Here is a 56,518-nt window from a genome sequence, read left to right on the forward strand (position 1 = left end):
ATCTGGGGGTGGTCAGGGACGAGCGGGAGCGGACCTACGATGACAGGGAACGCACGGATGAAACCGCCTACAAGGCCGGCATTCGCACCCGGGCGATTCCACGCACCACCCTCAGTGCCGAATTTCAGTATGCCGAACAGCGGGGTTCCAACTGGGAACGGGATACCGCGCCGGAAACCCTGCGCAAGTATTACCTTGCGGACCGGGATCGCCACAGCATCACCCTGCTGGCCACCTTCCAGGCCAATGGGCGGCTGCAATTCACGCCGCGGGTGCAGTGGATCGACGATGACTATTCACGTTCCGAGTTGGGGCTGCAGTCCGCCGAGCGACAGATCTGGGCCATGGATGTCTCCTACGTGCCCACTGATCGGCTGACCGCGTTTGCCTTCTATGCCTACGAAAACGTCAAGGCGGACCAGGACGGTTTCCGGGCACCGACCCCGACCCGTCCCGGCGGCGAGTTCTGGCGTTCGCAGCGGGATGAGGATTCCTTCACTTTGGGCGTGGGCGGTGAATACGCGGTTCGCCCGGGCAAACTGACCCTGGGGACCGAACTGATTCATATCGAAAGCTCGGGCCGTGCCCGGGTGAGATCCGAACTTGGGAACGGCGTCTATCCCAGCCTGGAATCACGCCTGACCCAGTTCAGCCTGTACGGCGATTACCGGCTGCGTCAGAACCTGGATTTCCGCCTGCGTTACATGGTGGAGCGTTATGAGGAAAAGGACTGGGGTCTGGATAACGTGGGGGTGACCGGTGTCGGCAACCTCATCCTGCTGGATCAGGATAGCCCCGACTACACATCACACCTGATTGCCGGCACGTTGCGCTATCGGTTCTAGATACTGCTTTTATAACAACGAGTTCAATGGGTTGGGCGATATGGATGAGCGATCTCCGGCCTGTTGCCGGAATGGCTGCGAGCGTCCACGGCGAATCAACCTGGAGGTGGGGAGCATGGCACGAATCAGACGATCGAGAATGGAACAGTTCACCGGTGGGGGGGCTTCACCACCGCCCGCTATCAGTGAGGCGGGACAGACTCAGGGTCATGGCCGCATGAATGCCGTCGTGAGGAACGGCATGCATGGGGCCATGATCATCCTGCTGGCCCTGGTGCTTGCAGGCTGCCTGGCCAGTGATAGCGGATTCGACGAGACCACCACCGGCGGCGGAGGCGGTGGCCTGCCGGCACTGCCCGATGAACCGGCGGCCGGACCGGGTCTCCAGATCACCAGTGCAGATGTCATTAATGGCCATCCAGTCGTGGAATTCACACTACTGGATGGGCGAGGTGTCCCCATCACGAACCTGTCCGCGGCCAGTTTTACCTTCGCCAAGCTGGCCCCCAGAAGCCGATATGGCCAGGGTTATGACTGGGTGAACTACATTACCCGGGAGCGTCCCGTGGCCGATTCCGGCTGGATGCCGGCCGTCTCGGAGAACAACCCCACCGGGGCGCCCATGTTCGGCAATGCCATTCAGGGGAATATCGAGAACAACGGTACCCTGGAAAACCTGGGCAACGGCGAGTATCGCTACACCTACAACCTCAACGTAAACCAAGCCAGCCGGACCATCACCGGTGATAACGTGGGTCAGCTGTGGCGCTGTGTGGAGGATGCCTCCCATGGTAGCCATGAATTCTCCGATCGCCCTCAGGCAGAGGCTGAGTTGGGTGAGGCCGTCCGCTGCACCTGGGCGGACGGTACCACGCTGCCCCGGGGGGTTCGCATCGAGGGCAGTGGTGACACACTGACCTACACCGTGGAATACAACGAGGACTGGACCCACCGGGTGGGCATGCAACTGGGGGGTGGCCTGGTGGCCAACGCCTGGTATGACTTCATCCCGGCCACCGGCGATCGTCCCACCCATGGGGTGGACGCCACCCGGGACATGATCTCTCTTGATAGCTGCAACACCTGCCACGACGGCACCCTGCGCAAACATGGCGGCAACCGGGTGGAGCCCCAGTACTGCGTCACCTGCCACAACCCGGGCAGCGTGGACCCGGTCAGCGGCCGCAGCATCGACTTCAAGCAGATGGTGCATAAGATTCACCGGGGACAGTCATTGCCCAGCGTGCGCGCCGGCGTGCCCTATTTCATCCGCAACAACGACTTCAGCAAGCTGCGATTCCCGCAGGCCGTGCATGACAACGGCAACATCGGTCATGTGGGCAACTATGCCTCCCATGGCGTCCTGCCGAACGGGGATCCGATTCCGCGCCAGGCCTCCTTCGGCGTCGACAACTGCGTGAAGTGCCACATCGGTCAGGAGACCCGCGACGAGCTGGTGCTGATCGCCGGTAGCGAGGATGTGCTGGCCCGGCAGAAACTGGCCAGGGTGACGCCGGACGGTGATAACTGGTGGGGGCCTACCCGTACCGTCGAGGCCTGTTCCGCCTGCCACGACAACGTGTTCTGGTACAACTTCTCCGATGCCGACGTGGCTTTGCCGGGGGGCGTTCATCCGGACGAGACCCTGCCGGCCCGGCTGGCCGAGCGTTTTGGGGCCTCAACCGCCGGACCCAGGGGGGACTGGCGCAGCGGCCACCGGTTTGGTTTCAATCCGGATACTGGCTTGTGGGGTTCGGGCGACAATACTAGCGCCACCATTGCTGGCGCCATAGGGAGTAACCTGTTCGTCAGCGGCCAGGCCTGCGGCGGCTGTCATAACCAGAGTCCTGCCGGCGATGCCGCCAACATCGGGCTGCGGGGGATCGAGCAGAACGGCAACAACCGGGTTCGCGTGACCCGGGCCCACCTGAGCTTCACCCGGGCGGGCATTCGCCAGGACCAGCTCCGGATCGAACTGGAACCGGCCACCCTGGATCCGGCCGCCGAATCCGTGACCTTCCGCCTGCGGGTGCGGGATGACGCCAAGAGCGTGTACCTGCGACACGACGTCGATGCCACCTTCTCCCTCGGCTTCGTCATGGGCTGGCGCGAGGAGGGCTTTGCCGACTTCACCCATTCCAGCGACATCAACAATAACTGGCCGGGCCGTACCACGGACTTTGGATGTAATGCCGATTGCTGGACCAGCGGCGCAGGCAACAATATTGCCATTAGCGGTCCTTCCGGCAGCGGCTACTACACGGTGACCCTGGACGTATCCTCCATCATCGACACCATGCCCGAAAACGGTACCGGCTCTATTGCGGTGCAGCATCAGGTGGTGCCCAAGGATGCCCTGGGTACGGTGGAGAGCGTCTGGGATGACAGCCGTACGCCCGTCGTCAACGCCCTGCATCGGGTGACCACCTTTGGCATCGGCAATACCGTCCCGACGCCTCGGCGCCAAGTGGTGGACGTGGAAGAGACCTGCCGGTCCTGCCATATCCGCTTTGCCAAGCATGGCGGCAACCGCCGCAACAACCCGGAGCTGTGCGTCCATTGTCACAACCCCAACAATACGGATATTTCCAATCAATTCGGGATGCCACGTCGCGGCCTGGAAGGGCAGTTCGATGGCAAGTTTGAAGAGTCCAAGGACTTCAAGCGCATGATCCATCACATCCACCGGGCCAAGATGGGGGCGGATGGCATCCAGCTGCGTGCCCTGGTGTTCGGCGGTCCGGCGCCTCAGGGAGATGAGGATGGACAGTGGGACAACGCCCATCACTTCCCGGGCAGTATTGCCAACTGCAATACCTGCCACGTCAACGACAGCTACAAATTGCCGCTGGCACCAGGCGTGATCGGTTCCACCCACCGCAGCTTTGACTGGGAGACCGGCAACTTCACCAATGCCGGCACGGTGGCCTTCGGTGCCGACAACGGGCTGGACAACCTGGAGCAGCATCAGAAGTTCAGCCCGATCGCCTCGGTCTGCACCTCCTGCCACACCAATCCGGACTGGTTCGAGAACCATATCCGGCCCAGAGGCGGTTCCATGTCCGCCGGCATCGACAACCTGGATCCGGGTGGTGAAAACTGCCTGACCTGCCACGGTCCGGGCGGTGATGCGGACATCAGCCAGGTCCACGACATCCGGCCCCGGTGATGCAGTACCCGGGGGGCTGAAAGCCCCCCGGTCATGACGGATGTTCGTCCTTTTGACCCCTCCCCGTGATCTTTTCAGGGCGGGGTTTTTTTGTGCCTGTTTACTCGGCCGTAAAGACCCTGAAACTTGACAGTCATTTTATTTGTGGTTATATGTCCATCACGTTTGACAATAATCAAAGGCCGAAAGAGTACCGGGCCATGTACCCGGCGCCTTGAGGAACGGCCTGCATCCGACCTGGGGCGAGGAGAGAAGAGTGGATACCATGAGTGGCAATGTCATTCTGATCGGCTGGGACTGTAGTTCTCAAGGCAAGGCAGTGGAACGGCTTCTCAAGACCCAGGGGCTGGCTTGTGAGCATCGATCGACTCAGGAGGTGGTCAGTCCCATGAGCGAGCCGGCGGCGGTTTTGCTGGTGCGGGAAAGCGGTACCCAAGCCCCGCGGCTGCCGGTGTTGCAGGCCCTGCATGACAGCGGCAATACCCGGTCGGTGATCCTGGTGGGGGACCGTCTGTTACCGGAGCAGGTGGTGCAGGCCACCCGGATGGGGGCGCTGGATGTGTTGCCCGAGCCCCTGGATACCGATCGGCTGCTGTCCGCCCTGCAGCAGGCCCGCCTCAGCAGCCTGAGCACCCATGTGGACGAAGTCATCCGGGAAGACTGCCCCTCCATTCTTGGTTCCTCCCCCAAGATGGTCGAGGTCTTCAAGCAGCTGGGGGTGGCGGCCTCCAATGATCTCAATGTCCTGCTCACCGGCGAGACCGGGGTGGGGAAGGAGGTCTCCGCCTACTGCATTCATCGCCATTCCTCCCGGGCCGGCGGCCCTTATATGGCCATCAACTGCACCGCCATTCCCGAGGGGTTGCTGGAGGCGGAACTGTTCGGCCATGCTCGGGGGGCGTACACCAATGCGGTCAATGAAGGCGTCGGCAAGATCGAGGCGGCGGAAGGCGGCACCTTGCTGCTGGACGAGATCGGCGACATGTCGCCCACCTTCCAGGCCAAGCTGCTGCGCTTTCTGGAAGACAAGCATTTTCATCGGCTGGGGGATGCGTCCGCCCGTTCCGCGGACGTGCGCATCATCGCCGCCACCAACCGGGATCTGTCGGCCGAGGTGGAGTCGGGACGGTTCCGGCGGGATCTGTATTACCGCCTGGCCCAGTTCCCCATCAGCATCCCTCCGCTGCGCGAGCGGCCGGATGACGTCCGTTCCCTGGTGCGTGCCTTCGTGGCGGAGGCCAATCTGCGCCTGGGCCTCAAGATCACCGAGGTCTCGGAAGAGGCGGAGGCGGCCGCTCTGGATTATCACTGGCCCGGGAATGTGCGGGAACTGAAGAATCTGGTCTATCAGGCCGCGGTACGTGCCCGCGTCGGGAGCATCACCGGGTTTCCCTTTGCCGTCGAGACTGAGACCGAATGCCCTGCCGGTCGCGAGTGCAGATCGGGCGGTGGGCTGGAGTCACTGGTGCAGCGGGCGGTGGCCGGGGGGCGGGTGCGGCACCTGCTGGAGGAGTTCGAGGCCCTGACCCTGCGCAGTCTGTTGGAGGCCTTCGGGGGCAACCGCAGCCGGATCTCGGAGGAACTGGGGATCTCCCGCAATACCCTCAGGGCGAAACTCAAGGTCCACGGGCTTTAATCCAGCAGTTCCAGACCTCGTGTCCGCCAGTTCACCACCGCTGTGTGGGGCACCATGCGGCGGGCCAGGTCCGGGAAATCCTTGCGAATCACCTCCCGGGCAAAATCCGTCAGAAAACGGGATTCCAGCATGGCCCGCGCCCGGTCCGGACCGATGTCCTCATAGGGGGCCGAGGTCAGCAGCATGAAGCCGTCATCGGGTATCCGGCCCGCAGCCATGTTGTCCTCAATGATCCCTGCGGCCTTGTGGACGGGGGTGGACAGGTCCGGGCTGTAGGGACCGATGATCAGGGCCGTATTGGGCACATGGAGGAAGTCAAAGCCCCGGCCGACGCAGATGGCCCATTCCCGATGCTGGATGTCCAACTCCCGGGCCACGCCCCGCAAGGACTGCACGTGGGCCAGGTTGCCCTCCAGCAGCGGCAGCAGATCCCGCCGCACTTCCGCCGGCATGTCAGGACAGACAGGCATCAGAAGACCTTCCAGATCCGCGGCATTTCCCGTTTCCAGTTGGCTGATATCCAGCACCTCGTCCCGGTCCCCATGGATGATCAGGGCATCGGTGTCGGTCTCGAAGCCGCAGACCAGTGGGTACACCTGCTGCCGGTCACGGCCGAACAGGGCCTCTGCCTGCGCACGGATCTGGCGGGTATGGGCGATGGCTGCCCCGGTGTCGTAGTCGAACCCGGCGCAGCCGCGGGAACAGGCGCCCTTGGACAGGTGATAGGTGATCATCAGCAGCACTCGATGCCCGGCGGAGGCGGCATCCTGCGCCATCTCGGCGATCAGCTTGCCCAGAAAGGGCCAGCCCAGATCAAAGCGTCCGCCCAGGTTGCGGAAAGGGCGGATGATTCCCAGCGGGGTGCAGGTGGCATGGGGGATATGGATACGCCCGTCCATGCACTTGAGCACGGCGATGCGGGTGGAATGCCGGGCCAGATAGCGATCCCGGGCCAGGCTGGCGGCCGGGCTACAGAACAGCTCCGAATGTTTGCGGGACAGGTTGATCAGCCACTGGATGCGTGCCTCGATGGGGTAGGTGTGCACCTGCATGCTCTGGGTCGCCGGTCTTGATTTTGCGCATGATAGCACCGGCGGCGCCAGGGTTCTTGACCCAAGGACGCAACGGCCGGGGCTGCCGCTGTCATGCCGGCGACGGTGAGGTTCAGGAGGACGAAGCGGGCAGACGCAGGGCCGCATGGGTTCGATCCAGCGAGGCCTTGATCTCGGCCTCTCGTTCCACGGCAAAGGCCAGGAAGGCCCGTGAGATCAGGGACAGGTCCCGCCCCCTGGGGTGGACCAGGTACCAGGCACGCTGAATGGGGAATCCTGCTACGTCCAGCATGATCAGCCGTCCGGCACCGCCGTCCAGGTTCAGAGAATGCAGGGACAGGGCGGAGATCCCCAGACCGGCGATGATGGCGTGCTTGATGGCCTCGTTGCTGCCCAGTTCCATGCGCACATTGGGCTTGAGGCCGTGCTTGCCGAACAGGCGGGTCACCGCATCACGGATGCCTGAACCGGGCTCGCGCAGGATGAAGCGCTCCTCAATGATTCGCTCCAACGGGATGTTCTTCACGCCCGCGAGGGGGTGGTCGGCGCGGGCGACGATGATCAGGGGGTTGGGGGCCAGATAGGTGGATTCCACGGACATGCCGATGGTGTCCGGTTCACCGAAGATATACAGGTCATCTTCGTGGTTGAGCATCCGCTCGATGATGCGGTCCCGGTTGCTGACCTTGAGTGAGACATCAATGCCGGGGTAGGCCTCGCAGAAGGCCCCCAGGATTTCGGGGGCGAAATATTTAGCCGTGGTGATGACCCCCAGGCGGAACCGGCCCCGCTTGAGGCCCTTGAGATCCGCCAGCCGTATTTCCAGATCCGCCAGGGTATCCAGGATGACCTTGACTGCCTGGTAGACTTCCCGCCCTGCCTCGGTGGGTTCCACATTGCGGCCCGAGGGCATGAACAGGGGGGCACCCACGGTCTCCGAGAGTTTCTTGATCTGCATGGACACGGTGGGCTGGGTCAGGAACAGCTCTTCCGCGGCCCGAGTGAAGCTGCCCAGACGGACAATGGCCTCCAGGATCTGCAACTGCCGCAGGCTGGCATGACGGATGAACCGGTTGGGCATGTCCGGCTGACGCGCTTCATCCTGGGGTCCCGCATCTTCCGTGTCGTTGTCGTGTCGCTCGTCCATGGCGTCGACTCAGTCGGGCCAGACCCGGCGGCCCGGAAGGTAGCCGGTGTCGGCCGTCTGCGTCTGATTCTTGCGGGGCGCCGGGGCGGCGGGTTTGCCGGACGCGGTCGGGCTCCGGCGGCGCCGGGCCGCGGTCTGCTCGGGGTTGCCTTGCGCCGCGGACGTGTGGGTGTCTTCCGGTTTGGGTGGAGTCACAGGGGCGGATGAGGCGGGCGGTGACGGTTCCCCCTCGCGCTTGGGGGGTGACTGCTCGTGCTTGGGCTCGGTCATGGGTGCACCTCGGCGGTGTCCGTGGGCTGGAAGGTATCCAGGGCGTCGACGAAACGGCGTTGTTCGTCGCTCAGTTCGGTGGCATTGTCGTCCGCATGCAGGGTGATGTTGACATAGGTGCGGCCGAAACTGATATCGGGGTACACCCCCATCTGTTCCGACAGCGCCCCGGCCTGTTCCAGAAAACAGCGGGTGGCTTCGTAATCCGGAAAGGCCAGGCGGCGTTCCAGTCGCAAGGGGCGTTCACGGCGGGTCCAGTCGGGATGCATGCGCGGATCTCCAGGGGTGAGCCGGTCGGCGTGGCGCAAGTCGGGCCGAGGCCGCCGGCAGGCCCCAGGCCTCCACCTGCGAGGCCTGGGTCATGTGTGCTGCCGAACCGTCGAAAATTCCAGGCTCAGGGCGCGACCGAGAACGCCGGCTACCATCGTCAGGCGGCGTCACCGCCGGTCTTGCCCAGGATCGGCTCCACCTCCCGGTGGGGGCGGGCGATGATGTGGGCGGCCACCAGACCATCACCCACCCGCTCGCAGGCATCGGCGCCGGCCCGCACGGCGGCGTTCACCGCCCCGGTCTCGCCGCGCACCAGCACGGTCACATAGCCGCCGCCCACGAACTCCCGTCCGATCAGCCGCACTTCGGCGGCCTTGGTCATGGCGTCCGCCGCCTCGATGGCGGGCACCAGGCCTCGGGTCTCGATCATCCCAAGGGCGATACCGTAATTGTCATTGGCCATCTTCTTTTCTCCGATCATTCACTTTCTTGAATGTGTATTCATCCCGGTTGCCGGGCCGGGTCATTCGGTGCCAGGGCCGCCCACGGGCAGGATGGGTTCCACTTCCCGGTGGGGGCGGGCGATGATGTGAGCGGCCACCAGGCCGTCACCCACCCGCTCGCAGGCATCGGCGCCGGCCCGCACGGCGGCGTTCACCGCGCCCGTCTCGCCGCGCACCAGCACGGTCACATAACCGCCGCCCACGAACTCCCGCCCGATCAGCCGCACTTCGGCGGCCTTGGTCATGGCATCGGCCGCCTCAATGGCGGGGACCAGGCCGCGGGTCTCGATCATCCCCAGGGCAATGCCGTATTTGTCGCCACTCATGATGTCTCTCCTGTGTTGTTTCGGATCATCGTTGTCAAAATCCCCGTCATGCCGGTTCCCACTGGTCAATCACCCCGCCCACGGTCAGGTCGGTGAGGATGTCCGCGTTGCCCATGGCATACCGGGCCGCGGAGCCGCTGACCAGGAACACCCAGTCACCCGGGCGAGCCCCCACCGGATCGGTGGCCACGGCTTGGTGGCCCTGGGGGTCCTGCACCAGACGCAGATCCACATGGGCTAGCCCCGGGATGCGCTGGGTGCAGACCAGCGAACCCACCACCTGTCGGACCTCCATCAGCCGTGCTCCCCGGGACCGATGGCACCCGTCTCGGATTCCGGCGGCCAGCGGTCGATGATGCCGACGATGGTCAGATCACTGGGGAATTCCTTGCTGCCAGCGGCCTCCCGGGCCGCCGAACTGCCCACGCAGATCACCCAGTCGCCGGGGATGCAGCCCACGGAGTCCACCGCCACCTGACGGGAGCTGCCGTCGCGCACCACCAGCAGATGCTTGTGTTCAAAGCCGGGTATCCGGTTGGTGGATACCAGGGGGCGTTCCACCTGACAGATCTTCATCGGTGTCCTCCTTGTCCGGTCGGGTCCAGGGACGAGGCCACCCGTTCCAGACCGGCGCGGGTGTCACAGTCCCGCACCACCAGCAGTCGGTGCAGCAGGCCGTCGCGAACCTGGGGAGCGAAGCGTTCGGTCATGGCCCGGTCCACCTGTCGGCAGCGGGTGATGGCCCGTTCCCGGGCACCGGGTACCTGACCGTGGTAGTCGAAGCGGATCACCACCGGAATGGGTCTGCCATGGGGGTGATTGAGTCCGCCCAGGATGCGGCAGCCCACATCCAGGTCGGCGGCACCTTCCTCCACCGTGCGCAGGCAGGCGAAGAAGGTAAGGTTGCGCAACTGGATTTCCTCGAAGCCGACGCCCACACCCATGAAACGCTCCGCATGGCCCTGATCCGGGTAGGCACCACCGTGACGGCGTCTCACGTAGTCCAACTGGGACAGATTGTGTTCCACCAGCTGAGCGATCAGTTTCACCATGCCCTCGTCGGGGGCGGCGGGGGCGTGCCGACGAACCTGCTCCAGGATGTACCCGCGGGCGGCCTCCGGCGTCATGGACAGGGTTTGATGGTATATGTCTCCGGTGTCCAGACTCAGTTGCAGATCCATGTGCCCCTGGGCATCGGGGACGTGGATGCGTAGGGCATCGGTATCCGTATCCAGACCCATGAGCAGCAGGGCGACGGAGGCGCCGCAGCAGAATCCGTTTTCCACTGCCTGGCGGAAGGCCAGCAGGCGCTCCAGGCCGGCTCCGGCCGCCGCCGTATCGTCGGAGCCGTGGGCGGCGCAGCCCTCGTGGGACGGGTGACGGGAGCTGAAGTGATAGATCACCGTCTTCAGATAGCGGGTGGGGGCGTCAGCAGTGTTGGGGGTCCCGGCCCGATAGCGGGCATGCTCCACCTCCACCCATTTGCTCACCGTGTCCTCCACATCGAACAGGGCGCCGGCGGATGAACGCCGTCTGACTGCGCCGAAGGGCAGGCGCAGCACATAGCTGATGGCATGGGCCAGACGTCCGTCGGCGCAGGGGGTGACATCCATCAGATGAAAACCACAGCTCTGCAGGAAGGCATTGAAGGCCCGGGTGTCGTGGCCCTTGAGCGGGTCGTGGGCAAAGAAGCCGTCGGCCATGCGGCAATAGGTCTCGAACAGGCAGGCGGCATGGAGCCGTGACATATCCAGCCCCTTGATCCAGGCATCTTCCAGCAGGTGTTCCGGTAGCCGGATGCCCAGGGTCTGTTCCGCCAGGGCCTGTGCCTTGGCAATGAAACCCTTCTCCCGCCGCAGGCCGGTCAGTTCCCGTAGCAACGGCAGGATCCGGTCAAAGGATGACTTCACCGCCGTCTCGTAGGCCTGGAGTCGGTGGTTGGCGGCCTTGTCGGTGAGCGGATGCAGCGGGGGCTGGCCGTTGTGCGCCGGGGGCGTGATCCGGTGCACATGTCCGGGATGACTTTCCTGCCCCTGTACCGGTTCGGGCCGGTGAAACGTCTGGACTGCCGGTGTGTGCGGAGCGGGTGCCCTGCCACGGCCACGACTGTGTACCGTCGGGGCGGTGGCCCAGATCAGGCTGTCACGGTGTGAGCGGCGGCGGGTGAGCATGGTGTGTCGGTCTCTGGCGCTTGTCAGGTCGGTGAATGAACAATGGCTTGGTTCGGTCAGCCCCGGGCACCGCCCGAGTAGGTGACCAGTGATCCCTTTTCCGTGCTGCCGCTGCTGCCGGTGACGCGGCTGACCGGGGGCGGCACATCCTCGTTACGCTTGTGGGCCACGGCCGGCATGGCACCCATGGGGCCGAGGCGAGTGGGATTGCGGCGGCGGGCTGAACTGCCCTCGGTGCCGGTCACCCGCTCGCCCCGTTCCCAGTCATCACCGGTGATTTTTCGGCCGCTGGACTGGCCCTCACCGGTGATGCGGGTCCGGCGGGGTGTCTCCGGCTGGGGGTCAAAGTCGGCCGGCGGGGTATCCGGGATCGGGGCCTGGGGATCCAGCGGCACGGCAGGCAGCCGTTCCGGGCGGACCTGTTCGGTACCGGTGACTTTGTCCGCCGCCATGTCGAAGGGGCCGGTGATCCGACCACCCCGCTGCTCATAGCGGGTACCCGTCACCCCCACAGTGCGTTGTCCACGCGCGACCTGCCGGGCCGGGGAGGCGATGCTGAATTCTCCCCGCGGGGTTGCCTCCAGGGGTTGGGGTAAGTCCGGCCGGCCGGGTTGAGCGGCGAGGCTGGTGCGTGCTTCGATCCGTGCCTGTGCCGCGGGGGGGCAGTAGGCGGCAAACTCTTCCGGCCCGGCGTAGGGTGTGCCGGTCACGGCCTGGCAGGTGCCTGGTTCATCGCCGGTCACCTGATGGGAGCGGCCAGGCAGGCTGCCGGAGAGGGTGTGTCCCCGGGCGGTGGTGCCGTGGCTGACCTTGGGGGGTTGGGTCGGCCCCGGCGGCGGGGTATCGCAGAACTGCTCGTACTGCCCCTGCCCCACGTATTCGTTCCCGGTCACCCGGCGGCAGGTGCCCGGCTCGTTACCCGTCACCCGGGCACCCCGGCCCAGTTCGTTGCCGGTCACCCGGCTGCCCTGGCCGGTGCGGGTGACGTGAACTTTTTCCGGCTGGCTGGGCGGCGAGGTCTGGCAAAACTCGTGAAAGATCTCGGCGCCCAGGTATTCGGTGCCGGTGACCGCGAGGCAGGTGCCCCTGTCATCGCCGGTCATGCCCCGGCTGCGTCCTACCCGCGTCCCCGTCACCGCCTGACCGCCGGCAGTCTCGGACAGACCCACCTTCCAGGTCTGATCCTGCGCCGGCCCCGGACGACCGGGGCGGGTACGCCCGGCGGGAGTGGCGCGTCGGGTGCCCATGGCGCCACCCTGGCTCCGCTGGGCCCGTACACTGCGGGCCAGTTCCCGCCCGGACAGGCGAGGGTTGGCCTGACGGGCGAGGCTGGCCGCAGATGCCGGGGTACCGGCCGCTGATTTGCCTCTGGAAGACAGGGCTGCGCGCCGGGCCAGGGACTGCAGGCGGCCGGTGGGCTGGGTATTCGGGGCGGCGCGCCGGGGTGCCGGCCGGCGCCGGTCGCTCCCGGGACGGGACAGGGCGTGGCTGCGGGTCACGGTGCTGTCCTGTTTCTGAACGGTGGACTCGGTGTGATGGCCGCATTGTCCGCCGCACCGGCAGCCGGAAGCCTGCGGGTCCCACGCCGCGGCGTCGGGAGTGACGTTCGCGGGGGGGCGGCGGACCCGGTCGCTGGTGGTATCGGCCCGCTTGCCGGCCCGGGAGAGGGCGGCGCGGCGGGCCTGAGCCTGAGCGCGACCGGAAGACTCCGCGACCACGGGCCTGACGGCCGTGTTGCGCCGCCGGGGCGGGGTCGTCACCGTCACCGTTTGCGTGGCCGGGCGGGCGCGGGGGTCCGGCCGGCTGGAGACCGGCGCCGGTCGAGGTGTTGCCGCTCGGGTGGCGGCACCCGCGTTGCCCTTCCCCTGGCTGGAAAGTGCCTGGCGACGTGCCAGTGCCGCCTGGCGCCCGCTGGAACTGCTGGATACTGGATTAGCCATGGTCTCACCCCCGCTCGTGGTCCGCCTCTGTCCGCGATCAGCGCCGCCCTTCGAACACCACGAAGGACGCGCCCTGGCTCTGGGTGTAGTTGTCATAGCCCGTGAGTCGCACATGGTGATCCGGATAGGCCCGGTGGCACGCCTCCAACTCGGTTGCCACGTGGTCCAGGTTCACTTCACCGAAGAAGGGCAGTTTCCACATGGGCCAGTAGTGGTTCATGGCAAAGTCCGGATGTACATGTTCGATGCCCGGCGTCCAGCCCTGGGCAATGATGTAGGCGATCTGGTCAAAGACCTCTTCCTGGGTCAGCGGGGGCAGGAAACCGAAGGTTTCCAGGGTCTGGCGGGTCTGGTAATCACCCATGGTGTTCTGGAAAGGCATGTCTGCAGGTCCTCATGTTCGGAAAAGGGAATGATCCGGTCCGGGATGCCGGGGATCAGCCCGCGTCCAGCTTGTCCACGGTGTCGAATTCAAACTTGATCTCTTTCCATGTCTCCATGGCGATGGCCAGTTCGGGGCTGTGGCGGGCCGCGTCGGTGAGGATCTCGCGGGACTCCCGTTCCAGTTCCCGGCCTTCGTTGCGGGCCTTGACGCAGGCCTCCAGGGCCACCCGATTGGCGGCGGCGCCGGCGGCATTGCCCCAGGGATGGCCCTGGGTGCCGCCACCGAACTGCAGTACCGAGTCGTCGCCGAAGATGCTCACCAGGGCAGGCATGTGCCAGACATGGATGCCGCCGGAGGCGACGGCAAATACCCCGGGCATGGAACCCCAGTCCTGGTCGAAGAAGATCCCCCGGGAGCGGTCTTCGGGGATGAAGGATTCCCGCAGCAGATCCACATAGCCCAGGGTGGAGGCCCGATCACCTTCCAGCTTGCCCACCACGGTGCCGGTGTGCAGATGGTCGCCGCCGGAGAGGCGCAGGCACTTGGCCAGGACGCGGAAGTGGATGCCGTGCTTGGGATGCCGGTCGATCACCGCGTGCATGGCCCGGTGGATATGCAGCAGCATGCCGTTCTTGCGGCACCACTTAGCCAGGCCGGTATTGGCGCAAAAGCCGCCGGTGATGTAGTCGTGCATGATGATGGGTTGCCCCAGTTCCTTGGCGAACTCGGCCCGCTCGTACATTTGTTCCGGGTCCGGGGCGGTGACGTTAAGATAGTGGCCCTTGCGCTCACCGGTCTCCACCTGGGCGGCGGCCACCGCCTCGGCCACGAACTCGAAGCGGTTCTGCCAGCGCATGAAGGGCTGGGAGTTGACGTTCTCGTCGTCCTTGGTGAAGTCCAGGCCGCCGCGCAGGCATTCGTAGACGGCGCGGCCGTAGTTCTTGGCCGACAGTCCCAGCTTCGGCTTGATGGTGCAGCCCAGCAGGGGGCGACCGTACTTGTTGAGCTTGTCCCGTTCCACCTGGATGCCGCTGGGCGGCCCCATACAGGTTTTCACATAGGCCAGAGGGAAGCGGATGTCCTCCAGGCGCAGATGGCGCAAGGCCTTGAAGCCGAACACGTTGCCCACCAGGGAGGTGAGCACGTTAACGATGGACCCTTCCTCGAACAGGTCGATGGGATAGGCGATGAAGGCATAGAAGGATTCTTTGTCGCCGGGTACGTCCTCGATGCGGTAGGCGCGCCCCTTGTAGAACTCCAGGTCGGTGAGCAGTTCGGACCAGACGGTGCTCCAGGTCCCGGTGGAGGACTCGGCGGCCACGGCGGCGGCCACTTCCTCCCGCGGCACCCCCGGCTGTCCGGTGACCTTGAAACAGGCCAGCAGGTCGGAATCCAGAGGGACGTAGTCCGGGGTCCAGTACATCTCGCGGTACTCTTTCACACCCGCGTCGTAGGTCTTCACGCTCATGGTCATCAGCTCCTGTGGTCTGTGCCCCGCCTCTGACGGGAAGGCGACGTTTGCTCTATGGGAAAGCTACATGACCTGTGGGTATATCTATAAATCGATTGTTTCTATTTAATAGATCGACGGAAATCTATGTATGGGCAGGAAGGCCGTGACTACGCTTGATGATTGAGCGATGCGCGCTCCCGCTCCCGCTCCCGCTGTCATTCCCACGCACACTCTCACTGTCATTCCCGCGCCCTTTCCCACCGTCATTCCCGCGCCCCTTCCCACCGTCATTCCCGCGAAAGCGGGAATCCATGGCTTCAATCCGCGACTGGATTCCCGCTTCCGCGGGAATGACGAATCAAGGTGCGGGAATGACGAATCAAGGCGCGGAATGACGAATCAAGGCGCGGAATGACGAGTTCCGGCGGGAATAACATCTTCATGCTCGGGGGACCTATTCAGGCATGGCGATGCCTGAACCTGGAGCACTCATAGATTCGATGAAATGAATTCCTTAACGAACTTCGATTATTGTTGAACTGAATCCCCTTCGATAATGGGTCTACTCAATGAGGAAGCCCAGATGCGAGTCTTCAACGAGATCCGTTTCAACAACCTGAAGGGGGACCTGTTCGGCGGCGTGACGGCGGCGGTGATCGCCCTGCCCATGGCCCTGGCCTTCGGCGTGGCCTCTGGCGCCGGCGCGGAAGCGGGGCTTTACGGCGCCATCCTGATCGGCCTGTTCACTGCCCTGTTCGGCGGCACGCCCACCCTGATTTCCGAACCCACCGGCCCCATGACGGTGGTGTTCACGGCGGTGATCGCCTCCCTGATCGCCGCCAATCCGGAGCAAGGCATGGCCATGGCCTTCACCGTGGTGATGCTCACCGGGGTGTTCCAGATGGCCTTCGGCGCCATGAAGCTGGGACGCTACGTCACCATGATGCCCTATACCGTGATCTCCGGATTCATGACCGGCATCGGCATCATCCTCATCATCCTGCAGCTTCCCGGCCTGCTCGGGCATGCCACCCCGGCGGGGGGCGTGATCGGGACCCTGCAGGGGTTGCCCGGCCTGCTGGCGGCCATCGATCCCATGGAACTGCTGCTGGGCGGGGCCACCCTGGCCATCCTGCTGTTCATGCCGTCCCGCCTGAAACGCTACCTGCCGCCCCAGCTCATCGTGTTGGTGCTGGGAACGCTGGCGGTCATGTACTGGCTGGGCGGTGAGCAGGTGCGGGTGATCGGCCCCATCAATTCCGGGCTGCCCTCCCTGCAACTGCCGGTGTTCACGGCGGAGCAGTGGCTGATCATCGTGGTGGACGCCCTGGTGCTGGCCCTGCTGGGGTCGGTGGATGCCCTGCTGTCCTCTGTCATCGCCTCCAGCATGACCCGCCATGAATCGAACTCGGACAAGGAGCTGGTGGGGCAGGGCATGGGCAACCTGGCCTCGGGCCTGTTCGGGGGCCTGCCGGGGGCGGGGGCGACCATGGGGACGGTGGTGAACATTCAGGCTGGCGGCCGCTCAGCCCTGTCCGGTATCGTGCGTGCCCTGATCCTGGCCGTGGTGGTGATCTGGGCCGCCGGGCTCACCGCCAACATCCCCCTGGCGGTACTGGCCGGGATCGCGGTGAAGGTGGGGCTGGATATCATCGACTGGCGCTTCCTGCGCCGTGCCCACCGGGTATCTCCCAAGGGGGCCCTGATCCTCTACGGGGTGATCGCCATGACCGTGTTCGTGGACCTGATCACCGCCGTGGCCATCGGCCTGTTCGTGGCCAATGTGATGACCATCCGCCGGCTGGCGGACGTGCAGGCCGAAGCGGTCTGCATCCTGCCGCCCCGGCGGCCCGAGGACAACGTCACCAACGGCCGCTGCGCCGACCTGTCACCGGAGGAACGGGCGCTGCTGGCCCAGGGCAAGGGACGCTTGAAGATCCTGCATCTGAGCGGCCCCTTGGTGTTCGGCGCGGCGGCGGCGATCACCCGTCAGGAACCCAAGCTGGAAGGGGCCGGCGTGCTGGTGGTGGATCTGGGCCGGGTGCCCCACCTGGGCGTGACCACGGCGGTGGCCCTGGAGGCCGCCATCCGGGGCGCCCTGGCCGGGGGCGTGACCGTGATCATGGCCGGGGTGCAGGACCAGCCCCGGGCGCGGCTGGCCCAGTTGGGGCTGGACACCCTGCTTGGCCCGGATGCTTGGCTCCCGGAGCGGTGCCAGGCGCTGGAGCAGGGGCTGCAGCACCTGATCTGACCCGTTTATTTGAAACGCAGATCCACCAACAGCATGTTTTCCCCCTGATTGGGGGAGCGCAGGCCGGCGTTGCTCAGGTGACGGAACACCAGTCGCAAGTGTTTTCCCAAGCGCAGGGATGCCCCGGCATGGATGTTGAGATGGCTGCCCATGGAGCTGGTGGTTCTGTCCAGTACCGCGCCGCCCAGCATCAGGTCCAGGTGCCCGGTGAAGGGAATGATCACTGACTGACCCAGGAAGGCGGCCGGATAGGCGTGGCCCATGTAGCCGAGGGCCGTTTCCCAGCGGCGGTTGCCGCTCATCTCCATGGCATAGTCGCAACTGCCCACCCAGACAGGTTCCTGAAAATCCAGGCGTCCCAGGTTGCTGCCGGTGGCGATGATCCCGGCCCCCGCATGACAGCGGCTTTCCTGGGCCATGGCGCAGGAAGCAGCCAGGAATAGCCCAAGGGCCAGGGCTGTATGGCGAACGGCATGAAAATACTGCATGGAATACATTGGGTGACTGAAAATGCTTGGAGCCAGGTGATTGAGCCGGGCCGCCCGGCCCCCGTCTCCCAAACCGGGGAGAGGGGGCGAAGAGCCGCGTTACCGGTTTTCCTGCGGGGCCTGGTCGCGGCGGGCCTTCCACCCGTCGGCCATGTCCTCCAACAGTTTATAGAACAGCGGTACGAACAAGAGGGCCAGGGTACTGGCCGCCAGCATGCCGCCCACCACCACGGTGCCGATCTCCTGACGGCTGGCCGCCCCGGCGCCGCTGGCGAATACCAGCGGCAGCGTGCCGATGATGAAAGTGAACGCCGTCATCACGATGGCCCGGAAACGTTGCCGCACCGCTGCCGTGGCGGCCTCGGTGGTAGACATCCCCTCACGCCGGTTCTGGGCCGCAAACTCCACGATCAGGATGGCGTTCTTCGCCGCCAGACCGATCAGCACCAGCAGCCCGACCTGGAAATAGATGTCGTTGGGGAAGCCCCGGCCGAAAGAGGCGATCACCGCCCCCAGCACCCCGAAGGGCACGGCCGATACCACCGCCAGCGGCAGGGTCAGGCGTTCATACTGGGCCGCCAGGATCAGGAGCACCATCAGCATCCCCAGGGCGAAGGCGGCACCGCCGGCACCGGCTCCTGCATCCAGCTGATAGGCCTCGCCGATCCAGCCCAGCAGGGTGTCCGCTTCCTGATTCAGTCCCGCCGCCACCGCTTCCAGGGCCGCCTTGGCCTGGCCGGTGGTATAGCCCGGGGCCGGGTCCGCCAGGATCTTCGCCGCCGGGAAGATGTTGAAGCGGTCGATGAGATCCGCCCCGCTGGTGCGTTCCAGGGTCACCAGGGAGCTGAGCGGGATCATGTCGCCATTGCTGGATCGCACGAACACCCGTCGCAGATCCTCGGCCTGGCTGCGGAATTCACCCTCGGACTGCAGGTTCACCTGCCACAGGCGTCCCGAAAAGGTGAAGTCATTCACATACAGGGAACCGAAGGTGCTGCGCATGGCATCGAAGACCTCGGTGATGGGCACGCCCGCGGCCATGGCCTTCTCCCGGTCCACCTCGGCGTGGTAGCGGGGGATACCCGTGGTCAGGGTGCTGCGCACGTTGGTCAGCTCCGGCCGTTCGTTGCCCAGGGTAGCGAGCTTCTGGGCCAGGGCCTCGATCTGTGCCGGCGTGGTGTCCCCCCGTACCTGCAGGTAGCCTTCCACGCCGCCGGTCAGGGACAGGCCCATGATCGGGGGCGGGATGAAGGCAAACACGTTGGCCTCCTGAATCCCCATGCCCATGCCCATGATGCGGCGGGCGATGGCAGCGGCATCCTGCCCTTCACCCTGGCGATCATTCCAGTCGGTCAGATTGGCAAAGCCCACGGCGGCATTGGTGCGCAGGGAGCCGGCGATGATGTCGAAGCCGGCAAACGCCGTGAAGTCCTGGATCTCCTCTTGGCCGATGAGTTGGGCGGACAGGGCGTCCCGCACTTGTTCGGTGCGTCCCAGGGCCGACACCGGCGGCAGCTGCGCCACCACCAGGGAAACCCCCTGGTCTTCCTGGGGCACCAGTCCCGTGGGCATGCGATCCAGCAGCCACACGGCACTGCCGGTGAAAACGGCAAACAGCACCAGCCCCAGCACCCACCGGCGCAGCAGGAAGGCCACCGTGGCCACGAAGGCCTCGGTGATGCGATCAAAGAGCCGGTTGAACAGGCGGAACGGGGCGCTGGGCGCGTGGGGCTGCTTGTCCAGCAGCAGGGCGCACATGGCCGGGGTGAGGGTGAGGGCGACGATACCCGAGATCACCACCGAGACGGCGATGGTCACCGCAAACTGGCGGTACAGTTCGCCGGTCAGCCCGCCGAGAAAGGCCACCGGTGCGAACACGGCCACCAGGACCAGGGTGGAGGCCACCACGGCGCCCGCCACCTGCTGCATGGTCTGGATCGAGGCCTCACGGGCCTTGAGGCCCTTTTCCGCCATCAGGCGTTCCACGTTTTCCATCACGATGATGGCGTTGTCCACCACGATACCGATGGCCAGCACCAGCCCGAACAGGGTCAGCAGGTTGACGGAAAACCCCAGTGCCTGCATGCCGGCGAAGGTGCCGATCAGGGACACGGGGATCGCCGCCACCGGGATCAGGGTGGCGCGCAGGTGCTGCAGGAACAGGAAGGTCACCAGGACCACCAGGGCCACGGCAATGAACAGGGTGATGAACACCTCGCGGATGGAGATCTCCACGAACTCGGTGGTGTCATAGGGAATATGGTAGGTCAGCCCTTCCGGGAAACGGTCCGAAAGCTCATCCAGCGCAGCCCGCACCGCCCGGGCCGTGTCCAGGGCATTGGCCCCGGGTTGCAGATAGATGCCCATGGGCACCGTGGGGCGGCCGTTATGGGTGGCGGAGAAGGCGTAGTTCTGCGCCCCCAGTTCCGCCCGGGCCACATCCCCCAGCCGCAGGGTGCTGCCGTCGGGCTGGGCGCGCAGGATGATGCGCTCGAATTCCGCCGGGTCCGCCAGCTGGCCGCGGGTGGTCACGGTGAAGGTGAAGGCCTGATCCACCGGGGCGGGTTCGGCGCCCAGGCGCCCGGCGGCGAACTGGGCATTCTGCTGCCGGATGGCGTTGGCCACGTCGGACGGGGTGAGATCGAACTGGGCCAGCTTGTCCGGCCGCAGCCAGATGCGCATGGAGTAGTCCTGAGCCCCGAACAGGGAAGCATCCCCCACGCCGGGTAGGCGCACCAGTTCATCCAGTACGTTGAGCAGGGCGTAGTTGCTGATGAAGATGGGGTCGTAACGGCCGTCCGGGGAGCTGAGTACCGTCACCAGCAGGATGTTGGTGGAGCGAGCCTGCACCCGCACTCCCTGGTCACGCACCTGCTGGGGCAGGCGGGGCAGGGCGGCCTGAACCCGGTTGTTGACGTTGATGGCCGCCTGGTCCGGGTCCGTGCCCATCTCGAAGGTTACGGTGATCTGGATGGTGCCGGCATCGGTACTGGAGGACTCCATGTAGATCATGTTGTCCACCCCGTTGATCTCCTGCTCCAGGGGCGCCGCCACCGACTCCGACAGCACCTGGGCACTGGCGCCGGGGTAGCTGGCCTGGACCACGATCTGGGGCGGCACCACGTCCGGGTACTGTTCGATGGGCAGCGCCCGCAGCGAGGCCAGCCCCGCGACGATGATGATGATGGAGATGACGGACGAAAAGATCGGTCGATCGATAAAAAAACGCAGCATCACTGATTCCGTCCCTGAGCGTTCACGGGAGAGACCTTGATGCCGTCACGCAGGCCCACGTGGCCGTTGATCACCAGGCGTTCGCCCGCGGACAGTCCGTCCAGGATCACCTGCCGGCCATCCACCAACGGTCCCAGGCGCACGTGCCGGGCACGGGCGGTATCGTCCTCGTCCACCAGGAAGACTCGGGGGCCGTCCCGGTCCTGGCTCACCGCGGTTGGATCAATCAGGAACACGTCCTTGAGCTCCTGCACCATGATGCGTACCCGCACGAACTGACCGGGGACCACCAGACGCTCAGGGTTGGGGAACACGGCACGGGCGGAGACGGTGCCGGTGCGGGGGTCGATGTTGCTGTCGGTGAAATCCACCTGGCCCGTGTGTTCATAAAGGCTGCCGTCGGGCAGCAGCAGCTGAACCTCGTGGCTCTGTACTGCTTCGCGTGTCATCATGGCCTGGCGGGCGGTGCGCTGGATGGCGGCATCCTGCTCCGGCAGGGAGAAGCGGACATGGGCGGGGTCATGCTGGGTCAGTGAGGTGAGCAGAGTACCCTGACTGATAAGGCTGCCCTCGGGCAGACTTTCCAGCTCCGTGGTCCCTTCGATGGGGGCTACCACCGTGGTGTAGCGCAGGTTGCGCTGGGCATCGGCCACCGAGGCGCGGGCGAGATCCAGGCGGGCGCGGGCCAGTTCCAGTTCCGACAGGGCCTGGTCCCGGTCCCGGGTGCTGACGACATTGCGCTGATACAGGTCGGAGATCCGGTTCCATTCCCGCTGGGCCTGATTCAGCCCGGCCTGGGCGTTGGCCTGCTCTGCCTCGGCCATCTTCAGGGCGATCTCATAGGGTTCGGGGTCGATGCGGAACAGCGGGGTCCCCTGACTGACCGCCTGGCCTTCCACATAGAGCCGTTCCTCCAGAATGCCCTCCACCCGGGCCCGCACTTCTACTTCCCGGGAGCCGCGTACCCGTCCGGCATAGTCGCCGCGGACCTTCACGTCTTCCGGCTCAAGGGCGTCGAGGGTCACCGGCGGTGGGGGCATGCCGCCGGCCCGGGGGGCGGCGGCTTCTTCGCCGTTGCCGCAGGCGGACAGCCACAGGGCGGCGAACAGGGTCGCGATCAGGCCGGCAACGGGCATGGCCCGGCGGGTCGGGGAGCGGGTGGGCATGGAGTGGATCTCCGGAAAGGGAAATTGCAAAATCACATACAGGCGTGTATGTATACTAAGTTCAAAATACTGACTGTCAAGTGCAAAATTCATGCGACGAACCAAAGAAGAAGCCGAACAGACCCGCGCCCTGCTGCTGGACGCGGCGGAAACAGTGTTCCTGGAAAAGGGCGTATCCCAATCCAGCCTGGAGGCCATTGCCCGCGAGGCGGGCATGACCCGGGGCGCTATCTACTGGCATTTCCGTGACAAAGCGGCGCTCTATGGGGCCATGCTGGACCGGGTACGACTGCCGCTGGAGCGGCTGCGGGATGAGTTCGTCCAGGAGCCGGGCGTGGATCCCGTCGAGGTCATCGAACGGCTTTGTCTTGCGGCGTTGGAGACATTGGCCGGTGATCCGCAGGTGCAGCGGGTGTACACCATCGTCTTTCACCGCCGGGAGCGGGAGGCGGACAATCAGGTTTGGCGGGATGCGGAACTGGAGGGGCGCCGCCGGGCGGCCCGAGTCATGCTGGAGTGCTTCCAGGCGGCCCAGGCGTCGGGACGTCTGCGCCCCGGAGTGACGCCGGAAATGGGACAGCTCACGCTGGAACTTTATTTCACCGGCCTGTTCTACGCCTGGTTGCTTGAACCGGAATACTTTGATCTTCTGAAGGATGCGCCCGCCATGATCCGGCGTATCCTTGATGGTCTGCTGCTCCCGCCCCGGTAGGTCGGGTTGCACTGCCCCGCCCCGTGGGGCGCCAACACACAGTCACCCAGCAGGGAGTTCACATGGAAACGCACCTCAAGGATCTCTGGCACCACCTCCACCATGATGAGGTGCTGGAAACCCTGGAGACCCATGAGCAGCAGGGCCTCACTGACCAGCAGGCCCGCGAGCGCCTGGAGACCTACGGCCCCAACACCCTGACCGCCGCCAGCCCCACCTCCTGGTTCAAGCGTCTGCTGCTGCAGTTTCACAATCCCCTGATCTACATTCTGCTCATCGCCACGGCCGTGACACTGGCATTGGGCGAATACATCGATTCCGCGGTCATTTTCGGCGTCGTCCTCATCAACGCCATCATCGGTTTCGTCCAGGAATCCAAGGCCGAGGACGCCATCCAGGCCCTTCGGGGCATGCTCTCCTCATCCGCCGCCGTCATCCGGGACGGCAATCGCATCACCATCGCCGCCGTCGATCTGGTGCCCGGTGACATCGTCCTACTGGCTTCCGGCGACAAGGTCCCCGCCGATCTGCGCCTCCTGTCCTCCCGGGACCTGCAGATCGACGAGTCCACCCTCACCGGCGAGTCGGTGCCGGTGGACAAGCAGCCCGGCAAACTGGTCCAGGATACGGTGTTGGCGGACCGTGCCAATATGGGCTTTGCCGGCACCTTGGTGACCTACGGCACCGGCCGGGGCGTGGTCATCGGCACCGGTGACCGCACCGAGACCGGTAAGATCGCCGGCATGATCAATGACGCCGTCAGCCTGGACACTCCGCTCACCCGCAAGATCAATGGCTTCAGCCGGATCCTGCTGTGGGTGATCCTGGTGCTGGCGGGCATTACCTTCGGTGTGGGCCTGCTCTATGGCCAGCACTGGGTGGACACCTTCATCGCCGCCGTGGCCCTGGCGGTGGCCGCCATCCCCGAGGGTCTGCCGGCGGTGGTCACCATCACCCTGGCCATCGGTGTGCGCCGCATGGCCCTGCGCAACGCCATCATCCGCAAGTTGCCGGCGGTGGAGACCCTGGGGTCCACCACCGTGATCTGCTCCGACAAGACCGGCACCTTGACCGAGAACCAGATGACGGTGCAGCGAATCATCGCCGGTGATACGGCGTTTGAACTCACCGGCGGCGGCTATGATCCCGACGGTCGAATCCTGCAGGACGGCAGTCCGGTGGAAGCCCCCGCCACCCGTCATCAGGCCCTTCATCACTGCCTGCTGGCCGGCCTCTTGAGCAATGACAGTGAACTGGTGGAACAGGACGGGCGCTGGACCGTGCATGGTGACCCCACCGAAGGGGCGCTGATCGCCAGCGCCCTCAAGGCGGGGTTCGACCGTCACGACATGCGCCGCCGGCTGCATCGGGTCGATGCCATTCCCTTCGAGTCGGATCGCCAGTACATGGCCACGCTCCATCGCCACGATGAGGGCCATCGGGTCTACATGAAGGGCTCGGCGGAGCGGGTGATCGCCCATTGCGACCGGGCCATGAACGCCGAAGGAGAGCGGGTGCCGATGGATCAGGGACGCCTGCAGGAACAGGCGGAGGCGTTGGCGGCTCAGGGCTTGCGGGTGCTGGCCTTCGCCATGCGTGAGACGGACGCGAGCAATCTGGATGTCCCCGATCCGGGCAAGGCCGAGGATCGGCTGATCTTCCTGGGGTTGCAGGCCATGATCGATCCGCCCCGGGAAGAGGTGATCCATTCCGTGGCGCTGTGCCGCAAGGCCGGCATCCGGGTGAAGATGATTACCGGTGACCATGCCCTGACCGCCCGTGCCATTGCCGAGCGCATCGGCATCATTCGGGATGGGGAAAAGGATCAGCGACGGGCACTGACGGGGCGCCAGCTGGCGGAGATGCAGCCGGATGAATTGAGCAAGGCCGCCGAGGAGGTGTCGGTCTTTGCCCGGGTGGCGCCGGAGCAGAAGCTGCGGCTGGTGGAGGCGCTGCAGGCCCGGGGCCATGTGGTGGCCATGACCGGCGACGGCGTCAATGACGCACCGGCCCTCAAGCGCGCCGATATCGGCATCGCCATGGGGATCAACGGGACCGAAGTCTCCCGCGATGCCTCGGACATGGTGCTGGCGGACGACAACTTCAGTTCCATCGAGGCGGCGGTGGAGGAAGGGCGCAACGTCTTCGACAACCTGATCAAGTTCATTACCTGGATCCTGCCCACCAACCTGGGGCAGGGCTTGGTGATCATGGTGGCCATCCTGCTGGGCCTGACCCTGCCGGTATTGCCGGTGCAGGCCCTGTGGCTGAACATGACCACGGCAGTCTTCCTGGGCCTGATGCTGGCCTTCGAACCCCGGGAGCCGGGGATCATGACCCGGGCACCTCGCCTGCCCGATGCACCGATCCTGAGCTGGGAGATCATCGGACGGATCTTCTCGGTCAGTGCCCTGCTGCTGCTGGGGGCGTTTGGCCTGTTCCAGTGGTCACTGTCGCAGGGAGCCGGCATCGAAGAGGCCCGGACTCTGGCAGTGAGCCTGTTCGTGGTGGTGCAGAGTTTCTTCCTGCTCAATTGTCGCTCGCTCACCCGCAGCGTGTTCCGCACCCATCCCTTCTCCAATCCCTGGATCTGGTGGGGGATCGGGGCGATGTGGGTGGCCCAACTCCTGTTCGTCTACACGCCGCTCATGAACCTGCTGTTCCAGAGCGCGCCGCTGTCCCTGCAGCACTGGGGCCTGATCCTGGCCTACGGGGTCTTCGTGCTGCTGGTGGTGGAACTGGAGAAGGGGCTCTGGCGTTGGCGCAAGCGGACGGAGTGACCGGTCAGCGGCTGGATCTGAGCCACTCCCCGAACCGCCGCAGCACCCGGCTGCTCTCCGGGGTCGGCCGGACATTGGCCAGCAGGCCATCGATCTGCCGTCCCTGTTCCGCCAGCCGGTCCCGGTAATGCATGACGTAATGGGGGGTGATGCGTTCATCGAATTCCGGATGAAACTGCAGCCCCCACGCGCATCCGTTCACCACGAACCCTTGGTGGGGCTCCATGTCGCTTTCGCCCAGGGCCATGGCGCCGGGCGGCAGTGTGAGCACCGACTGGCTGTGGCTGACCTGGCCGTAAAACCGGCCCGGCAGCACCGAGAACAGGGGATCTTCGGCGGCCTCGGCGCGGAGTCGGATCTCCACCGTGCCCACCTCGATCCCCCGGGGATTCCAGTCCACCCGGCCGCCCAGGGCGTGGGCCAGGATCTGGTGGCCGAAGCAGATCCCCAGGGTTGGCACCCTGGCTGATACCGCCTGCGTCAGCCAGTCGGCGGTCTGCCGGATCCAGGGATCGGCTTCCGTGACCATGGCCCCGGAGCCGGTAATGACGACGCCGGTAATGTCATCCGGTGCCGGCAGGGGATCACCCGCCGGTACATCCACCACCTTCGCCTGGGCCAGGGGCCAGTCCATGCCGTCGGCAATCCAGTCTTCGTAATCCCCGGGAAAGTCCTGAAGAGAGTCGACCTTGGTGCCGGTCTTGATGATGAGCAGTGTGTCCATGTGGCCTCTCGTTATGCGTCCGCTATGCAGGAAGTCAGGAGATTACTCCAGAAAGCTGCGGTGCATCAAAACCCCCTGCCGGAGGGGCTTTTATCTGCCACCGTATTCTCCGGAGTTTAACCCCCAACGCGCCATCCCTCGTTGGAGCGAACTCTTGGTAGAATTGGCTAAACTTGGCAATTCAGGCTGCGAAAGATCAAGCCGAATGGGTTTTTTAACTGGTCAGTCAGCATTGAAATGCAGTTCCAACGGCAGGTCGAGGAGCGCAGGCTGTTTACCGTCAAATGGAAGTTAAGCTATTGACCTGGCAATCGAAAGACTTTGATTGAAAATTTCAAGTCATCGGCTTTGTTTATTTATAATGGAAAACAATCATACTTGTTTGATTGCCGGTTTAATGAATCGAGGATTCGGACGTGGCCGCTACCAACTTCAAGACTGAGAACAACACCTTCAGAAAACTGATCGGCAATGGTTTGACTTACCGCATTCCACGCTTCCAGCGCGACTACAGTTGGACCAGCGACGAATGGGAGGATTTGTGGGTGGATATCCTTGCCATGTTGCAGGCCGATGGCGATGCCTCGCATTACATGGGCTACCTCGTCCTGCAATCTGCCGATGACAAGTCTTTCGATGTGATCGATGGCCAGCAGCGCCTCACTACCATCAGCCTCATCGTGCTGGCGGTGCTCAAGAATATCCAACGGCTTATCGATTCAGGCAACGAAGCTGAAGCAAATGCCCAGCGACTGAATCAGATTCGGCAAACCTATGTCGGCTATCTCGACCCCGTCACGCTTATCGCACGTCCCAAGCTCACGCTCAACCGCAACAATAATAATTATTTCCAGACTTATTTGGTGCCGCTCGGGCATTTGCCCCAGCGCGGATTTCGTGCGTCGGAACATCTACTGCGCAAGGCGTTCGAATGGTTCGACAAACAGATCGCCGTCTATTTGAAGGCTAGCACGGGCGATGAAGGCAAGCGGCTGGCACAACTGATCGAAGACATCAGCGACCGTTTGTTTTTTACCGTCATCACCGTTACCGATGAACTCAATGCGTACAAGGTATTCGAGACGCTGAATGCCCGCGGTGTGCGCCTTTCAGCCACCGACCTTCTCAAGAACTATCTTTTCTCCGTACTCGACCGTGGCGGTGAATCCGACCATGAACTGCACAGCCTGGAAGAGCGCTGGGAAAATATCGTAGGTCGTTTGCAATCGGAGAATTTCCCGGATTTCCTGCGCGTGCATTGGAACAGCCGACACAACTTTGCGCGACAGGCCGATTTGTTCAAGACCATTCGTGCCAAGGTTGCAAACCGGGAAAGTGTTTTCCAATTACTACGGAATATGGAAGCGGATCTTGATACCTATCTTGCGCTGTCCTCACCGGAAGCCTCGGAGTGGCCGCAGGACGACAAGCAGCTGGCCGGCGTGCTTAAGACCTTCCGCGTGAGGCAACCATTTTCGCTGCTTCTGGCAGGGCGGCGCGCCCTCGACGCCGCCGATTTCACCGGCCTGTTGCGCGCTACGATGGTGATTTCTCTGCGCTACAACGTCATTGGCGCTTACAGCACCGCCGAGCAGGAGCGCACCTACAACGCAGTGGCCGAACGCTTGGCTAAAGGTGAATTGAATCAACTGGGTCCAGTATTGCAGGCCATGCGTGGTATTTATGTGGAAGACAGAAATTTCCGTACCGCATTTGCCGAGAAGTCAATCCGAACCACGGATTCACGCAACAACCGCGTGGTGCGTTTCATCCTGTGCGCGCTGGAAAAACACCTGTCTGGGCAGGATCACAGCTTTACCAGCGACGCTTTCAACATCGAACATGTCCTGCCTCAGAACGCCCCGGATGGCTGGGGTAGCTTCAGCAATGAGGAGGCCAATAATCTTGTTTATCGATTAGGCAATATGACCTTGATGCAATCCGGTGCCAACCGTGATGCAGGAACGTCGGAATACGTAGCCAAGCATACCAGCTATGAACAAAGCGGTTTTGAAATCACCAAGAAAATGGCAAAGGACAACACCGAATGGACGCCCGAGCGCATCGCCGCGCGACAGGTCTGGATGGCTGATCAGGCCACTTCCATCTGGCGCATTGCGCAACTGAGTTGAGCCGGATTATTTGATCACGGTCAATCAGCAAAAACTCGAACTCACCTGGATCGGGAAGGATAAGTACTGAACGCCATCAGCGGCCGCCGTAAGCTGAATCCCTCACCAGCCTGGGGCGCTTGCCGCGCACCGGGGCAGGCTGGGGCGATCACGCCCGATCCAGGCTCTTGCGCAGGTCCTCCAGCCGCTTCACCGACACCTTCTCCACCGTCCCCAGTTCCTGGGCAAACAGGGACACCCGCAATTCCTCGATCAGCCAGCGGTAGCGCGACCACTCGCCGCCGGTGCGTCCGGCCGCCCGGCGGGCCTTGCAGTCCTCCCACAGGGGTTCCACATCCACCCGGGCGCGCCGGTCCTTGTCCGGGGCATGGTCCAGTCGTTCCATGCGCCGTTCGATGGCCGCCAGATAGCGGGGGTAGTGCGCCAGCCGCTCCGGCGGGGTCTCCAGCAGGCAGTGGGGATGGACCAGATGATCCAGCTGGTCCCGGATATCCCCTGCCGCCTCCACCCAGGACAGGGGCAGGGCGCCCTTGAGGCGGGCACGGATGCGCTGATAGGCGCTCAGGATCTCGCCCGTCAGGGCGCACAGGGCATTGGCCGTCGCTACCAGTTCGCCCCGGCCCGCCTCCAGGCGTTGCTGAAAGCCTTCCGCATCCACGGGCCAGGGCGCGGCCATGAACACCCGCTCCACCGCCGCAAACACCAGGTCATCCTTGAGGACTTCGCAGCGATCCACGGGGTTGTACTGCAGGCACAGGCGCTGGATGTCCGGCAGGCTCCGGTACAGATATTTTATCGGTTCCCTCACCCCCAGCATGAACAGCCGCCGCAGGCCGGCACGATGGATCTGTCTGGCCCGGGCCGGGCTGTCCGCCAGGATCAGGGCCACGCTGTCGCCCCGGTCCTCCAGGGCCGGATAGCCCCGCAGGGTGGCGCCGTGTTGTTGAAACTCCACGAAGTCCGCCAAGGGGCCGAAATCCCAGTCGGTCAGACCTTCCCGTTCCCTGTCCTCGGGTCGGTGGGCCTCGAAGCTCTCCACCGCCCGTCCGGAGAGTTGGTCCTTCAGGGCCTGCAGGTCCCGGCCGCTTACCAGGGTCTTGCCCTGGGCATCCACCACTTGGTAGCGCAGTTGCAGATGGGGTTCCAGGCGATCCGGCTGCCATTGGTCGAGGGGGACATCGGTGCCGGTGATCTGGCGCAGGACCCGGGTCAGGGCCGGGATCAGCTCGCCCTCAGGTTCTCCCAGCCGGGCCAGGGCCGCCCGGGCAAACTCCGGGGCCGGCACGAAATGGCGTCGCAGGGATTTGGGCAGGGTCTTGATCAGGGCGGCGAGCTTTTCCTCCAGCAGACCCGGCACCAGCCAGTCCCCCAGCGTCGGGTCCAGGGCATTGAGGGCGGCCAGGGGGAGGGTGAGGGTGACCCCGTCCGCCTCATGGCCCGGCTCGAAACGGTAGCTCAGGGGCAGTCGCAGCCCCGCGCTCTCCAGCACGTCCGGGAAGCGCTCGCCGCTCAGGTCCGGGGCCTGTCGCTGCAGCAGGATGTCCCGGTCCAGGCGCAGTATCGCCGGGTTGCCCCGCTCCGCCTGCTTGCGCCAGCGTTCAAAGCCCGCGCCGTCATGGACTTCGGCCGGCAGGCGGCTGTCGTAAAAATCGTAGAGCACCTGTTCGTCCGCCAGCAGGTCCCGGCGCCGCCCGCGGGCCTCCAGATCCTCGATCTCCCGGGTCAGGGCCTGATTGTGGGCCAGGGCCGGGGCACGGCTGCGCAGCCGACCCGCCACCAGACCCTCTCGGATGAACACCCGACGGGCATCTTCCGGGTCTACCCGACCGTAGTTCACCTTGCGCTTGGGATTGACGATCAGACCGAACAGGGTCACCCGGTCCCAGGCCGCTACCGTGCCCCGGCGGGGTTCGAAGTGCGGCTCGTAGTAATGGTGCTTGAGCTGGTGGCCCGCCACCGATTCCAGCCACTCCGGACGGATGGCGGCACATTCCCGGGCGTAGACCCGGGTGGTTTCGGCGATTTCGGCGGCCATGACCCAGGCCGGGGCACCCTTGAACAGCCCGGAGGCGGGGTGGATGTGAAATCGCCGGTTGCGGGCACCCAGGTAGTCGTTCTTCTCCGTCCGGGTCCCGATCTGGGTCATCAGGCCGGTGAGCAGGGACCGGTGGATGGCCGCCGGCTCGGCCGGTTCCTGGTTCTCCTTCAGGTCCATTTCCCGCAGGCTCCGGCGCAGTTGGCCGTGCAGGTCCTGCCATTCCCGCATGCGGATGAAGGACAAAAAATGCTCCCGGCACCAGGCCCGCAGCTTGGCCTTGGACAGATGGCGGGACTGTTCCCGCCAGGCGGCCCAGAGCTTCAGGTAACCCAAAAAATCAGATCCCGGCTCCCGGAATCGGGCGTGGGCTTCGTCGGCGGCCTGGCGTTTCTCGGCGGGGCGTTCCCTCGGGTCCTGGAGGGCCAAAAAGGCTACGATCAAGGTCACTTCCGCCAGGGCCTGTTCCCGGCTTGCCGCCAGCAGCATGGCGCCCAGCGTCGGGTCCACCGGCAACCGGGCCAGTTGTCGGCCCGTCTGGGTGATGCGATGAGCGCCGTCCACTGCCTGCAGGATCTGCAGCAGTTTGAAGCCGTCCCGGATCAGGCGCGAGTCCGGTGGGTCCACGAAGGGGAAGTCCTCCGGATCACCCAGGTTCAGGTGGGCCATCTGCAGGATCACCGAGGCCAGGTTGGTGCGCAGGATCTCCGGGTCCGTGTACGCCGGGCGAAGCTGGAAGTCTTCTTCGCCGTAGAGGCGGATGCAGATCCCCGGTCCCAGGCGACCGCAGCGGCCGGCCCGCTGGCTGGCGGAGGCCTGGGACACCGGCTCCAGGGACAAGCGCTGGATGCGGGAGCGCCAGGCATAGCGGGCGATGCGGGCCAGCCCCGAGTCGATCACGTAACGGATGCCCGGCACGGTGAGGGCGGTTTCGGCCACGTTGGTGGCCAGCACCACCCGACGGCCGGTATGGGGGGCAAAGACCCGATTCTGTTCCGACGCCGACAGCCGGGCATAGAGGGGCAGGATCTCCGTGTGCCGGGGGTGGTGCTTGCGCAGGGCCTCGGCGGCCTCGCGGATCTCCCGCTCCCCGGGCAGGAAGACCAGGATGTCGCCGGGGCCGGCCTGGGCCAGTTCATCCACCGCCGCCAGCAGGGCCTCGTTCAGATCCCGCTCGGTGTCGGCGTCATCCTCGCCGGTGACCGGGCGGTAGCGGATCTCCACCGGGTAGGTGCGGCCGGGCACTTCGTAGATCGGGGCATCGGTGAAGTGGCGGGCGATGCGTTCCGGGTCCAGGGTGGCGGAGGTGATGATGAGCTTGAGGTCGGGGCGCCGGGGCAGCAGGCGCTTGAGATAGCCCAGCAGGAAGTCGATGTTGAGGCTGCGTTCGTGGGCCTCGTCGATGATGAGGGTGTCGTAGGCGCTCAGCAGCGGGTCCGAGCGCAGTTCCGCCAGCAGGATGCCGTCGGTCATGAGCTTGACCAGGGTGCTGGGACCGACATGGTCGGAGAAGCGCACCTTGAAACCCACCTGCTCGCCCAGGGGGCTTTTCAGTTCTTCGGCGATACGGCTCGCTACCGAGCGGGCGGCGATGCGCCGGGGCTGGGTGTGGCCGATGAGGCCGTCGGTCCCTCGGCCCAGTGCCAGACAGATCTTGGGCAGCTGGGTGGTCTTGCCCGAACCGGTCTCGCCGCAGATCACCACCACCTGATGGGTCTGGATCAGGCGGCCGATCTCGTCTCTATGAGCACTGACGGGCAGGTCATCGGGAAAATCGAGGTTGGAATGGAGCATGCGATTTCGGGGGCGGGATGCTGACGCCTTCAGGCGTCGGGCACCCGCACCATGATGGTCTGGACCTGGTTGGCGTGCAGGCGTTCACGCATCCGGTTCAGGTTGTCCAGATCCGTGAACGGTCCTACCTGTACCCGGTGCCAGGTATCGCCGTTTACAGACACCTGCTGGATACGGGCCTCCACCCCCATCAGGGCCAGGCTGGCCCGCAGGCGGTCCGCCTCCTGCTGGGCCCGGAATGAGCCGGCCTGCAACAGGTAACGACCGGGCTGCTGCACCGGGGTCGGTGGGGGCGGTGGACCGCCGGGGGCGGTGCGGGGCTGGACCTGGGGTTCCGGGACCACCACTTCCAGTTCCGGCAGCAGGGTATAGAAATCGAACCGGGGCCGAGGCGCCTCCTCCACCGGCTTCTGGGCCGGTGCCGGGGCTGCTGGTCGAGGCTGTTGCAGCGGCTGCTGCAAGGGCTGTTGCTGGATCTGGGGCGCCGCCACCGTCGTCGTGGTGGTCGGTGCGTCGCGCTGGGTCTGCAGATAGACCACCGCGGCAGCGAACAGACCCACCGCCAGGCCGGCCGCGCCCCAGACCCAGCCGGGCAGAGGTGCTCTTTCTTCCGCCTGCCGGCGGCGGCTGGCCTGGCGCCGGGAGCTGCGGGCCATTACATCTCCTCGGGCGCGGATACGCCCAACAGCGTGAGACCGTTGGCCAGTACCTGGCGCACGGCCAGGATCAGGTTGAGGCGGGCATCGCGCAGGTCGGCATCGTCCACCAGGAACTGATGGGCGTTGTAGTAGGTGTGGAAGTCATTGGCCAGATCCCGCAGGTAGTTGGCCACCTGGTGGGGTTCTTCCGCCAGGGCGGCCGCTTCCACCAACTCGGGATAGTGGGCCAGGCTGCTGAGCAGGGCGGATTCATGATCCTCCGTCAGACGATCCAGGCGGGCGTGGCCGTTGACCGGATCATGACTCAGGCCCTTGGCCTGCATCTGCCGCAGCACGCTGCATACCCGGGCATGGGCATACTGGATGTAGTACACCGGGTTGTCGGCGGATTGGGACTTGGCCAGATCCAGGTCGAAGTCCAGGTGCTGTTCGCAGCGGCGCATGACATAGAAGAACCGGGCGGCATCGTTGCCCACTTCTTCACGCAGTTCCCGCAGGGTGACGAAGCTGCCGGAGCGGGTGGACATCTGCACCCGCTCGCCGCCCCGGTAGAGGATGGCGAACTGTACCAGCAGCACGTCCAGACGGGCATCGTCCCGGCCCATGGCATGCAGCGCCGCCTTTACCCGGGGCACGTAGCCGTGGTGATCGGCGCCCCAGACATCGATGACCCGATCATAGCCGCGGTCGAACTTGTCCATGTGATAGGCGATGTCGGAGGCAAAATAGGTGGTCTGGCCGTTGTCTCGCTGGACCACCCGATCCTTCTCGTCGCCGTATTCGGTGGAGCGGAACCACAGGGCGCCGTCCTTTTCATACAGGGCGCCCTTATCCCGCAGCTGTTCCAGGGCCTTGTTGACGGCCCCCTTGTCGGTGAGGGAGCGCTCCGAATACCAGGTCTCGTAGGTGACGCCGAATTCCGCCAGATCGTCACGGATATCATCCAGAATGACGTTCAGGCCCAGTTCGAAGACGTAGCGGTAGCGGTTGTCGCCAAGCAACGCCTTGGCCCGGTGGATGACCGCATCGATGTATGCTTCCTTGTCGCCGCCATCCGGCTCGTCCGGCGGCAGCCTGTCCATCAGGGCCTCGGTGGTGACGGCGTAGTCCTGGCCGTGTTCCTGGAACAGGGTGTCGGCGATGTCACGGACATAGTCGCCGCGATAGGCGTTGGTGGGAAAGTGGAACTTCACCCCACAGCGCTCCAGGTAACGCAGCCAGACGCTGGTGCCGAGGATGTCCATCTGTCGGCCGGCATCGTTGACGTAGTACTCCCGGTGCACATCAAAGCCCACGCTCTCCAGCAGATCCGCCACCGCCGCACCGTAGGCGGCGCCGCGGCCATGGCCCACATGGAGGGGGCCGGTGGGATTGGCGGACACGAATTCCACCTGCACCTTCTTGCCGGCACCCAGCCGGCTGCGACCGTAGGCGTCACCGGCTTCCAGTACCTGGGTGATTACCGTCAGGCGGGCGCCGCGGCTGATGAACAGGTTGATGAAGCCGGGACCGGCGATCTCCACCTTGTCCAGGATGTCCGACTCGGGCAGGTGGTCGATGATCAGCTGCGCCACCTCCCGTGGCTTGCGTCCCAGGGGCTTGGCCAGCTGCAGGGCCAGATTGGTGGCAAAATCACCGTGGGCCTTGTCCCGGGTGCGCGTCAATTGAACCTCCACCTTCATCTCGGCGGGCAGACTGCCGTTGCCGGTCAGGGTGTGGAGGGATTGTTCGAGCAGGGCCTGTAATTGAGGTTTCAAGGTTTCGGTATCCGAAGAAGAGCGAACGGCGGGGAACATCTGAACGAGGGCAGATTCTATCGGGAATGGCAAGGGGGGTGAATACCCTTGCCGGGATGCGGGACGGGATGATGGGTCGGAATGACGGGGAGGGGCGGTCGTTCATTGCAGATCCACCGGATCCACATCCACGGACCATCTGACCTTTTTGGCCCCCGGTAATCGGGCCAGTCCGGGCAGCCAGCCCGCCAGGGCCCGCTGCAGATCCTGCCGCCGCTGTGCCTGCAGCAGCAGATGCGCCCGATATCGACCTGCCTTGCGCTCCATGGGGGCCGGGGCCGGCCCCCATGCCTGCACCCCTTTGGGGGTTCCCGACTCCAGGGCTTGGCGGGCGGTCTCCAGAAACACCTGGGGCGCTTCGGCCGCCGTGGCTTCCGCCCTGAGCAGCGCCAGCGCCGCATAGGGGGGTAGCCGGGCCTCCCGGCGCTCCGCCAGTGCCGCCCGTGCAAAGGCCCCGTAGCCGGCGCCCAGCAGGGTCAACAGCAGCGGATGTTCCGGGTGATGGGTCTGAATCAACACTTCGCCGGGTCGGGTTCCGCGCCCGGCCCGTCCGGCCACCTGGACGATGGTCTGGGCCAGCCGCTCCACTGCCCGGAAGTCGGCACTGAACAGCCCCTGATCCGCCTCCAGGATGGCCGCCAGGGTCACGTTGGGAAAATCATGGCCCTTGGCCAGCATCTGTGTCCCCACCAGGATCCGGTGCCGGCCACTGCGCACCCCCTCCAGTACTGTTTCCAGAGACCCCTTGCGTCGGGTGCTGTCCCGGTCGATGCGCACCACGGGATAAGCAGGAAAATGTCGGCGCAGGGCCTGTTCCACCCGTTCGGTCCCCTGGCCCCGGCCGGCCAGGGGGCGGCTGCAGTCCGGGCATTGGCCGGGCACGCCGCTTTCATGGCCGCAGTGATGGCAGCGCAGGCGACGGGCACCGGCATGCCAGGTCATGCGGGCGTCGCAGCGATGGCAGTCGGCCACCCAGCCGCATTCGTGGCAGATCAGGGCCGGGGCATAGCCGCGTCGGTTGAGGAACAGCAGCACCTGGCCATCGTCTTCCAGGTGTTGCTGCATGCGGTCCAGCAAGGGGACGGACAGGCCTTCATCCATGAACTGGCTGCGCACGTCCAGCAGCTTCAGGCGCGGCGCCGAGGCGCCACCGGCCCGGCCGGGCAGGGACAGGTGCCGGTACTGCCCGCGCTCCACGTTGGCCAGGCTCTCCAGGGCAGGGGTGGCCGACCCCAGTACCACCGGCACCTGTTCCCGATGGGCGCGCATCACCGCCAGGTCCCGGGCGTGATAGCGGAAGCCGTCCTGTTGCTTCAGGGAGGGATCATGTTCCTCGTCGACGATGATGAGACCCGGGCGTGCCCAGGGCACGAAGACCGCCGAGCGGGTGCCGATGATGACACCGGCCTCGCCGCTACGGGCCGAGAGCCAGGCGCAGTGACGCTCGCCGTCGCTCAGGCCGGAGTGGAGCACCGCAATGGGGACATCCAGACGGTCCCGGAAACGGGCCAGCAGTTGAGGGGTGAGGGCGATCTCGGGCACCAGTACCAGGCACTGGCGTCCGCTCGCCAGCACCTGCCGGATCACCTGCAGATAGACCTCGGTCTTGCCGCTGCCGGTGACACCCTCCAGCAGATGGCAGGTGAACCGGCCCAGGGTTGCAGCGATGGTATCCACCGCCTGTTGCTGGGCGGCATTGAGTTCGGGCGCCGGTGCCATGGACGTCTCCGGCGGGCTCAGGCAGGGGCGGCTGCGGATCTCTGCCAATCCCTTGTCCACCAGCGCCTTGAGGGACTGGCGAGGATCGGTGTCCTGGTGTTCCCTGAGCCGTTCCAGGTTCAGGCCCTCGGGAGCGTCCTGCAACAGGTGCAGCAAGGCCGCCTGGCGGGGTGCGCGGGTGAGGGTGGCCGGGTCGGTGCGACGTCCGGTCTCGGTCGGGATACCATACTCGATGCCCCGGGCCTCGGCGGGCTTGCCCTGGCGCAGGCTCAAGGGCAGGGCGGCGGCCATCACCTCGCCCAGGGGATGCTGATAGTAGTCGGCGGCCCAGGTGAGCAGGTTCAGCAGCGGAGCATCCAAGAGCGGCGCGGCATCCAGGGTGGCCTTGATGGGGCGCAGCCGGTGAGACGGTATGTCGGACTCCCGGCTGTGACCGATGACCAGGCCCACCACCTGGCGTCGTCCGAAGGGCACCCGCACGCGGGCGCCGATGGCGGACAGGTCGGCTTCATCGGGAGCGGGCAGGTAGTCGAAACACCCATGCACGGGGGTGGGGACGGCGACACGGAGGATGGTGGGCGCAGAGGACTGGGGCATGGTGGCGAATGATGCCACATCCATCCGAGGATAAAGCCCCTCTCCCCTTGCGGGAGAGGGGTTGGGGTGAGGGGGGGGTAAAACGAAAAAAGCCCGGCGATGACGCCGGGCCTTGTCACGGTCCTTCGTGGGAGCAGGATTAACCGATTTCCTTGATGCCGGAGATCAGTGCGCTGGCGGCCTTCTGGCCGTCGCCGTACAGCATGCGGGTGTTGTCGGCGAAGAACAGGTGGTTCTCCACGCCGGAGAAGCCGGCACCCTTGCCACGCTTGATGACGATGACGTTCTTGGCCTGGTCCGCATTCAGGATCGGCATGCCGTAGATCGGGCTTTCCGGGTTGGAGCGGGCCACCGGGTTCACCACGTCGTTGGCACCGATGACGATGGCCACGTCGGCGGTCTTGAACTCGCTGTTGATTTCATCCAGGTCGTAGATGATGTCGTAGGGCACACCGGCCTCGGCCAGCAGCACGTTCATGTGGCCGGGCATGCGGCCCGCCACCGGGTGAATGGCGAACTTCACCGTCACGCCCCGCTCCTGCAGCAGTTGGGTCAGTTCCCAGATCTTGTGCTGGGCTTGGGCCACGGCCATGCCGTAACCGGGGACGATGATCACCTTGTCGGCAAACGCCATCATCACACCGGCGTCGGAGGCCTCGATCTCCTTCATGGTGCCGGTCACTTCGGACTGATCACCACCGCCGGTTTCGCCGAAGTGGCTGAACAGCACGTTGGAGATGGGACGGTTCATGGCCTTGGCCATCAGCTGGGTCAGCAGGGTACCGGCGGCACCCACCACGATACCGGCAATCATCAGCGCGGCATTGTCCAGCACCAGACCCTTCAGGCCCACGGCCAGACCGGTGAGGGCGTTGTACAGGGAGATCACCACCGGCATGTCCGCGCCGCCGATGGGCAGGGTCATGAGGATGCCGAAGGCCAGGGCCAGCAGCAGGAACACGGTCAGCAGGGCACCGTTCACCTGGGCACCGCTGAAGCTGATGATGATGCCCAGCAGCACGGTGGCGCCGAGCACGCCCAGGTTGATCTTCTGCTGCATGTCAAAGCGCAGGGACTTGGTGATCAGGCCCTGCAGCTTGGCAAAGGCGATCAGGGAGCCGGAGAAGGCCACGGCGCCGATGATCACACCCACCACCGCGATGAACTGGATGGCCCAGCTCAGCTCGTAGGAACCCATCAGGGCCACGATGCCGATACCGGCGGCCGCGCCGCCGCCCATGCCGTTGTACAGGGCGATCATCTGCGGCATGTCGGTCATGGCGACGCGTTTGCCGGTGTACCAGGCCAGACCACCGCCGATACCGATACCCAGGATGATCAGCAGGTAGTTGATGAAGCCCCGTACTTCAGGGTGCAGGAAGGTGACCAGCGTGGCGATGACCATGCCCCAGCCGGCCCAGACGATCCCGCGACGAGCGGTGACTGGCGAGGCCATCTGCTTGAGGCCGACGATGAACAGCACCGCCGCCGCAAAGTAGGCTACGTTGATGATGAAACCCATTTACTTGGCCCCCTTGCTGGACTTGAACATCTCGAGCATGCGCTCGGTCACCACGTAACCACCCACGGCGTTACCGGCGGCCAGGATCACGGCAATGAAACCCACCCACATCTGGGCAGTGGTTTCGGCATGGCCCAGGGCCACCATGGTACCCACCAGCACGATGCCGTGGATGAAGTTGGAACCGGACATCAGTGGCGTGTGCAGGATCACCGGCACCTTGGAAATGACCTCGTAGCCGGTAAAGGCGGCGAGCATGAAGATGTAGAGTGCAACAAAACCCTCGATCACTTTTGATCTCCTTCCACAAGGCTGCGGGTTGCGTCGTGCTTGATCTCACCGTCGTGGGTCAGACAGCTCTTGGCAATGATCTCGTCGTTCCAGTCCAGGTTCAGCTTGCCGTCGGCGAGCATGGGGGACAAGAAGTTGAGCAGGTTCTTGGCGTACATTTCGCTGGCGTGCAGCGGCACCTGACTGGGCACGTTCAGGGGGCCGTGAATGGTCACGTTGCCCTTGGTGACGGTTTTGCCGGGCTTGGTCAACTCGCAGTTGCCGCCGCCTTCGGCGGCCAGGTCGATGATGACCGCGCCGGGCTTCATGCCGTCCACCATCTTCTGGGGAATCAGCATGGGGGAGGGGCGGCCGGGAATGGCGGCGGTGGTGATCAGCACGTCACACTGGCTGATGAACTTGGCCAGGGCCTCCTGCTGCTTCGCCTTTTCCTCGTCGGTCAGTTCGCGGGCATAGCCGCCTTCCCCTTCCGCCTTCACGCCCAAGTCCAGGAATTTGGCGCCGAGGGATTCCACCTGCTCCTTGGTGGCGGAGCGCACGTCATAGGCCTCGACGATGGCGCCCAGCCGGCGAGCGGTGGCAATGGCCTGCAGGCCGGCCACACCGGCACCGATCACCAGCACCTTGGACGGACGGATGGTGCCGGCCGCGGTGGTGAGCATGGGGAAGAAACGGCAGGACAGATCCGAGCCCATGATGGCGGCCTTGTACCCGGCCACGGCGGCCTGGGAGGACAGGGCATCCATGCTCTGGGCACGGGAGATGCGGGGGATGAGTTCCATGGCGAAGCTGGTGATCTTCTTCTTCTGCATCGCCTTGACCACGTCCGTGTTCTTGTGGGCATGGAAGAAGCCGATGAGGGTGGCCCCATCCTTCATCATGTTCACTTCTTCCTGGGTGGGCGGCGCCACCTTGACGACGATGTCGGCTTCCGACATCAGGGCCTTGGCATCGTCCACCACGCGGGTGTCCGCGTAGGCGTCATCGGGAAACTGAGCGTTTTGCCCGGCACCCTTCTGAATCACCACTTCAAGGCCCAGCTTGGTGAAGCGCGCGGCGACTGTGGGGTCCAGTGCGACGCGCCGCTCGCCCTGGGCGGTCTCTTTGGGTACGGCTATCTTGATCGGCATGGCTTGACTCCGTCTGCCCGTGCAGGGGTAATGGCCGGATGACGACCGATCCTGACGATGAGGACTGCAACGGTTGTTTGGGTGGATGCGAACCAGTCGGGCACCGTCCCAAGGGGGGATGCCCAAAAACAGGGCATGGTAGCGGAATTTATCCGCCCTTTGAACATCCAATGTCGGTCATGGTGTCATCCGGGTACGAAAAATCGTGTCGGGCGCTGCCGAACAAGGGGACTCAGGTCAACGAATCAACGGCTTGATAATTGCTTTCTGGGTCCGTTTGCGGCAGAGTCGGGCGGTGCCGGTATAACCTCCCGAGGGTAAAGGGGTGTACGAGTTCGGTCAGCAGGTACTGCGAACTGACGCATCGGGCATGCCGATGGAATGGATCGACTATCAGCAGGCGGTGCGGCTCTACCACGCTGGGCAGGTGGCCTACACCTGCGGCTCCCTGTTGTATCGGATCCGCGGCGGCATCAATGCCCGTACCGGCCGGCGCAGCCTGGTGATGGTGAATTCCATCATCGCCACCTACGGTACCAACAAGGCCGTCAAGCAGGCCTATTCGCCGCCACTCAACAATGCGGCCTTGTTCAAGCGTGATGCTCATCTATGTCTTTACTGCGGCAATCACTTCTATCACCGCGACCTGTCGCGGGATCATGTCACCCCCATCAGTCAGGGAGGGCAGGATCTATGGTGCAACGTGGTGACCGCGTGCAAGCGATGCAACAACCACAAGGCCGGCCGTACACCCGAGCAGGCCGGCATGCAGTTGCTGGCGGTGCCTTTCGTGCCGACTCATGCGGAATACATCTATCTTCAGGGACGCCGCGTGCTGGCGGATCAGATGGAGTTTCTGCAGGCTCATTTTCCAAGAACCAGTCCCCTGCGACTGCGTCTTCGGCAGTAGTGCGTCGTCCATCAGGCATCATCGGTGGCGTGCCCCTGCCCGGGAACTGGTTTCCTTCGGTCTGCCTTGAGGGGGCAGGCTGTCCGTCTGCGCGGCCGTACTCCGGAGCTGGTGCATACTTGCCTGCCGGTTTACAGTCGCGCCTTGTGTCCTGGGGGGAGCGGTCCAGATGGCTCTTGAAGTAGGGAGGGGTACACTTGGCCTTCGCGGTCCCGCGTTGCGGGGGGAGGGTGATTCGATCTCCGTGGAGAGCGATCACGCCACCCGAGGGTTGTCGTCAAACCATAAAGCAGAACAAGCCATGACCTATATTGGCGAGCCGAATTACCGACATGGGAGTCTTCATAGCCTGGGGGTGCTGATCACCAACCTGGGGACGCCCGATGCGCCCACGCCGCAGGCGTTGAGGCGCTATCTCAAGGAATTCCTCTGGGATTCCCGGGTGGTGGAGGTGCCGCGCCCCGTATGGTGGCTGCTGCTCAACGGCCTGATTCTCAATACCCGGCCCCGCCGGAGCGCGGCCAAATACGCCCGCATCTGGGGCGAGGACGGCTCACCGCTGCTCACCATCACCAAGGCTCAGGGCCGGGCGGTGGCCCAGCGGATCGCCGAACGGCTCTACGGACCGGTCAAGGTGGCGGTGGCCATGCGCTATGGCAATCCCTCCATCCGTTCCGGTCTGGAAGAGCTGCGTCGCGCCGGCGCCCGCCGCATCCTGGTGCTGCCCCTGTATCCCCAGTATGCGGCCTCCACCACCGGCTCCACCTTCGATGCCGTCACCCGCGCCCTGAGTGAATGGCGCTGGGTGCCCGAGACCCGCTTCGTCATGGGGTATCACGACGACGACGCCTACATCGACGCGGTGGCCGCCGGTATCCGCGAGCACTGGGCGACCCATGGCCGGGGCGAGCGCCTGCTGTTCTCCTTCCACGGCATTCCCCGCGACTATCTGGACCAGGGCGACCCCTACCATTGCTACTGTCAGACCACGGCCCGCCTGGTGGCTGAGCGTCTGGGGCTGTCGGAGGATCGCTGGCTGGTGTCCTTCCAGTCCCGTTTCGGCAAGGCCCAGTGGCTGACGCCCTATACCCTGGAGACCATCGTCGGTCTGCCCGGGCAGGGGGTGAAATCCCTGGATGTGGTCTGCCCCGGCTTTGCCGCCGACTGCCTGGAGACCCTGGAAGAGATCGCCGACGAGAGCCGCGAGGCCTTCATTGAGGCGGGTGGTGAGCAGTTCAGCTATATCCCCTCGCTCAATACCCGTCAGGACCACACGGATGCCCTGGCTGATCTGATCTGCCGTCACGTGCAGGGCTGGCCCGAGGCGGACGAGAACTATGATCGCGAGGCGCAGCGCGAGGCGGGTGAGCTGATTCGTGCCCGGGCGCTGGCCATGGGGGCGAAGAACTGAAGCATGAAGAGCCGAGGGATGTGAACTGAATGCAGATCGGTGGCTTGATCATCGGGGATGAACTTTTGTCCGGCAAGCGGCGGGACAAACACATGGACTTTCTCATCTCCGTGCTGGCCCGGCGAGGGCTGGAGCTGTCCTTCGTCCGTTTCGTGGGGGATGACCCCGCTCTGCTGGGCGAGAGTTTTCGTCAGACGCTGGATTCTCAGGCGCTGATCTTCAGTTTCGGCGGCATCGGCGCAACACCTGATGACCGTACCCGGCAATGCTTCGCTCAGGCCGCTGATGTAGAACTCGGGCTGCATCCCGAGGCCGTGACCATTCTGGAAGGGCGTTTCGGCGAACAGGCCTATCCACATCGAATCCGGATGGCGGAGCTACCCGTTGGGTGTGCGCTCATCCCCAATCCGGTGAATCAGATCCCGGGTTTCAGCATGCGGCATCATCACTGCGTCCCCGGCTTCCCCAACATGGCCTGGCCCATGGTGGAGTGGGTGCTGGATACCTATTACAACCACCTCTTTTCCCGGGTCCCCGTCGTCGAGCGCCTGCTCCTTGTCAGCGATACCCCCGAAAGTGACCTGGTGCCGGTGATGGAAGCGGTACTGGCACGGTTTCCTGAGATTCGCATGTCCAGTCTGCCGTCGTCGGAAAGCGGTTGTCGGGAAGTGGAACTGGGTATCAAGGGGTTGGCCGATCAGGTGGCCGAAGCGGCCGTCCTGGTCATCGAAGCCCTCAACCGGGGTGGCATGCCCTGGGTGGAAAAGCCTCAGCTGTCGCAGGTTCTGTCTTAGGGCAGGGGCGGTGGCGCAACATTGGTGAAAAAAAGAGCCGGGCATTGCCCGGCTCTTTTTTTCCTGTAAGACGGCCTTTAAGCCTGAGATCAGTTGAACAGGCTGATGCGGGTGGTTACCCAGTCCCGACGCACGCGGGCGTGGTAGATGGCTGCTGCCACATGGATCACGATCAGCGTGATGATGCACAGGGCGACCACGGTGTGGGCCTGGAACAGGGTCTTGGAGAGTTCCGGATCCTGGCCGATGAAGCCCGGCAGTTCATAGGTACCGAAATTCACCGGGTTGCCGGCGGCAGCGGTGGCCAGCCAGCCGATGATGGGCATGGCAATGACCAGCACGTACAGCAGGAAATGCACCAGACCGGCAAAGAAATGCTGGGTGCGGGACAGGTCGATGGCATATTCGGGGGTGCCCTGGCTCACCCGCACCAGCAGGCGCAGGACCATCAGGCCGAGGATGGTGATCCCCAGGGTCTTGTGTCCCATGTAGGCGTAGCCGGCCATTTCCGTCCCGACCAGTTCCACGAGACGTTCATAACCCAGTGTTCCCAGGGTTATGCCGCCGATCAGGGCGATGATGAGGAGGACGGCGATCACCCAGTGCAGCAGTCGCAGCAGATAAGAATAACGCGGTAGCCCGGAGGCCACGCCAATAGTCGGATAGGCAGTGCTCATGTTTGCTCCCTTGTGGGTTGTCGTCAGCTTGCGCACGGGCCGACAGGCCTGTTCTCCCCCTGAACCCGTCTGCAGATGTATCGTGTGCAGACGCGATCAATGCCGACCCTGCAGAAAACCACAATCTAGCTTAGCAGTATCGGCGGGTCTTGTTCGGAGTGTCCACGATCTGGGACAAAAAAATGCCCTGAAAATCGTCGGGATGTACTTTATCCCGGTCTCGCCGGGATGTCGTGCATCCAGGGCGCGTCGGCATGCCGTGATCCAGGTCATTCCCGCGAAAGCGGGAATCCAGCCACGGGCTGGCACGCCCCGGACTGGGCTCCCGCCTTCGCGGGCGTGACGGCGGGGCAGTGCATGATTGGGGGGCGCCCTTGGGGGTGTGGTAGCCCGGGAATTCCGGGCGCTGGTCGCATTACCTCCGTTTCCGACGCCGAGGCATGTGGTTTGCGCGGGGGGCGCGGATGGGGGCTTGCATAGCAGCAGGCTTATTGCGTGGGCATGGATGTCGACCCAGCAGCCCGGATTGTCCCGCTGAGGTTCCGTGGTGAGTTCGCAGGATCAATCCGACGATCAGGGGAGGCGGGGGTGATTGCCTAAGTGTCTGATTTGATTGGTGGGCCCGGTCGGACTCGAACCGACGACCAAGGGATTATGAGTCCGCCCAGTGAACCGTTAGCAGGCATTATGCCAGATTACAAAACCGCTTCAGATTCAACGGCATGCCTGAGAATATCCTACATTGATAATGCGGAATAATTAGCCTAATCTGTCGTTGTTGGGAGCCCCAGGGGAGCCCAGAAACGAAACAGGCCCCGAGGTGACGCCATCACCCCGAGGCCCTGACCACCGGCAGACCTGGAAAGGAGGTTGCCAATGGCTGCCCGCGATTCTAACACCCGCACCAACTTCACCCATGCCCGCGTGAGCGCCTTCACCTGCCCCCAGGGCAAGCGGAGCGCATGCCTGTGGGACTCGCACCAGCCGGGGCTTGGGCTACGTGCCCGGGACACCGGGGCCGTGGCGTTCATCTTTCAACGCAAGTGGGCAGGCCGCCCCCTGCGGATCACCATAGGGGACCGGGAAACCTGGACCCTGGCGGAAGCCCGCACCGAGGCCAAGCGCCTTTCCGCCCTGGTGGATCAGGGCATTGACCCCCGGCAGGAGAAGGCTCAGCGCAAGGCCGAGGCGGATCAGGCCCGGCAGGAGCAGGCCCGGGCCGTTGTCACCCTGGCGGATGCCTGGGACGCCTATGTGGAAGCCCGTCAAGCCGACTGGAGCGAATCCCACCGGGAAGATCACGACCGGGCGATGACCGCCCCCGGACAGGCCCGCAAGCGGTCCCCGAGGAAAACCAAGGCTGGTGCCCTGTATCCCCTGCGTGGCGAACGCCTGGCGGACCTGACCCCCGAGCGCCTGGCCACATGGATGGAGCGGGAAAAAGCCACCCGACCCACCGTGGCCGCCCGTGCGTTCCGCCTGCTGAGGACGTTCCTCAACTGGGCCGCCGAACAACCGGAATACCGGGGGCTGGTGGACCCCGCCGCCCTGCTGACCAAGACCGTGCGCCGATCCGTGCCCAAGCCCCGGGCGAAGGATGATTGCCTTCAGCGGGAGCAACTGGCCCCGTGGTTCAAGGCCGTGCGGGAGCTGCCCTATCCGGTTCATGCCGCCTACCTTCGGGCCCTGCTGCTGACCGGGAGCCGCGCCCAGGAACTGGCAAACCTGCGCTGGGAGGACGTGGATTTTCAGTGGCTGTCCCTGACCATCAAGGACAAGGTGGAGGGGGAGCGGGCCGTACCCTTGACACCCGCCGTGGCCGCCATGCTGGATGCCCTGCCGCGCCGGAACGAGTGGGTATTCTCCAGCACCACCAGCAAATCAGGCCGCATGTCCGAGGGCAACCACGCCCACAATCGCGCCCTCCAGGCCGCCGGACTCCCCCATATCACCCTTCACGGGCTGCGCCGATCCTTCGGCACCCTGTCCGAGTGGGTGGAGTGTCCCGTGGGTGTCGTGGCCCAGATTCAGGGACACAAGCCCAGCGCCATTGCGGAGAAGCATTACCGCCGCCGCCCTTTGGACCTGCTGCGCCAATGGCACACCAAGATTGAAGGCTGGATTCTCACCGAGGCGGGTATCCCGCAACCCCGGGCCGGGGCCGGCCGGATGCGGAGGGTGAAGTGATGGCGGGAATCCCCGGAAAGGTTCTGACTCGCCTGCTGAATGGCCCCTGGCGTCCTGGTGCCATCCTGCTGATTGAAGATCCCGGCTTTCAAGGTATCTGGGAGACCCTGACAGGGGCACCCCTGCTTCCCGATTTCAAGGCCGCCAACCCCGAGGACGTCGCCGCCGGTATCCTTTACGCCGCCTGCGTTCCCGCTTCTACGTTCATAGATAATCGGGACTGGAGGGAGTTTCGAGGTCAGGCCGGAAGCGTTGCCCGTGCCGCGCAAAAGCTGAGAGAGAAGCTGGACGCGCCCTTTACCGGCGTGCTGCAGACCAAAGCCGATGAGCGCACTGGGTTCTCGTGCACAGGGAGGCTCTGGCGGGTAAATGAGTTCACCAAGCGCCTGGACGAGGATCTACAGTTCCTGATTGAGCTTTGCAACCTACCGGAGCCAGCAAGGCCAAGGGATCATATCCAGCCCACCAAGGCAGGGGCCAAGCGGGCCAACGCGACCGCCAAGGCACGTCTAATCAAAAGGGAAATGGCCAACTGCTACCAAAGACCAGACAAGGCCCGATGGGGCATGTGGAAGGCAGTCACCGACCTGGTCAACATCACCGAGCAACCGGAAGAGCCGTTCACGGAAGATGACGCCCGGAAAGCATAATCGGAAGATTCAGCAAAAAAAGTAGACTGGAACCTTCCATGTAAACCGCCCGGCATCCAGCCAACATGAACGCACCTATCAACACAAATTGAGGTGCGCGACATGTCCCAAGCCCTTCAGTCATTGCGCGACGGCATCCAGGCCGCCGAGCCCCACCCCCTGACCACGCCCGAGCTTGCCCGGGCCATCGGCATGAAGCCCGATAGCATCCGCGTCCGCTTGTGCCGCACCGGGAGCTTCTACGGACTGCGCCCTGGGAAGCTGCCCAACGGCCGACTGATCTGGCCCGCCGATTCAGTGGTCCGCCTGCTGGCCCAGTCCAAGGCGGCCGCGTGATGTTGACCGCAACCCTCAAGCCGTTACATACTGGCCACGTCGGTGACGCATCACCGGCCAGGTTTGGCGACCTGGAACACAAAGGCGCATCAGCGCCATCACCTGCGACACCGGCGCTATTTTTGCGTCCGCTTGTCGCGTCTATGGTGGCTGTGCGTGGGAGATCCTTCGGGGTCTGCCGGTTTCCTTTGTGGCCGGTTCGCCAACCTGCGTACAGTCGCCACCCCTTTTTGGCGAAAGGGGAGCGGCTCCAAAACACAAAGGAGCCACACCATGAAGATCCTCACCCTTCGTGCGTCCGCACGCGCCCAAGCCCACCGCGCCATGGCAATGGCCGCGTTACGGGCCGATTCGTCCCTGTCCGTCCGCCTGAAGCGGTACAACCAGCACATGGCCAAGGCCCGCGCCCTGGAAGCCCAGGAGGTGCGGTCATGACACATCTCACTGACGCCGCCATCGAGCGGCAACTGCTGGCCACTGCGGATGCGATCCGGGCGGCCCTGCCCGCCATGAGCCGGTCCACCCTGGACGCTGTGGCCGCCATCTGTCTGAACCTGACCCAAGATGCAACCAGGCATATGACGCCTGTTGATGCCCGTGCCGTGTCCGGTATCGCCCGATCCCTGGCAGACGGCATCAGCCGTGACCTGGCATCCCGGGAGGTGCGCCATGACTGACGCCGGCCGCGCCCTTGCTCGAATCGAATCCCTGGCCCGGCGCATTGAGAGCTTCACCGGCGCCGCCCTGGAAGGCGTACCGGGTGAGCATGACGCCGAACTGGTGGCCGCCAGCACCGATGCCGCCCGAGAGATCCGGGCCATCCTCGAAGGGATGGAGGGCTGACCCATGGACTTGAACAACACGAATGAACGCATTGGCTGGAGCGTCCAGTTGCACCGGGACGAGATCCTGGGCGCCCTGACCGGCATCCATGCCGCCGTCGGATTGATCCGAGAGCAGGCAACCGCCGATGACGATCAGCGCACCCTGACCGACTACCAGGTGGAGGGATTGTGCCTGCTGACCGAGTTTGCCGCCAATCGCGCCCACGACATGATGGCCCGGTTGATCGGATCCGACCTGTTCGACAAGGAGAGCTGACATGACCCGCAAAACGAAAAACCCCCGCCCGGGGACCAACCAGGCAGGGGCACAAAAGAAAACACCGACCCCCGAAGCCTACACCAAGCCCAGCCGCGTGTCACGCCGCGCCAAGCGGACATGGCGCCGCCGTCCGGCTGTGGACCAGGGGTATCTGCAGGCTTTGGACCGGCTGATGATCGGCACCAATGAAGGGGGTGCGTGATGAACGGAAAGCGAAACAACCGCCCTCAGTGGAAGGTCTACCACAACCTTGGTCAAGCCGGGGTCCGCGTCACCGAAATCAACGGGCCAGAATCCGTCTGCGACCTTCGAGGCTTCCAGTCTGCAGAGCCGGCGGAACCCATGGAGCAGATGACCGACGAGGAATATGACGAGTTCTTCCGTGAGGCTGCGAAGGAATCAGCGCGGAAGGCCGCCGAATTGTGTGCAGACCTTCACCGCCGCGGATTCCGCACCATCACCGACCGCCCGGAAAAATTCCCGGTCATGCTTTGGCTGGATAAATTCACTGACCCGCTGGGCAGTGATTCGGAGATGAAGGCCCGCAGCATCACATTGACCCTGGCCGGTGACGGCTGTCAGGTCCAGGTTCGGGCTGAAACCCAGGTCACCCGGTACATTCTTCTCGACGCCAGGCAGGAATGGGTGGAGCTTATCGACACCATCCACTTGGTTGTCATTGCCGATGAAGGCGTATTCACGGCAAGGATTCATGAGGTCGGCTATGACATGCTCGCCACCGTTATCGCCTTCCGTGGAAACCCGTCTGATGCACTGATGGCCGCCGTCCTGGAGGCTGTCCGCGTCCCGGTAAACAGGGACTGGCCGCTGCCGCTGTATGCTCGCCTAGCCGATCTGGGTAAGTGTCACGCCTGCAACCGGCCGCTGACAGACCCGGTTTCCAGGGTTCTGGGAATCGGGCCCGGCTGCGCCCACACCCTGGGCCTGGAGCATTCCATCCGGGTGGCTGATGCTGTTTTCAAGCAGCGCCAGGGAGGTGCGGCATGAAGCGCCTCCCACCCTTCGGCCGCCAGATCACCCAGGCCCGGCAGGGCAACCTGCCCGGCTACTGGGGAACGTCGCCCGATGGTCGTCACCCGTCATTGTGGTGCGTAGTCGGTTCCCGTGCGTGGGATGCTGCCCGTGCCGCATGGAATCCGCCGCAACCCCGTAGCCCCAGGCTGGTGACCGCATGCCCGCCCGGTGAAGATCCCGCCGACATGGATTGGCAATGCCTGGCCGGGGCTGATCCGGTTTTACTGGTGCGGGCCGGGGACGTTGACGGCGACCAGGTCCACGGCCTGGTGGTGGCAATGCTGACCGCTGGCGTGGGCCGGATTCTCGACATGGGCACCGGCAACCGCTACATGAGCAGGGAGGCCGATCATGCCGCGTGACATCGTGGTTGAGATCCCCAGGCGGGAGCCGGAAAAGCGCGAACTCCGCCCGGTGAAGGTGGCGGGGCTGCGTGACTTCCTGACCCGTGAGTTTCCACCCCGGGAAAACCTGCTTGCCCCCTGGCTGCCGTCGCAGGGTCTGTGCATGGTCTACGCCGCCCGGGGCATCGGGAAAACCCACTTCGCCCTCGGGGTGGCCTATGCCGTGGCGTCCGGTGGACAGTTCCTGACGTGGGAGGCGCCACGACCCAGTGGCGTTCTGTACCTGGATGGAGAGATGCCCGCAGGGGCGATGCAGGAGCGCCTGGCGGCCATTGTCGCCACCAGCGAGACCGAAGCAAGCGCCCCGTTCGATATCGTGACCCCGGATCTGCAGCCGGAAGGCATGCCCCGTCTGGATACCGAGGAAGGGCAGGAGGCCATCGAATCCATCCTGACCCCGGATCACCGCCTGATCGTGGTGGACAACATCAGCACGCTGACCGCCACCCGGGAGAATGAGGCGGACGGGTGGACCCCGGTCCAGGCGTGGGCATTGCGTCAACGGGCTGCCGGCCGATCCGTGCTGTTCATCCATCACGCCGGGAAGGGTGGAGCGCAGCGCGGGACCAGCCGCCGGGAGGACGTGCTTGATACGTCAATCAGGCTGTCCCGCCCCGCCGACTACGACCCGCAGCAAGGCGCCTGCTTTGAGATCCACTTCGAGAAGGCCCGGGGCATCCTTGGCGATGACGTGAGGGGGCTGGAAGCGACCCTGACCACCGATGGCCAGGGCCTGCAGGTCTGGGCAACCCGGACCGTTGAGGAATCGACATTCGACCGCGTGGTGGATCTGCTGCGGGAAGGTCTGAGTCAGAAGGAGGTGGCGTTAGAACTGGGCATCAACAAGTCCAACGTGAACCGTCACGCCAAGCGGGCCGTCGCCGGCGGCTACCTGACCGATGAGCAGGCCGGAACGAGGGCGAAAAAATGACCGAACTCACCCCCCGCAACCCCGCGAGTTGCGCAGTTGCGCCCCCTAGTAAACGCAACTCGCAACTCAGACTGCAAAAAGGCGCAACAAGCAACGCAACTCAGGCGCAACCCGGAGGGCTGAAAGCCTTAGCTATCAATACTTTGAAGCGCAACAAGCAACGCAACTCGGACGCAACTCACGACGAGAAACAAGCGCAACTCAGGCCCCCAAAAAACACCCCGCGAGTTGCGCCAGTTGCACCCCCTGTTGCGCCGGTTGCATGGCCCGCTGATGCGCGAGTTGCAGACCCCGAAACCGACCACCGGGAAGCGGCCCAGGCCAAGATCATCACCGCCTGCCTGGAGCTGGGAGCCGACCCTGAATCCGCCTTGAGCTGGTACAGCGATCCGGACGGCTGGCCGGACTTCGCCGCCAGGCCGATGGAGTGGGTACGCCTGGTGGTGGCCGATGCCTTGGAACAAGAGTTCATCCGCCCCGCTGGTGTCTGCCCGCTGGTGCCGGATGCCGACCAGAAGCCGGAGCCGGGGCCGCTGGATGATCTGCCCCTGCTGCCAGAGGATCGGCGATTCGCCCACGCCCGCACCCTGGGCCGCCAGAACCGGGCCGCCCTGCTGGACGGATACCGCCGCGCCTGGCTGGATGCCGCCGACCGGGAGCCGGTCCCGCACCGGAAGGACAACGTAGGCCGCCGGGCCGCCAATACCTGGCTTCTGAATGAAACCGATAACCGGGAGGCCGATCATGGCTGATTCCACTGAAATCGCATGGACCGACAGCACGTTCAACCCCTGGTGGGGCTGTTCCAAGGTGTCCCCCGGCTGCGCCAACTGCTACGCCGAAACTTTGGACAGGCGCACCGGCGGCAACCACTGGGAGGATTCGCCCAAGGCGTTGAGTGAATCCAACTGGAAAAAGCCGCACACCTGGAATAGGAAGGCAGAAAAGGAGGGAACGCGCCGCCTGGTGTTTTGTGGCTCCATGTGCGACTGGACAGACAAGAGCGCACCGGAGGGGCAACGTGACCGCCTGTGGGACACGATCAGGGCCACGCCTGCCCTGGACTGGCAACTGCTGACAAAACGCGCCCCAAGGATCAAGCATTGCCTCCCGGCAGACTGGGGGACCGGATACCGGAATGTCTGGCTTGGCGTGACCGCTGAGGACAGGAAGCACGGCATTCCCCGGATTCAGCAGTTGCGCGACGTGCCCGCCCTGGTGCGATTCCTGAGCGTTGAGCCATTGCTTGAGGATCTGGGGGATCTGGACCTGACCGGCATCCACTGGGTGATTGTTGGCGGGGAGTCTGGCCCAGGGGCAAGGCCGATGAAGCCGGAATGGGCTGAAGGCGTTTTGAGGCAATGTCGGGAGCAAGGCGTGCCCGCTTTCTTCAAGCAGTGGGGTGGGATGCGCGACAAAGGCGGATGCCTGATCCGGGGCCGTGAAATCAAGGAATGGCCGCACCCCGCGCCAAAACCGACCGCCTGAGAAGCCCTATAAGCGACGATCAGGCCCCAACCAATACCGTGGCATGGGTGGATTTCTGCCCACGCCCACAAAGGAATGACGAAAAATGAACGAGTATTTGACTACCGATGAGGCCGCCAGCTTGGTGGCTGACCCTGGAGCTTTCAAACGCATGGTGGATGATGGCGTGATTGCCTGCCGCATCATCGGCGGCAAGCGCGTGATTCACATCGACGCCCTGGAATCGTTGACCGATGACGGAAAACCGGCGCAGAAACGGAACGGGTCCTTCCCGACCGTCTGCCGCTACGGGGAATCGACGAGCGCGGGCTTTGCCAGTGAACCATAATCAAAACTTGATAGAAATCATTAGGTGAGCTTATGAAAGGTCATGGTGGAGCAAGACCCGGCGCAGGCCGGAAGCGGAAGGAAGCCCAGTCCGATTATATCGCGCAGTTCAACAAGGCCCGCGCCGAAAAGGAGACAGCCCTTGCCCGTCTCCGGCAGGCCGAGGCCGACGAGAAGGAGCGGGCATTGATCCGGGCTGAAGAAGTCCAGAACACCGTTTCTCGGAGCTTCAGCGTTGTCGCGCAATCCCTGCTGGCGATACCCGACCGCCTGGAGCGCGTCGGCATGTCCGGCGATCAGGCCGAGGAAGTGGAGCGGATCATCCACGCATCCATGGAAGGGTTGGCTGACAGCCTGGCCACACTCGGCACCGATCCGAACCCGGACAACGAAGCCGCCCGGCAATGGCTGCTGGACGGGTTGAGCAGATGAACGTGGCCCGTGCCGTTGAGCTATGGCGTGGCGGTGCCGGTCCCGACGAGATCCACCGGCTGACCGGCATCGACGTTGAAACCCTGCGGGACGCCTTGGCCGAGCGGCGCCTGATCCCGCCGCCCGCCATCGACGTGGACGTCCTGGACCGCATCGCGGATGCCATCGAATCGGATCAGCCCATCCCGGGTGACGCCCGGCAGTGGGTCATGGCCCGTCCCTGGAGGCGTGGCCGGTGAAGCATCCCGAGGACATGCCCGCACCTGAGCGGCTGGACTACCTGCGTGCCTGGCTGCTGAGCGGGATTGTCATGCCCGAACCCTGGCGTGCCTGGCTGCACCGATCACTCGTCACCGCCATCGATGACGGCGCAAGCCTGGACCAACTGCTGGGACTCCGGCCTGCACCTGGCGGCCGCACCCTGCAGACCCAGCGACTCAAGACCGAGCGGGATAGATACCTGCGCCGGGCATGGCGCCTGCTGCCGGGTTCGCCCTGGAGCCGATCCGTGGAATTGGCCGCCCGGGTTCGCCGCTACCAGTCCACCGGGTTCAAGCGGGACCAGGAACGCGGAGGCCCACCGGCGGATGATCCGGTCCGCGTTGAGCTGTTCCAGGCCATGTCTCGGATGGATTGCCCGACCGATTCCAGCGCCCTGCATCGCATCGTCAAAGACCGCTGACCGGCAGAAACTGCCCGGTATTACTGCCGCCCGATTCCTCGGAAACTGATCCCGAATCCACAATCGGGACCGTCGATGAACACCCAAAAATACTTCCGCCTTTTGGACGCCTGCGAAGACGCGCGCGCCCGTCACGCCGCCGCCCGGGACAAGCTGAGCGAAGCCCGCGAAGAATTGGCCGAGCTGTTGGCCCGGTCCCAAAACAAGGCCACGGCGCACCTGTTCGACCTTTGGCGGGCCTCTGCCGACGAGTGCCGGGAGATTGCCGACGAGCGCCGGGACTCTCCCGATGACATGACCACCGCTGACCGTCTGGGCATTGCGCCCGGCACAATGCGGAAAATTGCCGACCTGAAAGACGAGGTGGAGCGCCGGGAAGCGAACTTCGAGCGCATCCAGACCCAGGCCGGGCCGTGGCTGAACCTGTTCCCGAAACTGGCCGCCATCAAGCCGCCCGTGGGCCGTGGCGCCCGGATGCCGCGCCCTGAGGTTCAGGAGGAACGGGCACCTACCCAGGCCGCCGAGGTTCCCGATTTTGGCGGGTACACCCTGCATGGCCAGCAAGCCGCCGCACAATCCGCACCGAGTTTTGCCGCCATTGCCCGAGGGTTCCGCGAATGACCACCCATGCCAAACTGGAAGCCGATCTGGAGAAAGTCCGGGCCGAAATTGCCCGCGTTGAAGGCGAGATTGACCGCGTTGAACACGCGCCGCTGAGCCGGGCCGAGGCTGAAACCCGGATTGACGCGTGGGTTGACGCACAAGCAAGCCGGGCCGATCTGGACGCCTACGCCTTCACCGAGCCGGGAGGCCTGCCGGACCATATGAGGCCTTTCAGGGCCAACGTCCGCTCATTCCTTGGCGGTGACAATGACCTGTACGCATCCGCTGACCTGGATTTATCGGCCCTTTTCTGCGCCCTGGCACCCGAGCGGGTGAAGGAGCTGCTGAAGGCCCGTCTGCCTGCCGACTCCGAGGCCGGCGCACCGATGGCCGACCGGCCCGCCATCATCGCCAAGCTGCGGGACAAGCGCCGCGCCCTGGAGATCCGCGAAGAAGAAATCTGCGACTCCATTTTTGAGCTGACCGGCACCGAACCCGCCCGGCGCCCGGACGTTGACCTGGCCTTGATCCTGGCTGCCTAACCCGAGGAAACCACAAATGACCGTCATCCACGAAACCGCTCACAACGGCGCCTTTCTCGTCAGCGAGGGCAACGGGACTATCTCCCGCGAAACCATCACCGCCCTGGCCGACATGCTGCCGGGAACCGTCCTGGCCAGCAATGGCGCCGGATTCTTGCCGCTGGATCCTGAAGCCGATGACGGCTCCGAGATAGCCGCCGGGGTCTTGTTCGGCCATGCCACCGAAGGCGATCAGGCCGTGGCTGTGGTCCGCCTAGCTGAAGTCCGGGGGTCGGATCTGATCTGGCCCGAGGGCATCACCGGACCCGAGAAAGCCCAGGCCGTGGCGGATCTTGGCGCCCTGTCCATCGTCATCCGATGACATGGCCGACGACGACAAGCCCGAACCCGGGGATGCGCCCGAGGATGCGCCCGAGGATGCCCCCGAGGGTGAACCCGAGAAGCCCACGGGTCCAGCACCCGCGCCATTCCGCCCGTTCGGGGGATTCCGCCCCTTCCGCCGATTTTGAGGATTAACACATGCCCTTTTCCGTCATCACCAAAACCGGCCGCGGCTGGGAGCTGGCCAGCGAACCGCACCCGTCCGCCTTGGTCGCTGTCAGCGACATGGCCAGCCTGGACCAGCGCGGATTCTCACCGCGTTGTGTCGTTGACGGGGTGAACCGGGACGCCGCCATCAATGGCGAAGCGTTCACGCCCGTCTGCGACAACGAGCCGGGTTCCGTTCGGCGATTCCTGGCCACCAGCGCCCGGCCATCCTACGAGCCACCGAAAACGGAAGCACCGAAGGCATCCAGTCCCGCCGCGCTCACCGGGATGCCGGTCTATGCCGCCCTGCCGTTTGTTGTCTCGAATGGCAACCGGAGGATTCATCAAAGCGAATGGGAGGCCGCCTGCAAAGCCGGACGACTTCCCGAAGGTTTCACCGCCCGCCAGACCATGCCCGGTGGTGAAAGCCGGATTGTGCCTGACGCCGAAGTTAAAGCCGTCATGCAAAGCACCGGGTGATCCCGGCGGGGGATTGGTCGGCGAGTGCCCCCGGTCCAAATCGAACCCCGACAGCGAGCGGTCCACTGCTGGGACGCGGCTCGCACCCATCCAGGGAATCCGCCGAGCCTCCCGGCGGAGGCGTACCGGCAAGCCGCACCGGACCCGAAACGCGGCACCCATCGCAGAAGCCCGGAGAGATCCGGGCTTTTCTTTGTCCCGGTCCGATCTGTGCATGGCGGAATGAACCATGCATGGCTGCACGATCCGTTCCAGCAAGCAATACCGAGGCCATCAAATCGCAAGCCGCTGATTCTGAACGCCTGGATTTTCGCGTGGCCCAGCGATTGCATGGCGGGTGACACCGGGACCGGGGTCAGGGGTCGGCGGATACCCTGCCCAGGGCCGCACCGGGAGGCGGATCAGGGGCCGGCAGCGCCGCCCACCTGGGCCAGCACCGGCAGGGTGCCCGATCCGTTCACCCGCTGCCCGGATTGTTCCGCTTAGGAGCCCCAGGGGAGCCCAGCGGGGGAGGGGGAAGGCCGTGGGGGCGTTGGGCGGCTGTAAGTGTCTGATTTTATGGTGGGCCCGGTCGGACTCGAACCGACGACCAAGGGATTATGAGTCCCCTGCTCTAACCAACTGAGCTACAGGCCCAAGGGGAAGGAAATCAAGGATAGGGGAAGATACAAGAGATCGGGCGACAGGGGAAGCTTGTCCCGGGTTTTCCGGCATTTGCGGGGGGTGTTTCTGCCCCTGGCGTGGCGCGTCTTGTTGTTCACCGCCAGACCCGCACCCGCGTTTGCGGGGCGGCCTGGCGG

54 protein-coding genes and 1 tRNA gene (1 of these 55 only partly in view) are annotated in these 56,518 nt (G+C 64.6%); 31 read left to right on the forward strand and 24 right to left on the reverse strand.

Going from position 1 to position 56,518, the window contains the following annotated elements; translation table 11 throughout:
• The 3 genes from LQ956_RS04840 to LQ956_RS04850 form a co-directional block, all read left to right on the forward strand.
• Window positions 1-845 carry the 3' end of an MtrB/PioB family decaheme-associated outer membrane protein gene (locus LQ956_RS04840; protein ID WP_238629602.1) on the forward strand. The gene continues 1,180 nt to the left of window position 1, outside the view, so 845 of the gene's 2,025 nt are visible here — the last part of the coding sequence; the start codon falls outside the window, past its left edge; the stop codon is at window positions 843-845.
• 115 nt (window positions 846-960) lie between these two features.
• Window positions 961-4,014, forward strand: coding sequence for an OmcA/MtrC family decaheme c-type cytochrome (locus tag LQ956_RS04845; RefSeq protein ID WP_238623347.1), 3,054 nt, complete (start codon window positions 961-963; stop codon window positions 4,012-4,014).
• A gap of 265 nt (window positions 4,015-4,279) precedes the next feature.
• A complete protein-coding gene (locus LQ956_RS04850; protein ID WP_238623350.1) occupies window positions 4,280-5,650 on the forward strand; it encodes a sigma-54-dependent transcriptional regulator in 1,371 nt (456 codons plus the stop codon).
• Here the strand turns inward: LQ956_RS04850 and LQ956_RS04855 are convergent.
• From LQ956_RS04855 to LQ956_RS04905, 11 genes are all read right to left on the reverse strand, one after another.
• Window positions 5,647-6,702, reverse strand: a complete 1,056-nt coding sequence (locus tag LQ956_RS04855) for a hypothetical protein (protein WP_238629601.1) — start codon at window positions 6,700-6,702, stop codon at window positions 5,647-5,649. The genes LQ956_RS04850 and LQ956_RS04855 overlap by 4 nt on opposite strands.
• A 112-nt stretch (window positions 6,703-6,814) precedes the next feature.
• The gene (locus LQ956_RS04860) at window positions 6,815-7,783 is read right to left on the reverse strand and encodes a LysR family transcriptional regulator (protein ID WP_238623349.1); all 969 of its coding nucleotides are present in this window, start codon (window positions 7,781-7,783) and stop codon (window positions 6,815-6,817) included.
• A 332-nt stretch (window positions 7,784-8,115) separates the two neighbouring features.
• Window positions 8,116-8,388: a 4a-hydroxytetrahydrobiopterin dehydratase gene (locus tag LQ956_RS04865; RefSeq protein ID WP_238623345.1), complete on the reverse strand. Its 273-nt coding sequence runs from the start codon at window positions 8,386-8,388 to the stop codon at window positions 8,116-8,118.
• Between the two features lie 158 nt (window positions 8,389-8,546).
• Window positions 8,547-8,852 carry an alpha-carboxysome major shell protein CsoS1 gene (gene csoS1, locus LQ956_RS04870; RefSeq protein WP_238623344.1) on the reverse strand — a complete coding sequence of 102 codons (306 nt, stop codon included), beginning with the start codon at window positions 8,850-8,852 and terminating at the stop codon, window positions 8,547-8,549.
• A 60-nt stretch (window positions 8,853-8,912) separates the two neighbouring features.
• The gene (gene csoS1 / locus LQ956_RS04875; RefSeq protein ID WP_238629600.1) at window positions 8,913-9,218 is read right to left on the reverse strand and encodes an alpha-carboxysome major shell protein CsoS1; all 306 of its coding nucleotides are present in this window, start codon (window positions 9,216-9,218) and stop codon (window positions 8,913-8,915) included.
• 46 nt (window positions 9,219-9,264) lie between these two features.
• Window positions 9,265-9,513 (reverse strand): carboxysome peptide B, encoded by a 249-nt coding sequence (locus LQ956_RS04880; RefSeq protein WP_238621022.1) that lies wholly within the window; start codon window positions 9,511-9,513, stop codon window positions 9,265-9,267.
• Window positions 9,513-9,794 (reverse strand): alpha-carboxysome shell vertex protein CsoS4, encoded by a 282-nt coding sequence (gene csoS4, locus LQ956_RS04885; RefSeq protein WP_238621023.1) that lies wholly within the window; start codon window positions 9,792-9,794, stop codon window positions 9,513-9,515. Before csoS4 ends, LQ956_RS04880 begins: the two co-directional genes overlap by 1 nt.
• Window positions 9,791-11,389, reverse strand: coding sequence for a carboxysome shell carbonic anhydrase (locus tag LQ956_RS04890; protein ID WP_238629599.1), 1,599 nt, complete (start codon window positions 11,387-11,389; stop codon window positions 9,791-9,793). The genes csoS4 and LQ956_RS04890 overlap by 4 nt, the downstream gene beginning before the upstream one ends.
• Before the next feature lie 56 nt (window positions 11,390-11,445).
• Complete coding sequence (locus tag LQ956_RS04895; protein WP_238629598.1) at window positions 11,446-13,329, reverse strand: CsoS2 family carboxysome shell protein; 1,884 nt, start codon at window positions 13,327-13,329, stop codon at window positions 11,446-11,448.
• Window positions 13,330-13,366: 37 nt separating this feature from the next.
• Window positions 13,367-13,711: a ribulose bisphosphate carboxylase small subunit gene (locus tag LQ956_RS04900; RefSeq protein ID WP_238621027.1), complete on the reverse strand. Its 345-nt coding sequence runs from the start codon at window positions 13,709-13,711 to the stop codon at window positions 13,367-13,369.
• A gap of 55 nt (window positions 13,712-13,766) precedes the next feature.
• A complete protein-coding gene (locus LQ956_RS04905) occupies window positions 13,767-15,182 on the reverse strand; it encodes a form I ribulose bisphosphate carboxylase large subunit (protein WP_238621029.1) in 1,416 nt (471 codons plus the stop codon).
• Window positions 15,183-15,723: 541 nt separating this feature from the next.
• On the opposite strand from LQ956_RS04905, the gene LQ956_RS04910 reads away from it, so the two are divergent.
• Complete coding sequence (locus tag LQ956_RS04910; protein ID WP_238629597.1) at window positions 15,724-17,418, forward strand: SulP family inorganic anion transporter; 1,695 nt, start codon at window positions 15,724-15,726, stop codon at window positions 17,416-17,418.
• Window positions 17,419-17,423: 5 nt separating this feature from the next.
• On the opposite strand, the gene LQ956_RS04915 is transcribed toward LQ956_RS04910, so the two are convergent.
• From LQ956_RS04915 to LQ956_RS04925, 3 genes are all read right to left on the reverse strand, one after another.
• Window positions 17,424-17,906, reverse strand: a complete 483-nt coding sequence (locus LQ956_RS04915) for an acyloxyacyl hydrolase (RefSeq protein WP_238621033.1) — start codon at window positions 17,904-17,906, stop codon at window positions 17,424-17,426.
• A gap of 99 nt (window positions 17,907-18,005) precedes the next feature.
• The gene (locus LQ956_RS04920; protein ID WP_238621035.1) at window positions 18,006-21,140 is read right to left on the reverse strand and encodes an efflux RND transporter permease subunit; all 3,135 of its coding nucleotides are present in this window, start codon (window positions 21,138-21,140) and stop codon (window positions 18,006-18,008) included.
• Window positions 21,140-22,306, reverse strand: coding sequence for an efflux RND transporter periplasmic adaptor subunit (locus LQ956_RS04925; protein WP_238629596.1), 1,167 nt, complete (start codon window positions 22,304-22,306; stop codon window positions 21,140-21,142). The genes LQ956_RS04920 and LQ956_RS04925 overlap by 1 nt, the downstream gene beginning before the upstream one ends.
• A 91-nt stretch (window positions 22,307-22,397) precedes the next feature.
• Here LQ956_RS04925 and LQ956_RS04930 point away from each other — a divergent pair, with 91 nt between their 5' ends.
• A complete protein-coding gene (locus LQ956_RS04930) occupies window positions 22,398-23,018 on the forward strand; it encodes a TetR family transcriptional regulator (protein WP_238621037.1) in 621 nt (206 codons plus the stop codon).
• A gap of 62 nt (window positions 23,019-23,080) precedes the next feature.
• Complete coding sequence (locus LQ956_RS04935) at window positions 23,081-25,798, forward strand: cation-transporting P-type ATPase (RefSeq protein WP_238621039.1); 2,718 nt, start codon at window positions 23,081-23,083, stop codon at window positions 25,796-25,798.
• Between the two features lie 4 nt (window positions 25,799-25,802).
• Here LQ956_RS04935 and LQ956_RS04940 read toward each other — a convergent pair whose 3' ends face one another.
• On the reverse strand, window positions 25,803-26,522 hold the full coding sequence (locus tag LQ956_RS04940) for a glutamine amidotransferase (protein ID WP_238621040.1): 720 nt from the start codon (window positions 26,520-26,522) through the stop codon (window positions 25,803-25,805).
• 416 nt (window positions 26,523-26,938) lie between these two features.
• On the opposite strand from LQ956_RS04940, the gene LQ956_RS04945 reads away from it, so the two are divergent.
• Window positions 26,939-28,654: a DUF262 domain-containing protein gene (locus LQ956_RS04945; RefSeq protein ID WP_238629595.1), complete on the forward strand. Its 1,716-nt coding sequence runs from the start codon at window positions 26,939-26,941 to the stop codon at window positions 28,652-28,654.
• Window positions 28,655-28,802: 148 nt separating this feature from the next.
• On the opposite strand, the gene hrpA is transcribed toward LQ956_RS04945, so the two are convergent.
• The 7 genes from hrpA to LQ956_RS04980 form a co-directional block, all read right to left on the reverse strand.
• Window positions 28,803-32,516, reverse strand: coding sequence for an ATP-dependent RNA helicase HrpA (hrpA, locus tag LQ956_RS04950; RefSeq protein WP_255721843.1), 3,714 nt, complete (start codon window positions 32,514-32,516; stop codon window positions 28,803-28,805).
• Window positions 32,513-33,139: an SPOR domain-containing protein gene (locus LQ956_RS04955; protein WP_238621043.1), complete on the reverse strand. Its 627-nt coding sequence runs from the start codon at window positions 33,137-33,139 to the stop codon at window positions 32,513-32,515. Before LQ956_RS04955 ends, hrpA begins: the two co-directional genes overlap by 4 nt.
• Window positions 33,139-34,899 (reverse strand): arginine--tRNA ligase, encoded by a 1,761-nt coding sequence (argS, locus tag LQ956_RS04960; RefSeq protein ID WP_238621044.1) that lies wholly within the window; start codon window positions 34,897-34,899, stop codon window positions 33,139-33,141. The genes LQ956_RS04955 and argS overlap by 1 nt, the downstream gene beginning before the upstream one ends.
• 141 nt (window positions 34,900-35,040) lie before the next feature.
• On the reverse strand, window positions 35,041-37,278 hold the full coding sequence (locus tag LQ956_RS04965) for a primosomal protein N' (RefSeq protein WP_238629593.1): 2,238 nt from the start codon (window positions 37,276-37,278) through the stop codon (window positions 35,041-35,043).
• A gap of 115 nt (window positions 37,279-37,393) precedes the next feature.
• Window positions 37,394-38,776 (reverse strand): NAD(P)(+) transhydrogenase (Re/Si-specific) subunit beta, encoded by a 1,383-nt coding sequence (locus LQ956_RS04970; RefSeq protein ID WP_238621048.1) that lies wholly within the window; start codon window positions 38,774-38,776, stop codon window positions 37,394-37,396.
• Window positions 38,777-39,034, reverse strand: a complete 258-nt coding sequence (locus LQ956_RS04975) for an NAD(P) transhydrogenase subunit alpha part 2 (RefSeq protein ID WP_050814270.1) — start codon at window positions 39,032-39,034, stop codon at window positions 38,777-38,779.
• A 29-nt stretch (window positions 39,035-39,063) separates the two neighbouring features.
• On the reverse strand, window positions 39,064-40,197 hold the full coding sequence (locus LQ956_RS04980) for a Re/Si-specific NAD(P)(+) transhydrogenase subunit alpha (RefSeq protein WP_238621049.1): 1,134 nt from the start codon (window positions 40,195-40,197) through the stop codon (window positions 39,064-39,066).
• A gap of 370 nt (window positions 40,198-40,567) precedes the next feature.
• On the opposite strand from LQ956_RS04980, the gene LQ956_RS04985 reads away from it, so the two are divergent.
• From LQ956_RS04985 to LQ956_RS04995, 3 genes are all read left to right on the forward strand, one after another.
• Complete coding sequence (locus tag LQ956_RS04985; RefSeq protein ID WP_238629592.1) at window positions 40,568-41,107, forward strand: HNH endonuclease; 540 nt, start codon at window positions 40,568-40,570, stop codon at window positions 41,105-41,107.
• Window positions 41,108-41,408: 301 nt separating this feature from the next.
• On the forward strand, window positions 41,409-42,518 hold the full coding sequence (gene hemH, locus LQ956_RS04990) for a ferrochelatase (RefSeq protein WP_238621050.1): 1,110 nt from the start codon (window positions 41,409-41,411) through the stop codon (window positions 42,516-42,518).
• 29 nt (window positions 42,519-42,547) lie between these two features.
• The gene (locus LQ956_RS04995; RefSeq protein ID WP_238621051.1) at window positions 42,548-43,312 is read left to right on the forward strand and encodes a competence/damage-inducible protein A; all 765 of its coding nucleotides are present in this window, start codon (window positions 42,548-42,550) and stop codon (window positions 43,310-43,312) included.
• Between the two features lie 89 nt (window positions 43,313-43,401).
• On the opposite strand, the gene LQ956_RS05000 is transcribed toward LQ956_RS04995, so the two are convergent.
• Window positions 43,402-43,989 (reverse strand): cytochrome b, encoded by a 588-nt coding sequence (locus tag LQ956_RS05000; protein ID WP_238621052.1) that lies wholly within the window; start codon window positions 43,987-43,989, stop codon window positions 43,402-43,404.
• An 876-nt stretch (window positions 43,990-44,865) separates the two neighbouring features.
• Between LQ956_RS05000 and LQ956_RS05005 the strand changes: the two genes are divergently transcribed.
• The 21 genes from LQ956_RS05005 to LQ956_RS05105 all read left to right on the forward strand — a co-directional run bounded on the left by LQ956_RS05005 (window position 44,866) and on the right by LQ956_RS05105 (window position 55,718).
• The gene (locus LQ956_RS05005) at window positions 44,866-46,176 is read left to right on the forward strand and encodes a tyrosine-type recombinase/integrase (RefSeq protein WP_238629591.1); all 1,311 of its coding nucleotides are present in this window, start codon (window positions 44,866-44,868) and stop codon (window positions 46,174-46,176) included.
• A complete protein-coding gene (locus LQ956_RS05010) occupies window positions 46,176-46,826 on the forward strand; it encodes a hypothetical protein (RefSeq protein WP_238629590.1) in 651 nt (216 codons plus the stop codon). Before LQ956_RS05005 ends, LQ956_RS05010 begins: the two co-directional genes overlap by 1 nt.
• Before the next feature lie 102 nt (window positions 46,827-46,928).
• Complete coding sequence (locus tag LQ956_RS05015) at window positions 46,929-47,162, forward strand: monooxygenase (RefSeq protein WP_238629589.1); 234 nt, start codon at window positions 46,929-46,931, stop codon at window positions 47,160-47,162.
• A gap of 273 nt (window positions 47,163-47,435) precedes the next feature.
• Window positions 47,436-47,597: a hypothetical protein gene (locus LQ956_RS05020; RefSeq protein WP_238629588.1), complete on the forward strand. Its 162-nt coding sequence runs from the start codon at window positions 47,436-47,438 to the stop codon at window positions 47,595-47,597.
• Window positions 47,594-47,839, forward strand: a complete 246-nt coding sequence (locus LQ956_RS05025) for a hypothetical protein (RefSeq protein WP_238629587.1) — start codon at window positions 47,594-47,596, stop codon at window positions 47,837-47,839. The genes LQ956_RS05020 and LQ956_RS05025 overlap by 4 nt, the downstream gene beginning before the upstream one ends.
• Window positions 47,832-48,005 (forward strand): hypothetical protein, encoded by a 174-nt coding sequence (locus LQ956_RS05030; protein WP_238629586.1) that lies wholly within the window; start codon window positions 47,832-47,834, stop codon window positions 48,003-48,005. Before LQ956_RS05025 ends, LQ956_RS05030 begins: the two co-directional genes overlap by 8 nt.
• A gap of 3 nt (window positions 48,006-48,008) precedes the next feature.
• Complete coding sequence (locus LQ956_RS05035; RefSeq protein WP_238629585.1) at window positions 48,009-48,263, forward strand: hypothetical protein; 255 nt, start codon at window positions 48,009-48,011, stop codon at window positions 48,261-48,263.
• Window position 48,264: 1 nt separating this feature from the next.
• Window positions 48,265-48,468, forward strand: a complete 204-nt coding sequence (locus tag LQ956_RS05040) for a hypothetical protein (RefSeq protein ID WP_238629584.1) — start codon at window positions 48,265-48,267, stop codon at window positions 48,466-48,468.
• Complete coding sequence (locus tag LQ956_RS05045; RefSeq protein WP_238629583.1) at window positions 48,468-49,274, forward strand: DUF6011 domain-containing protein; 807 nt, start codon at window positions 48,468-48,470, stop codon at window positions 49,272-49,274. Before LQ956_RS05040 ends, LQ956_RS05045 begins: the two co-directional genes overlap by 1 nt.
• The gene (locus LQ956_RS05050) at window positions 49,271-49,663 is read left to right on the forward strand and encodes a hypothetical protein (protein ID WP_238629582.1); all 393 of its coding nucleotides are present in this window, start codon (window positions 49,271-49,273) and stop codon (window positions 49,661-49,663) included. The genes LQ956_RS05045 and LQ956_RS05050 overlap by 4 nt, the downstream gene beginning before the upstream one ends.
• A complete protein-coding gene (locus LQ956_RS05055; protein ID WP_238629581.1) occupies window positions 49,653-50,636 on the forward strand; it encodes an AAA family ATPase in 984 nt (327 codons plus the stop codon). Before LQ956_RS05050 ends, LQ956_RS05055 begins: the two co-directional genes overlap by 11 nt.
• 371 nt (window positions 50,637-51,007) lie before the next feature.
• The gene (locus tag LQ956_RS05060) at window positions 51,008-51,388 is read left to right on the forward strand and encodes a hypothetical protein (RefSeq protein ID WP_238629580.1); all 381 of its coding nucleotides are present in this window, start codon (window positions 51,008-51,010) and stop codon (window positions 51,386-51,388) included.
• The gene (locus LQ956_RS05065; protein ID WP_238629579.1) at window positions 51,381-52,124 is read left to right on the forward strand and encodes a DUF5131 family protein; all 744 of its coding nucleotides are present in this window, start codon (window positions 51,381-51,383) and stop codon (window positions 52,122-52,124) included. Before LQ956_RS05060 ends, LQ956_RS05065 begins: the two co-directional genes overlap by 8 nt.
• Before the next feature lie 85 nt (window positions 52,125-52,209).
• On the forward strand, window positions 52,210-52,452 hold the full coding sequence (locus LQ956_RS05070) for a MerR family transcriptional regulator (RefSeq protein ID WP_238629578.1): 243 nt from the start codon (window positions 52,210-52,212) through the stop codon (window positions 52,450-52,452).
• 32 nt (window positions 52,453-52,484) lie between these two features.
• Window positions 52,485-52,883, forward strand: coding sequence for a DUF1441 family protein (locus tag LQ956_RS05075; RefSeq protein WP_238629577.1), 399 nt, complete (start codon window positions 52,485-52,487; stop codon window positions 52,881-52,883).
• Complete coding sequence (locus LQ956_RS05080) at window positions 52,880-53,122, forward strand: hypothetical protein (protein ID WP_238629576.1); 243 nt, start codon at window positions 52,880-52,882, stop codon at window positions 53,120-53,122. Before LQ956_RS05075 ends, LQ956_RS05080 begins: the two co-directional genes overlap by 4 nt.
• Window positions 53,119-53,565 (forward strand): hypothetical protein, encoded by a 447-nt coding sequence (locus LQ956_RS05085; RefSeq protein WP_238629575.1) that lies wholly within the window; start codon window positions 53,119-53,121, stop codon window positions 53,563-53,565. Before LQ956_RS05080 ends, LQ956_RS05085 begins: the two co-directional genes overlap by 4 nt.
• A gap of 75 nt (window positions 53,566-53,640) precedes the next feature.
• Window positions 53,641-54,186, forward strand: a complete 546-nt coding sequence (locus LQ956_RS05090; protein ID WP_238629574.1) for a hypothetical protein — start codon at window positions 53,641-53,643, stop codon at window positions 54,184-54,186.
• Window positions 54,183-54,710 carry a hypothetical protein gene (locus LQ956_RS05095; RefSeq protein WP_238629573.1) on the forward strand — a complete coding sequence of 176 codons (528 nt, stop codon included), beginning with the start codon at window positions 54,183-54,185 and terminating at the stop codon, window positions 54,708-54,710. The genes LQ956_RS05090 and LQ956_RS05095 overlap by 4 nt, the downstream gene beginning before the upstream one ends.
• A 16-nt stretch (window positions 54,711-54,726) precedes the next feature.
• Window positions 54,727-55,071: a head decoration protein gene (locus tag LQ956_RS05100; protein WP_238629572.1), complete on the forward strand. Its 345-nt coding sequence runs from the start codon at window positions 54,727-54,729 to the stop codon at window positions 55,069-55,071.
• Window positions 55,072-55,229: 158 nt separating this feature from the next.
• Entirely contained in the window at window positions 55,230-55,718 is a 489-nt protein-coding gene (locus LQ956_RS05105; RefSeq protein ID WP_238629571.1) for a hypothetical protein, read from the forward strand.
• Window positions 55,719-56,277: 559 nt separating this feature from the next.
• Here the strand turns inward: LQ956_RS05105 and LQ956_RS05110 are convergent.
• A tRNA-Ile gene (locus LQ956_RS05110) sits at window positions 56,278-56,354 on the reverse strand.
• Between the last annotated feature and the right edge of the window lie 164 nt (window positions 56,355-56,518).

The organism is Ectothiorhodospira lacustris (genome assembly GCF_022227845.1).
Lineage (GTDB): Bacteria > Pseudomonadota > Gammaproteobacteria > Ectothiorhodospirales > Ectothiorhodospiraceae > Ectothiorhodospira > Ectothiorhodospira lacustris.

Excerpts from the sequence above, each read along its gene's own strand:
- LQ956_RS04980 (WP_238621049.1), bottom strand. The coding sequence starts at position 40,197 with ATGCCGATCAAGATAGCCGTACCCAAAGAGACCGCCCAGGGCGAGCGG.
- LQ956_RS04895 (WP_238629598.1), bottom strand. The coding sequence starts at position 13,329 with ATGGCTAATCCAGTATCCAGCAGTTCCAGCGGGCGCCAGGCGGCACTG.
- LQ956_RS04965 (WP_238629593.1), bottom strand. The coding sequence starts at position 37,278 with ATGGATGTGGCATCATTCGCCACCATGCCCCAGTCCTCTGCGCCCACC.
- LQ956_RS04865 (WP_238623345.1), bottom strand. The coding sequence starts at position 8,388 with ATGCATCCCGACTGGACCCGCCGTGAACGCCCCTTGCGACTGGAACGC.
- LQ956_RS04975 (WP_050814270.1), bottom strand. The coding sequence starts at position 39,034 with ATGCTCGCCGCCTTTACCGGCTACGAGGTCATTTCCAAGGTGCCGGTG.
- LQ956_RS04955 (WP_238621043.1), bottom strand. The coding sequence starts at position 33,139 with ATGGCCCGCAGCTCCCGGCGCCAGGCCAGCCGCCGCCGGCAGGCGGAA.
- LQ956_RS05065 (WP_238629579.1), top strand. The coding sequence starts at position 51,381 with ATGGCTGATTCCACTGAAATCGCATGGACCGACAGCACGTTCAACCCC.
- LQ956_RS05010 (WP_238629590.1), top strand. The coding sequence starts at position 46,176 with ATGGCGGGAATCCCCGGAAAGGTTCTGACTCGCCTGCTGAATGGCCCC.
- LQ956_RS04925 (WP_238629596.1), bottom strand. The coding sequence starts at position 22,306 with ATGCCCACCCGCTCCCCGACCCGCCGGGCCATGCCCGTTGCCGGCCTG.
- LQ956_RS04930 (WP_238621037.1), top strand. The coding sequence starts at position 22,398 with ATGCGACGAACCAAAGAAGAAGCCGAACAGACCCGCGCCCTGCTGCTG.
- LQ956_RS04880 (WP_238621022.1), bottom strand. The coding sequence starts at position 9,513 with ATGGAGGTCCGACAGGTGGTGGGTTCGCTGGTCTGCACCCAGCGCATC.
- LQ956_RS04910 (WP_238629597.1), top strand. The coding sequence starts at position 15,724 with ATGGGTCTACTCAATGAGGAAGCCCAGATGCGAGTCTTCAACGAGATC.
- csoS1 (WP_238629600.1), bottom strand. The coding sequence starts at position 9,218 with ATGAGTGGCGACAAATACGGCATTGCCCTGGGGATGATCGAGACCCGC.
- LQ956_RS04850 (WP_238623350.1), top strand. The coding sequence starts at position 4,280 with ATGAGTGGCAATGTCATTCTGATCGGCTGGGACTGTAGTTCTCAAGGC.
- LQ956_RS05020 (WP_238629588.1), top strand. The coding sequence starts at position 47,436 with ATGAAGATCCTCACCCTTCGTGCGTCCGCACGCGCCCAAGCCCACCGC.
- LQ956_RS05055 (WP_238629581.1), top strand. The coding sequence starts at position 49,653 with ATGCCGCGTGACATCGTGGTTGAGATCCCCAGGCGGGAGCCGGAAAAG.
- LQ956_RS05005 (WP_238629591.1), top strand. The coding sequence starts at position 44,866 with ATGGCTGCCCGCGATTCTAACACCCGCACCAACTTCACCCATGCCCGC.
- LQ956_RS05095 (WP_238629573.1), top strand. The coding sequence starts at position 54,183 with ATGACCACCCATGCCAAACTGGAAGCCGATCTGGAGAAAGTCCGGGCC.
- LQ956_RS05045 (WP_238629583.1), top strand. The coding sequence starts at position 48,468 with ATGAACGGAAAGCGAAACAACCGCCCTCAGTGGAAGGTCTACCACAAC.
- LQ956_RS04985 (WP_238629592.1), top strand. The coding sequence starts at position 40,568 with ATGCCGATGGAATGGATCGACTATCAGCAGGCGGTGCGGCTCTACCAC.
- LQ956_RS04970 (WP_238621048.1), bottom strand. The coding sequence starts at position 38,776 with ATGGGTTTCATCATCAACGTAGCCTACTTTGCGGCGGCGGTGCTGTTC.
- LQ956_RS04940 (WP_238621040.1), bottom strand. The coding sequence starts at position 26,522 with ATGGACACACTGCTCATCATCAAGACCGGCACCAAGGTCGACTCTCTT.
- LQ956_RS05015 (WP_238629589.1), top strand. The coding sequence starts at position 46,929 with ATGTCCCAAGCCCTTCAGTCATTGCGCGACGGCATCCAGGCCGCCGAG.
- LQ956_RS05090 (WP_238629574.1), top strand. The coding sequence starts at position 53,641 with ATGAACACCCAAAAATACTTCCGCCTTTTGGACGCCTGCGAAGACGCG.
- LQ956_RS04860 (WP_238623349.1), bottom strand. The coding sequence starts at position 7,783 with ATGCCCAACCGGTTCATCCGTCATGCCAGCCTGCGGCAGTTGCAGATC.
- LQ956_RS04890 (WP_238629599.1), bottom strand. The coding sequence starts at position 11,389 with ATGCTCACCCGCCGCCGCTCACACCGTGACAGCCTGATCTGGGCCACC.
- LQ956_RS05035 (WP_238629585.1), top strand. The coding sequence starts at position 48,009 with ATGGACTTGAACAACACGAATGAACGCATTGGCTGGAGCGTCCAGTTG.
- csoS4 (WP_238621023.1), bottom strand. The coding sequence starts at position 9,794 with ATGAAGATCTGTCAGGTGGAACGCCCCCTGGTATCCACCAACCGGATA.
- LQ956_RS05030 (WP_238629586.1), top strand. The coding sequence starts at position 47,832 with ATGACTGACGCCGGCCGCGCCCTTGCTCGAATCGAATCCCTGGCCCGG.
- LQ956_RS05050 (WP_238629582.1), top strand. The coding sequence starts at position 49,271 with ATGAAGCGCCTCCCACCCTTCGGCCGCCAGATCACCCAGGCCCGGCAG.
- LQ956_RS04935 (WP_238621039.1), top strand. The coding sequence starts at position 23,081 with ATGGAAACGCACCTCAAGGATCTCTGGCACCACCTCCACCATGATGAG.
- LQ956_RS04900 (WP_238621027.1), bottom strand. The coding sequence starts at position 13,711 with ATGCCTTTCCAGAACACCATGGGTGATTACCAGACCCGCCAGACCCTG.
- LQ956_RS05100 (WP_238629572.1), top strand. The coding sequence starts at position 54,727 with ATGACCGTCATCCACGAAACCGCTCACAACGGCGCCTTTCTCGTCAGC.
- LQ956_RS05105 (WP_238629571.1), top strand. The coding sequence starts at position 55,230 with ATGCCCTTTTCCGTCATCACCAAAACCGGCCGCGGCTGGGAGCTGGCC.
- LQ956_RS04855 (WP_238629601.1), bottom strand. The coding sequence starts at position 6,702 with ATGCAGGTGCACACCTACCCCATCGAGGCACGCATCCAGTGGCTGATC.
- LQ956_RS04995 (WP_238621051.1), top strand. The coding sequence starts at position 42,548 with ATGCAGATCGGTGGCTTGATCATCGGGGATGAACTTTTGTCCGGCAAG.
- LQ956_RS04905 (WP_238621029.1), bottom strand. The coding sequence starts at position 15,182 with ATGAGCGTGAAGACCTACGACGCGGGTGTGAAAGAGTACCGCGAGATG.
- LQ956_RS04920 (WP_238621035.1), bottom strand. The coding sequence starts at position 21,140 with ATGCTGCGTTTTTTTATCGATCGACCGATCTTTTCGTCCGTCATCTCC.
- hemH (WP_238621050.1), top strand. The coding sequence starts at position 41,409 with ATGACCTATATTGGCGAGCCGAATTACCGACATGGGAGTCTTCATAGC.
- LQ956_RS05075 (WP_238629577.1), top strand. The coding sequence starts at position 52,485 with ATGAAAGGTCATGGTGGAGCAAGACCCGGCGCAGGCCGGAAGCGGAAG.
- LQ956_RS05070 (WP_238629578.1), top strand. The coding sequence starts at position 52,210 with ATGAACGAGTATTTGACTACCGATGAGGCCGCCAGCTTGGTGGCTGAC.
- LQ956_RS05040 (WP_238629584.1), top strand. The coding sequence starts at position 48,265 with ATGACCCGCAAAACGAAAAACCCCCGCCCGGGGACCAACCAGGCAGGG.
- LQ956_RS05080 (WP_238629576.1), top strand. The coding sequence starts at position 52,880 with ATGAACGTGGCCCGTGCCGTTGAGCTATGGCGTGGCGGTGCCGGTCCC.
- LQ956_RS05025 (WP_238629587.1), top strand. The coding sequence starts at position 47,594 with ATGACACATCTCACTGACGCCGCCATCGAGCGGCAACTGCTGGCCACT.
- LQ956_RS04915 (WP_238621033.1), bottom strand. The coding sequence starts at position 17,906 with ATGCAGTATTTTCATGCCGTTCGCCATACAGCCCTGGCCCTTGGGCTA.
- LQ956_RS05000 (WP_238621052.1), bottom strand. The coding sequence starts at position 43,989 with ATGAGCACTGCCTATCCGACTATTGGCGTGGCCTCCGGGCTACCGCGT.
- LQ956_RS04845 (WP_238623347.1), top strand. The coding sequence starts at position 961 with ATGGCACGAATCAGACGATCGAGAATGGAACAGTTCACCGGTGGGGGG.
- csoS1 (WP_238623344.1), bottom strand. The coding sequence starts at position 8,852 with ATGGCCAATGACAATTACGGTATCGCCCTTGGGATGATCGAGACCCGA.